This is a genomic window from Acinetobacter guillouiae CIP 63.46 (genome assembly GCF_000368145.1).
Lineage (GTDB): Bacteria > Pseudomonadota > Gammaproteobacteria > Pseudomonadales > Moraxellaceae > Acinetobacter > Acinetobacter guillouiae.
On the sequence record NZ_KB849290.1, the window covers coordinates 1 to 57,671 of the forward strand.

The following is a 57,671-nucleotide window of genomic DNA, read 5'->3' on the forward strand; positions in this document are numbered from 1 at the left end:
TGACCTAGCGGCGGACGGGTGAGTAATACTTAGGAATCTGCCTATTAATGGGGGACAACATCTCGAAAGGGATGCTAATACCGCATACGCCCTACGGGGGAAAGCAGGGGATCACTTGTGACCTTGCGTTAATAGATGAGCCTAAGTCGGATTAGCTAGTTGGTGGGGTAAAGGCCTACCAAGGCGACGATCTGTAGCGGGTCTGAGAGGATGATCCGCCACACTGGGACTGAGACACGGCCCAGACTCCTACGGGAGGCAGCAGTGGGGAATATTGGACAATGGGGGGAACCCTGATCCAGCCATGCCGCGTGTGTGAAGAAGGCCTTATGGTTGTAAAGCACTTTAAGCGAGGAGGAGGCTCTCTTGGTTAATACCCAAGATGAGTGGACGTTACTCGCAGAATAAGCACCGGCTAACTCTGTGCCAGCAGCCGCGGTAATACAGAGGGTGCGAGCGTTAATCGGATTTACTGGGCGTAAAGCGTGCGTAGGCGGCTTTTTAAGTCGGATGTGAAATCCCCGAGCTTAACTTGGGAATTGCATTCGATACTGGGAAGCTAGAGTATGGGAGAGGATGGTAGAATTCCAGGTGTAGCGGTGAAATGCGTAGAGATCTGGAGGAATACCGATGGCGAAGGCAGCCATCTGGCCTAATACTGACGCTGAGGTACGAAAGCATGGGGAGCAAACAGGATTAGATACCCTGGTAGTCCATGCCGTAAACGATGTCTACTAGCCGTTGGGGCCTTTGAGGCTTTAGTGGCGCAGCTAACGCGATAAGTAGACCGCCTGGGGAGTACGGTCGCAAGACTAAAACTCAAATGAATTGACGGGGGCCCGCACAAGCGGTGGAGCATGTGGTTTAATTCGATGCAACGCGAAGAACCTTACCTGGTCTTGACATAGTAAGAACTTTCCAGAGATGGATTGGTGCCTTCGGGAACTTACATACAGGTGCTGCATGGCTGTCGTCAGCTCGTGTCGTGAGATGTTGGGTTAAGTCCCGCAACGAGCGCAACCCTTTTCCTTATTTGCCAGCACTTCGGGTGGGAACTTTAAGGATACTGCCAGTGACAAACTGGAGGAAGGCGGGGACGACGTCAAGTCATCATGGCCCTTACGACCAGGGCTACACACGTGCTACAATGGTCGGTACAAAGGGTTGCTACCTAGCGATAGGATGCTAATCTCAAAAAGCCGATCGTAGTCCGGATTGGAGTCTGCAACTCGACTCCATGAAGTCGGAATCGCTAGTAATCGCGGATCAGAATGCCGCGGTGAATACGTTCCCGGGCCTTGTACACACCGCCCGTCACACCATGGGAGTTTGTTGCACCAGAAGTAGGTAGTCTAACCGTAAGGAGGACGCTTACCACGGTGTGGCCGATGACTGGGGTGAAGTCGTAACAAGGTAGCCGTAGGGGAACCTGCGGCTGGATCACCTCCTTAACGAAAGATTGACGATTGGTAAGAATCCACAACAAGTTGTTCTTCATTGATGTATCTGAGGGTCTGTAGCTCAGTTGGTTAGAGCACACGCTTGATAAGCGTGGGGTCACAAGTTCAAGTCTTGTCAGACCCACCAAGTCTACTGAACACAGAAGAGCAGATATATTAAGATCTTAAGCTGGGGACTTAGCTTAGTTGGTAGAGCGCCTGCTTTGCACGCAGGAGGTCAACGGTTCGACTCCGTTAGTCTCCACCACTAATTAAAGACTAAGTGATTACAGAACTTAGTAAGCAGATAGCTTATTAAGTTCTGTGATTTATCACAGTTAACTACTCGCTGACGAGGCGGTAGTGAATCATTAACAGAATATATTTGAGTTGAAATAATTGTTTAAACTCGTTTTAGTTGATATTAGCAAGTAATTGTTAATGTTGAGTGAAATGAGCACTAGCGATAAAACTGAATCAAGCGTTTTGGTATATGAATTAAATTGAAGCTGTATAGTGATTAAGTTCACAGGCAACAAATAGAAGTGATTAAGTTCACATTGTTGATCCTCCTTGTAGGGATTAACGACTGTTTGGGGTTGTATAGTCAAGTAATTAAGTGCATGTGGTGGATGCCTTGGCAGTCAGAGGCGATGAAAGACGTAATAGCCTGCGATAAGCTTCGGGGAGGCGGCAAATATCCTGTGATCCGGAGATTTCTGAATGGGGAAACCCACTTACCATAAGGTAGGTATCGCATGATGAATACATAGTCATGCGAGGCGAACGAGGGGAAGTGAAACATCTCAGTACCCTTAGGAAAAGAAATCAATTGAGATTCCCTCAGTAGCGGCGAGCGAACGGGGATCAGCCCATTAAGTTATATGTGTTTTAGCGGAAAGCTCTGGGAAGTGCTACCGTAGAGGGTGATAGTCCCGTACACGAAAGGGCACATATAATGATGACGAGTAGGGCGAGGCACGTGAAACCTTGTCTGAATATGGGGGGACCATCCTCCAAGGCTAAATACTCCTGACTGACCGATAGTGAACCAGTACCGTGAGGGAAAGGCGAAAAGAACCCCTGTGAGGGGAGTGAAATAGATCCTGAAACCGCATGCATACAAGCAGTGGGAGCCAACTTGTTTGGTGACTGCGTACCTTTTGTATAATGGGTCAGCGACTTATATTCAGTAGCAAGGTTAACCGTATAGGGGAGCCGTAGAGAAATCGAGTCTTAATAGGGCGTTTAGTTGCTGGGTATAGACCCGAAACCGGGTGATCTATCCATGAGCAGGTTGAAGGTTGGGTAACACTAACTGGAGGACCGAACCCACTGTCGTTGAAAAGCCAGGGGATGACTTGTGGATAGGGGTGAAAGGCTAATCAAACTCGGTGATAGCTGGTTCTCCCCGAAAGCTATTTAGGTAGCGCCTCGGACGAATACCATAGGGGGTAGAGCACTGTTTCGGCTAGGGGGTCATCCCGACTTACCAAACCGATGCAAACTCCGAATACCTATGAGTACTATCCGGGAGACAGACTGCGGGTGCTAACGTCCGTAGTCAAGAGGAAAACAATCCAGACCGCCAGCTAAGGCCCCCAAATTATAGTTAAGTGGGAAACGATGTGGGAAGGCATAGACAGCTAGGAGGTTGGCTTAGAAGCAGCCACCCTTTAAAGAAAGCGTAATAGCTCACTAGTCGAGTCGGCCTGCGCGGAAGATGTAACGGGGCTAAAACTATATGCCGAAGCTGCGGATGTATACTATGTATACGTGGTAGGGGAGCGTTCTGTAAGCCGATGAAGGTGTATTGAGAAGTATGCTGGAGGTATCAGAAGTGCGAATGCTGACGTGAGTAACGACAAAACGGGTGAAAAACCCGTTCGCTGAAAGACCAAGGGTTCCAGTCCAACGTTAATCGGGGCTGGGTGAGTCGACCCCTAAGGCGAGGCCGAGAGGCGTAGTCGATGGGAAATTGGTTAATATTCCAATACTTCTGTGTAATGCGATGAGAGGACGGAGAAAGTTAAGTCAGCCTGGCGTTGGTTGTCCAGGTGAAAGGCAGTAGGCATGCATCTTAGGCAAATCCGGGGTGCTCTATGCTGAGAGCTGATAGCAAGCTAGTTTACTAGCGAAGTGGCTGATACTATGCTTCCAGGAAAAGTCTCTAAGCTTCAGTTACACAGGAATCGTACCCGAAACCGACACAGGTGGTCAGGTCGAGTAGACCAAAGCGCTTGAGAGAACTCTGCTGAAGGAACTAGGCAAAATGGTACCGTAACTTCGGGAGAAGGTACGCTGCTGACGGTGATAGGACTTGCTCCTTGAGCTATTGGCAGCCACAGAAACCAGGCCCCTGCAACTGTTTATTAAAAACATAGCACTCTGCAAACACGAAAGTGGACGTATAGGGTGTGATGCCTGCCCGGTGCTGGAAGGTTAATTGATGGGGTTAGCGTAAGCGAAGCTCTTGATCGAAGCCCCAGTAAACGGCGGCCGTAACTATAACGGTCCTAAGGTAGCGAAATTCCTTGTCGGGTAAGTTCCGACCTGCACGAATGGCATAATGATGGGGGCGCTGTCTCCAGCAGAGACTCAGTGAAATCGAAATCGCCGTGAAGATGCGGTGTACCCGCGGCTAGACGGAAAGACCCCGTGAACCTTTACTGCAGCTTGACATTGAACTTTGATCTTACTTGTGTAGGATAGGTGGGAGGCTTTGAAGTAGTGACGCCAGTTGCTATGGAGCCATCCTTGAAATACCACCCTGGTAATATTGAGGTTCTAACTCTGTCCCGTTATCCGGGACGAGGACCATGTCTGGTGGGTAGTTTGACTGGGGCGGTCTCCTCCTAAAGAGTAACGGAGGAGTACGAAGGTGCGCTCAGCGTGGTCGGAAATCACGCGTAGAGTATAAAGGCAAAAGCGCGCTTAACTGCGAGACCCACAAGTCGAGCAGGTACGAAAGTAGGTCTTAGTGATCCGGTGGTTCTGTATGGAAGGGCCATCGCTCAACGGATAAAAGGTACTCTGGGGATAACAGGCTGATACCGCCCAAGAGTTCATATCGACGGCGGTGTTTGGCACCTCGATGTCGGCTCATCTCATCCTGGGGCTGAAGCAGGTCCCAAGGGTATGGCTGTTCGCCATTTAAAGAGGTACGCGAGCTGGGTTTAGAACGTCGTGAGACAGTTCGGTCCCTATCTACCGTGGGCGTTGGAAATTTGAGAGGATCTGCTCCTAGTACGAGAGGACCAGAGTGGACGAACCTCTGGTGTACCGGTTGTGACGCCAGTCGCATCGCCGGGTAGCTATGTTCGGAAGGGATAACCGCTGAAAGCATCTAAGCGGGAAGCCTACCTCAAGATAAGATTTCCCTAGGACTTTATGTCCTCTAAAGAGCCGTTGAAGACTACGACGTTGATAGGTTGGATGTGGAAGTGCGGTGACGCATGAAGCTGACCAATACTAATTGCTCGTGAGGCTTGACTATACAACACCCAAGCAGTTGTATACGAAGCATCATTTGATTCATAAAAGATCAAACATACTTGATTTAGTTGAAAAGCTAGTTACAATACCCAACTCAAATGTTCTGTTAAACTCATTTGGTACGAAGTAAGGCATTTAAATAAGACCCGAACAAGTCCATAACAGTTTGCTGGCGACAATAGCAAGAGTGAACCACCTGATCCCTTCCCGAACTCAGAAGTGAAACCTCTTAGCGCTGATGGTAGTGTGGGGTTACCCATGTGAGAGTAAGTCATCGCCAGCTTTTAAATCTAAAACACCCCGATCTCTAGCGAGAGCGGGGTGTTTTTTTATGCGTGCTGTTGATGGGCTTAATGAAATAGAAATATGCGCAAGAAAATATAAAGGCTCCATTCTAGAAAATAGAGCTTCATTCAATAGGCAAAACCGTTATTTAAGTTGTCTTCGGGCATGTTTTAATGCAGTTCTTAAGCCTTCTTCCAAGGTTGGATGATAAAAAGGTTTTGCTAATATCTCATCAATTGTCAGCTGTTCTGCAATGATCCAAGAGAGTAAGTGGCTCATATGTTCGGCAGACTCAACAAAAAGCTCAGCACCTAAGAGTTTTCTGCTTTGTTGATCTACATAAACTTCAACAGCACCTTTATTTTTACCTAAAACCAATGCGCGACCTTGTTTTTCATAAGAAGCAAAACCTGTAACAAATGCTGTGTCTGATTTTGACAGTGTGGCAAAGTTTTGCCCAGCAATCCCCATTTCTGGACTACAGAACACAATACCTAAAGGTGCTAGGTTATTTAAGTTGTGTATATTGGGAAAATTTAAACAACTTGAAACGATATTTCTTCCTTCATTTGCAGCCTCATGTTGTAAAGGTGTTTGAGTAAAAGCATCACCAATAATAAATATTGGGAAATCAGCCAATTGTTTAGTGGTGTGATGAACTGGTAATTGTTTTAAATCTGAGAATGCCTGATCAATGTTTTCGAGGGACAAAGTTGATAAGTTTGTAGCACGACCAGTCGCATTTAAAATATAGTCAACCTGTATGGATTTAGATTCATTATTTTCGATAAATGATATTTCAACCCCATTTTCAAGATTTTGAATTGAATCAGGTAAAACTTCAAATTTAATATTAAGCTCTTTGGATAATTCTGCTTGAGCGATTTCTTGTAAATTAGGGCTACTAAGCACTCCTACTTTTTTGCTTCTTGCAAAAACAGTCGTATTCACGCCTAAGCGATGCATTGCTTGAGCTAATTCAATTGCAATCACACCACTACCGATCACGGCAATTGACTTAGGCAAAGTCTCAAGTTCAAATACTTCATCCGAAGTGATCAATTTATTGCTTATTTTATTTTTCCAATCCTGGTTATAGGTCGGTGTTGAGCCTACAGCAAGAATAAATGATTTAGATTGATAATGTTTTCCATCGACTTCAACCGTATTTGCATTTACAAATTTAGCTTCGCCATCAAGTTTATGTGCAGCCTCCCAACTTTCTACATCTTTAAGCGTCGCCCGAGCAAAGCGATCACGTAAATCTCTGACATGTTGCATAACTTGAAGTGTATCAATCTCTGCTTTTACCTCTAAAGCGACTTCATTGGCATTTTGAATGTCATACATTCGATTTGCAGTTGAAATGAGAACTTTACTTGGCATACAGCCAACACGGACACAGGTTGTATCCCATGGACCTTTATTGATAATCAGTAAGTTAGAGGTATATTTGATTGCTTCTTTATATGCGCTAATACCCGCTGTTCCTGCGCCGATGATGATGATGTCGTACATGATATAAACCTGATTTTAAATAATAGTAATTACATTAAAAAACATTTTGAAATAGCATATTTACACATATAGATAACTATGATTACATAGCATTCAAAATAATCTACAACAATTTTTGGGGATTCTTAGGTTGAGTAAAATTATGGATACTAGAAAACTTACTGGAAAGTTAAGTGCTATTGCAATTTCTATTTTGTTAGCAAGTTGTGGTGGGGGCGGTGGAGGTTATTATGATAAAAATAATAACGGAACAGACAATGGTAATGGTGGAACTACAGTTGAAGCTGTAAATATTAGTCCAATTACTTTGTTGAATGCAGATTCTGTAGCTACAAACACAATAACAGTTTCTGGTGCTACAGCAAAAGTAAAAGTTACTGATGCCAGTGGAAAAGGAATTAGTGGGGCATTGGTTACTTTTCAAGGTACAGGTGTGGTATTTGGTACTTCAAATGGTGCTGTTTTAACCAATGCCGATGGAGAAGCAAGTATTTCAGTTAAGCCTGAAAATAGTACAGACACTGGTAGTTATCAGTTGACAGCAACAGTGAGTCATAAAGATTCAACTGCAACAACAACACCTTATAATTATTCTCTACAAGCTGCAAATATAACCTTTGAAAACATGGTTGCTGCAAACACCTCACTTGATTCTGGTGGTTCAACGATCATAACGCTTAAAACACAAGATTCAGTGACCAAAAATAATCAAAACAACATCACTGTGAATTTTAGTACAAGTTGCGGTACTTTTGATAACAACGCTGTTGTTTCATCAAATCAAGGTGATGTTGCTGTTACATATAAAGCAATAGATATAAATGGTAAGTTGTGTGAAGGCGGACAAAAGATTATCGCAACAGGCAGTAATGTTTCTGTTTCTAAGTCTGTTGATATACAAATTGCAGCAATTGCAGCCAATTCTTTAGTTTATACAACTGTGGGTAAAGTAAACTTAGTCACTAGAAATAGTGGTTCAGCTTCTTCAGGAAGAATTGAGTTTACTGTTTATGCAAACGGTACGCCTGCAGCGAACCAAGATGTCAACATAGAGTTAACGAAAGCTCCAAGTGATTTAAGTTTTGTTACTGATGGTAATCGAATTCCAAAAACAGTGAAAAGTGATGCATCAGGTAAAGTGAATGTAAATCTTTATCCAGGTAATTTACCTGGACCAGTAGAAATTAAAGCTACATTAGCAAGTAATACAAATATTTTTGTGTTGTCTAAAGAAGTAGCAGTTGCTTCTGGTCGTGTAACACAGAATGGTTTGAGTTTGTCTGTAAGCAAAGTAGCATTAGCTGGTGATGGCGATGGTGATATTTCAACAATTACGGCACGGATGGCTGATCGTGTAGGTAACCCTGTACCAAATGGAACAGTAATTAGTTTTATTTCGGAAGGTGGAAGTATTACTCCAAATTGTGCAACAACGAATGGTGTTTGTTCTGTTAATTTGACTACCCAAAATCCGCGTCCACTTGATAGTCGAGTGAGTGTTTTAGCTTTTGTTGAAGGCGATAAAGAGTATGTGGATGTAGATAATGATAATATGTATACGATTGGCATTGATAAATTAACACAAAATATTGGTGATTTCTTTTTAGATGATAATGAGAATAATCAAAAAGATGAAGGTGAATTTAAATATGTCCGTGGTGCATCTGGTGCAACATGTATTCCGTCTACAATCGCTCAGCCAAATATCGAGGGTACGTGTAATAATCAACTAGATGCTGTATTACGTAAGCAATTACGTTTTGCTTTTTCAAGTGAAACCCCTACATTTGTAGCTCTGAGTGGAGTGAATAGCTCAATGACTCAAGCTTTACCTGGAATATTTACTTTTCAAATGTATGGTAATGGTTTAAAAACAGTTCCAATGCCTTCAGGTACAACAATTTCAGCTACTGCAAAAGATAATACAGATAATAATTTGGCTTGTGAGGCAGAAGTTGTTGGTGGGGCGCTTACTGTTCCAGGTATTATGGATTTACTATTACCAGGCACGTTCCCTCAGAAAGATAATAAGATAGTCACTTACAGTGTCCGTAGTCTGAAATGTGCTGCAGGCGATGAGATTCGTATAACAGTAACAACACCGAATGGAACAATAACGAAACCATTAATTAATGTGGTTAATAGCCTGAATTAATAGGGAAAACAGCGCTTCGGCGCTGTTTTTTTTATTTAACAGATGTTCCCATACTTACCCCAACCGTAGGTCTTACATTCATTGAACTACATGCAGATAGAAGTAGACACGAGATCAAGATAAGGCCAATGACTTTCATAGAAATATCCAAATTTTAAGTTGTTGTTATTCTAATCCTAATGATAAGACGGCGTGTGTAGTAAAATTATTGTCTTTCATTGATTGAGTTAAAAATTTTTATTCAATTTCATTGTTGGTATTGGATTTTATAATTGGAGGTGTTTAAAAGCCTAAAATTTTAAGCTTTTAAACAGGAGTATACAAATAAGTGATTCGGTGATGTTATGGCGTTGTAAATTGCAAAACACGATTGCCATATTGATCGACTAACTTTAACGTTTTGTCATACACTTGATAACCTTTCACCTTATTGAGTGCTTCAGTATAGTCAGCCGCGAGTTTCATAGTGTCTTGACAATACATACGAGTTGAGCCGAGTTGCCCTAAGGTCAAGTGTTGCCCTTTGATCGCATAGGCACCCATAATGCGATTACAGCCATCTGCGCCACTTACCCGTAAATCTGAACCAAATTGAATACTTGGTACGTTGTGAGCATTTGACGTTGCTTTATATTCTGTTGCACCAATATGCGTGAGTGTCCAATTTTTGTTTTGCAACGAACTTAGATTTTGGCTTTGTTGGTCGGCACTTGGTGTAGATGCACATCCAGAAAACAAGAGCGTTGCTGTGATGAATGTGGTTGCGATTATGGATTTAAACATGCGTATTCTCCTAATTTTATCATTATATAAACAAAATTGAGTTAAACCATAAAGACGAGCTGACTAAAGCTATACATTATTGAGCGTGGCCTTCAGGTAAACCAAAACGAATCACTTTAGAAAAGTTATCGCTATTTTGATATTTAAACTGAGCATATTCAGCCGTTCTTGGATTGATATGTGCTTTTTTATACCATTCTTTGATTGACCATTGATGATTTAATGCACCCAAATCATAAAGATAATTGGGTAAATAACCTGAAGCCAATAAACGATAATCTGTTGGTAATTTTTCAGGGGAAATCGCCTGAACCATATCAAAAACCAAAGTTGTACAGTTACTAGTTAGGGTGTTGTACCATTTTGGATGTTCTGCTAAAGCGGAAGATTTCAAAAGATATTCTTCAAATAATGCTTTGGTCTCTGCTTTTGGTAATTGAATCGGGAAAAAATAAACCTGTTCACCTCGAATATTACTTCGTGTATAAACAATATCTTTTTCATCTGCAGCGATTAGGCTTAGCTCGAACTGTCTAAAAAAACCACCAATTGCAGAAAAGTTTTCATTTTTTTCTTTCCGAATTTCAATGGAAAAAACGAGTGGACGTTGATTTAAAAAATCAAAGCTGACCAAGGTATGGGCAATCTGTGGTCCCATCCAATAAGAGGTGATGATATTGACGCCTGTAATCTCATCTAAGTTGTAGCTTCTGGTTTCCCAGCGTTCGTCATATTGATCAGGGGAGTGCCAATTAAAGTTGCGGACATTATGAATCGTGACAAGATTACCTTGCTGCTCATAAGTAAAAATTCTGGAAACTTCTGGACTCCATTGACGATTTTGCTGTGCAGGAATATTAAAGTACCAGATTAAGCTGACAATAAAGGCGATGATATAGATCAGACTGTCAGTTTTTCGGCTAAATATATTTTTAGTAAAATAGATTCCAAAAATACTCAGTGCAAAAATAATCCAAATAGGGATGATGATATAGCTGAAAACTTTTCCTAAGGGGTGTTGAATCCAAATCGCGAAACAAAACCACAGGCTGCTCAATACCACAAATAAGCTAAACAAGGAATGGATTATTCCCATTCCAAGTGTATGCAGTATTGATCTTGTTTTTAAACTATCCATAAGCCACTATTTTTGTTCATAAAGTTCAGTGCTATTTTCGGTATGTTGCAAACTCAAAAGCAATAGCTGTTTTGTCATCAACATGTGACTCACTCGCAACTTTTTTAAATTCCGCTGGAATTTCTGGATAATACGCATCACCTTGTACATCGAGCTCAATGTGGGTGAGCTCTAAACGATCGGCAATGTGCATAGTTTGTTTAAAAATTTCACCACCACCAATGATAAAGATACTGGCAGGTTTTTCTGATGCCAATACATCAGGAATGGCTTGCTCCAAAGCAGCATCTATACTATGGGCCGTTTTAACACCAGCAAAGTTCCAGTCTTGATCACGGGTAATCACCCAATTAACACGTTTAGGTAATGCACGTCCCATCGATTCAAGCGTTTTACGTCCCATCACCACAACACCACCTTGGGTGATTTCTTTGAAGTGTTTAAGATCTGCTGAAATATGCCATGGAAGATCATTCGCTTTACCAATGCAGCGTTGTTGATCCATTGCAACGACATGCACAATTTCAAAGTTTTTAAATGTCATAATGAATTCGCTTATTATCCATTGGAAAATTTTCCCTCCTATTGCAAGGAGGGAATAAGGAAAGACTGAATTAAAATATTTAAACAGCTACAGGTGCTTTAATTGCAGGATGTGACTCATAACCTGTAATTTCAATATCTTCAAATTTAAAGTCAAAAATATCCTTAATTTCAGGATTTAACTTGAGTTGACACAATGGTAAGGGGTCACGTGTTAACTGAAGTTTTGCTTGTTCAAAATGGTTAACATATAAATGTGTATCACCGCCAGTCCAGACAAAATCACCTACGCCTAAACCACAAACTTGAGCAACCATATGAGTCAGTAGAGCATAGCTGGCAATATTAAATGGCACCCCTAAGAAAACATCTGCACTACGTTGATAAAGTTGGCAAGACAACTTTCCATCCTGCACAAAAAATTGGAATAAAGTGTGGCATGGCGGTAAGGCAACTTTACCTGCTTCATTTGGATTCCAGCCAGACACAATCAAACGACGTGAGTTTGGATTGGTCTTGATTTCATTGACCAACCAACTGATTTGGTCAAAACCATCATTTTCAAACAAACCATTGTCTTTTTGCGTTGCGCCAAAGTTACGCCATTGATGACCATAGACTGGGCCCAATTCACCCTCAGGACGTCCAAAACGGGCAGTTTGTTCAGCGGTAGACCATTCATCCCAGATCGAAACTTTATTGTCTTTTAAATATTGAACGTTGGTGTCGCCTTTTAGGAACCACAGCAGTTCAATCACAATGGAGCGGAAATGAACTTTTTTAGTGGTCAGTAGCGGAAACCCTTTTGACAAGTCAAAACGCATTTGATGACCAAATACAGAACGAGTACCTGTACCAGTACGATCACCTTTGTCACCGCCATCGTCTAGGATATGTTGTAGAAGGTCTAAATACGCTTTCATATAGTTTCCAATTTGGGGAGTTTATACGACACAAATGACAGATTATGTCGCATGATTACCCATTCGTAATGTTTCTGAATAGCTTCAGAGTTTATACTAATCTCACTTTCTTTTTAAGCTAGATTATTTTCTGTTTTGCATCCATCTAACATCTAAAACTAAGAGTATTTGAAAATGAGTATAAATTTGAATGAGCTCCCAGCATGTTTACAGCCTTATAAAACGCAAATTATTGCGACAAAAAAAGACAGTATAGAAATAACATTACTGCCTGCTGAAGATTTACAGATTTGGCAAAGCAACGTGGGTGGAAATCCTTATTTACCTGTAGGAAAGCAATATCCGCAGAGCGCGGAGGGGGATGACTTACAATTATTGGCGCAGATCAATTTTGCAGAATTGCCAGAAAATCAACATTATCCAAAGTCTGGAATTTTACAGTTTTTTATCAATCCGCATGATGATTTATATGGTCTCAATTTTGATGATCAAAAAAAGCAAGATGGTTTTCGCGTGGTTTTTTATGACAAGATTGAGCAAGATCTTGCACTTTTACAAAGCGATTTTCCAAGTTTTGATGATGACGATATTTATAGTCCTATCGCAGGGCAATCTGCAATTCAGTTTGAGAAGGCTGAAAGCTATATTGATATGAACAATTTTGATTTTGCCCAAAAAGTCACAGACCCTTATGAAAGAGACGATGAAGAAGAGTTTTGTGATGAATACAGTGAAGTTTTTTCAGCAAGCGGACAACGTTTAGGCGGATATCCATTTTTTACTCAATCTGATCCACGTGAATACAATGAATCTATTCAAGATTATATTTTGCTGCTGCAGATTGATACAGGTGAAGCTGAAGGTATTGAGATCATGTGGGGCGACTCAGGTGTAGGGAACTTCTTTATTCATCCTGATGATCTTGAAAAAAGAGATTTCTCTAAAGTGGTGTATAACTGGGATTGTTATTAAGCACCGACAGCATAATTTCTAAAAAAGCTGATGTTGATAACGTCAGCTTTTTATTAAAAAAATCTTTCTTTAGCATACGATTTTGCTGTATTTATAAAACAAAAGTGTGACTGAATTGACAGTTTAATGTGTTGATTAAATTAAGAAAATATTTTAATGATACGGCCGAGTAAACTTTTATTGATTAAATTTTAAACAAACAAACCTAAATGATGAATTGTGTAATGTCAGCAGTTTCAGTAGCTTGAGGCGTTACAAATGAGATTTATTAACACTTACATATTTTTTTACATGTTTTAAGTCTACATTTTAAGAATTGCTGATTACTATTCATGGCTTGTGAAAAGTTGTTATTGGTTTAAACAAGGTGGTTTGAATCAATTCAAAAGGGCAGTTTGAGGACAATGCATGATTTACGACCACAATGTTAATATGAATGAATACGTGAATCCCACGGTTCATATTCAGATTCGATCGGAAAATCAAAATAATAATTTTCGACCAGATGAATATTTAAAGAATAAAGCATTTGAAACTTTTAAAAATCAAACTGAAGCATTTAAGAAAGAAAGCTTAATCGATATTAGCAAATTTACTGAAAAACTTGTCAGTATGTCACGTAGTACTACTGCACATCGTTGTGCAAGATATGTGCGTATAGCGCTTGAATCAGCTGGTGCACGTTTTTCTGATCATCCTGTTGCGGCTTCAGATTGGGGTTCGACTTTAACTGAGATTGGTTATAAGCAAATCCGTCCTGACTTTGATAATCCTCAAGAAGGTGATATTTATATCATCAACAGTACCAGTCGCCATCGTTATGGCCATATTGCCGGATTTACAGGTTCTCAATGGGTTTCTGATTTTAGACAACGTAGTTACGATGTGTATAAAGACCCAAATGTAACCTATGAATATTATCGTTTAGCTGCTTAGTTATACAGTCAAAATCATTTAATCCATTACGGATTAAAAGATAAAAAAGGAAGCTTTTGGAATGAAAGGCTTCCTTTTTTATTACTATGCTTTTTTACTACACCACCTTTAGTCAAAACGTTTTGCGCGATTTTGATAAATTGACATGATAAATAGACCCAATGCAGCAAAGCCAACCGCTTGAATCGAGGTCAATATTTTATGTTGTGCGGGTAAAAAAGCCATTAAAAGCATAAGTGCAAGCAATGGGTAGATTGAAAATAAAATTTTAAAACCTTGAGCATAGACATTATGTTGAGCAATTTTTAGCCCCAGCATTCTTAATAAATGCGTAGAGATTCCAATTGCTAAACATATCACGGTAAACGTTGGACTTAACTTCTCAATCGTGGCGCAATAATAAATTATCACACAGGTTAAGATTGAGATGATCACTTTCATTTCACGGCTACAGCGCGCTGAATACCAAAAATCTAACATTATTTAGACGCTTGTTCAGATGAGTTTTTATTGAGTAGGGAGAGTGGTGAAAAAATACAAACCGCTAGGGCCATAAAGCCAATACCTTGAGCGCCTGGGATTAAAATTTCACCATTGTTCATGTTTTTAAAAACCAATGCCAAAACTAAAGCCAGTGGAATCCAGGTCAATAAACGATAAAGAAATCCTGTTGGGCGTTGGGCTGCAAAATGAACCTTACAGTAACGACAAATCAGAAAAATAATACCTGTACCTGCAAAAAGTAAAATATTATCAAGGGTTAAAGGCTGGTACCAATATAGTCCAATACTGACTAGTGCCAATAAAATAAGAAAAATGAGCTTCTTTGCAACCGCGACTTTAGGATCAAACCAAAATTCAAGCATAGTGATTTCGTTTAAATTGGATAATGATAATTTAGCATAAAAAAGGTGAAGCTTAGCTTCACCTTTTTAAACTTAGCCCATAAGGCTTAAGTATTTTTTTGTGGACCCCAGTCAAAAATTTTCTTTTGGTAAGCGTACCAAATCAACCACAATCCAATCAGAATCATTGGGAATGAAAGGATTTGACCTTTGGTCATCCAGCCAAACAGGATATAACCTTGATCAGCATCAGGTTCACGGAAGAATTCCATAAAGAATCGAGCACAGCCATAACCCATTAGAAAGATTGCAGATACGGCATAACGTGGGCGTGGTTTAGCACTATAGAACCATAGAATAAGGAACAGCAGCAGTCCTTCACACAGCGCTTGATAGAGCTGAGATGGATGACGAACCAAATGTAGTGGATCAGTCGGGAAGATCATACCTAGCGCAAAGTTAGGGTCAGAAACTTGACGACCATATAATTCACCACCGATGAAGTTACCAATTCGACCAAACATCAAGCCCGTCGGTACACAGGGCGCAATGAAGTCCAGGGTTTCAAACCAAGTTTTCTTATATTTATGACACCACAAAAGCATGGCGATCATTACACCAAGGAAGCCCCCATGGAAACTCATACCACCAGTCCAGACTTTAAATAGCCAGATAGGATCTGCTAAAAATTTGCCAAACTCGTAAAATAAAACATAGCCTACACGACCACCGAGCACAACTCCAAGTGCGCCAAAGAACACCAGATCTGAAACCATTTCAGAGTTCCAGTCAGCACGTTGTTTCGCGCGATAAGTAGCAAGTCCCCAAGCACATAAAAATGCCAAGAGATACATCAGTCCATACCAATGGACGTTGAGTGGACCCAGTGATATCGCAATTGGGTCAATATTCGGGTAGGTGAGCATTCCTAATCCTTGATTTTCTATTTTGCACAGATTTTAGCTGAAACATATTAAAAATGTTGTACATTCAATGTGTAAACTTCATGGAATGTATTTTATGTGTATTGTGGCATTGGCTTGGCAAGTTTTGGATGATTTACCTGTTTGTTTAATTTCAAATCGTGACGAATTCTACCATCGTCCAAGCACTCAATTACAGTCATGGTCCAACAGTCCGATTATTGCAGGGCAAGATTTGCAATCCGGCGGGACATGGATGGGGGTCACACCACAGGGACGTTGGGCAGTGATTACCAATTATCGTGATGGTGCTGATAAACAAACTTATCCGACGACACGAGGCTATTTGATTCAAGCCTTTTTAGAGTCAGATCAAACACCGATTCGTTTTGCACAAGCACTGGAAAAGCAGCAAAGAGATTATGCGGGTTTTAACTTATTTGTGGGTGATCGACAGCAAGCTGTTTATATGAGTAATCGTGGTGAAGCCCCACAAGTATTATCCCAAGGTGTATTTGTCGTTTCAAACGGCTTGATGTCAGACGATTGGGAAAAAACTAAGCATTTACGTAAACGCTTTACCCAAGAATTTTTACCCATGCTGCAAGTTCCTGCTATCCCTGAACAAGATCTACAATTCGCTGTTTGGGATATTTTAGAAGATGAACGAAAAATTATTCCTGATTTACTGCCCAATACTGGAATTAATCCTGAGATGGAAGCGTTGTTGTCTTCAACATTTATTCAAAGTCCAATTTATGGGACACGCTGTTCCAACTTTTTAAGAATAAGCAGTACGCAGATTGATTGGATCGAAAAAACACAACAAGGTGAACATATGGGTGAGTTAGTCGAGATTAAGCGCGCTATTGAAAAATAAAAAGCCATAGCAACTTTCATCACTATGGCTTTAAAAGAATAAATTTAGTTGATTAGCCAGCAATTACACCGCCATCTTTACGAGTAATGACGACAGTTGCAGAGCGCGGGCGAGCGGTCTTATTGCTTGGATCTTTTTGTGAGGCAGGCCAGTTACTTGATGGCTTATCAAAGCTAGGTGAGTCTTCACCAGGATGCTGAACATTGATAAAAATGGCTTTGTAGTCGGGTGTCATGGTGACACCCGTGATTTCACATTGTTTTGGGCCTGTTAGGAAGCGACGCAGGTTTTCATCAGTGACTTGTTTACCCACGATCGTTTCTTGCCCAGCAGATGATATTGCTTTTGCGCCATCACCGACTTTACCAGGCAGTGCAGCAAGCATCATACAGTTGGTGGTATCTGTATAAGCACCATCATCCGTTTGAATCCAAAGTACACCACGTGGATCGAACCACATACCATCTGGCGAAGATAAATCATTGTTATCATTTAACCCAGATAAGTTGATGTTACTGGCCATTTTTGCTTCGGCACCAAAGAGGTAGATATCCCAAGTAAAGCTTTCAGCTGTGGTTTTATTATCTTTTTCATGGAAGCGGATAATGTGACCATTTACATTGCCTTTACCGCCTTCTGGGTCGCTATAGTTTCGTGGATTTGCGGCATCTAATGCATGTGCTGTACCACGGTTCGAGTTATTGGTTAAGGTGACATAGACTTCACCATTCTCAGGGTTCACCGCAACCCATTCTGGACGATCCATTTTGGTGGCTTTGACCGAATCACCGGCTAAACGTGCAAAAGTAGTGACATCGGCTTGAGATTTAAAAGGATAGACGGTATTGCTATCATTTAAACCGTTTTTACCGTATGCCAATTCAATCCATTTACCTGTACCATCATTATTGAATTGCGCAACATATAGCTTGCCACTGTTCATATATTTATCACCAGCGCGATAGCCACCATTGACATCTTTTGCATCCCACTTCGCATCAGATACAAATTTGTAGATATATTCGCCACGTGAGTCATCGCCCATATAGAAGGCCAGATTTTCCCCTTCGATTAAACGGCTTGAACGACAGTCTTCATGTGCAAAGCGACCTAAAGATGTACGTTTAACTGGGTTTGAACGACTATCGAATGGATCGATTTCAACAATCCAACCAAAGGTATTTGCGCCGTTGCGATAATCTTTGTCTGCTGAGTCAGCGGTAATTGAAGAGTTCCAACGGTCATATAAGTCTTGGCTCTCGATTGCCCCAATCGCAGTTTCCCAGCCATAACGTGAGCTGGCACCATCTTTTAAACCATAGCGATTCAGTGCGATGATTTCAGCCGCACTACGTTTTGCATCGTCACCTTTATTACGCACAAAGTATCCAATAAAGTTTTCTTCTGTGGTGAGGTAAGTCCCCCAAGGTGTGTAACCATTACCACAGTTATTATGTGTGCCACGTGTTTGCTTTGCTGAGCTTGAGTATTTGGTTTTCACCAAGTCTGAACCCGCAACTGTACCTGCAAAGTCCATGACCGTTGACGCTGTAATACGGCGATTAAATGGAGAGCTTTTAACAATCTCTACTTTTTGTGTGGTTGCATCTTTTTTTAATTCAATGACGGAAACACCGTGTGCATTGACTTCACGAATTACTTCATCTTCTGGGCGACGGCCATTTACTTTTGTTGCACCTTTAGGATGTAAGAAGGTTTGATTAATGTATTCATGGTTCATGACCAATAAGCCACGGTTTGAGGCTTTCGCATCATATTTAGAGCTATTGGAATTTAAGCCAAAATAGCTCATACCATCATGACAATCGCCTGAACGCGCTGTAAAGCTGACCCCTGAAGGAACATTGTTATCATCCCAGTCAGGGATCGTTTGCATTAATGGATCACCTAAAGCATAAAGCACATTTGCTTCATAACCAGCAGGAACAGTGACGATGTCATTGAGGTTTTTTGCAACAGGGTTAAAGGTGAATTTTTCAGGTTTTTTAACAGTCGTTGTTGGGGTTGAGTTATTGTCATCGTCGTCATTACAGCCGACTAGGCTCGATGCTAAAGCGAGAGCAGCTGCACCACTTGCTGTTTTTGTAATTAAACTACGACGAGAAATCCGTTGTTCTAAAATGTCACGGAAATGTGTGTTATTCGAAGTATTGTTATCTAACTCTTGATTTTCATGATATGGCGTGAGGTCTGTCATACGATTCCCTTTGGCTTTAAGTCTTGTTTAAATGTGATTTTGATTCAGCTTAAAAACATACAGAACAAATGTGTAAGATCTCTTACTCTTATATTTAATATTGGTTAAATTTAATCTTATTTTAAGAAAGTAATAGGATTGTCATATTTGTATTTAGATAATTACTGTGCTGTTCAATTTCTATAAAGATTGAGATATGACTGATTGAGCTTGATATGTGCTTGGTGAATTGAATCAACAGGATTAACTTGTAGTTGTTTTTTAAATAGAGATATTTCATAAAGAGATTTTAATAATAGACTTCTTTTCTAAGCGCTTATTAAAAGCATAGATCGACATAAAATCCCCCTCATCCTAACCTTCTCACGAGGGGAGAAGGAACTTTTAATCGCAATATAATTCACTCAACATGATCACTTTTGACTTATGAAATAGATCTAATGTATTCGAATAAAAGGGCTGAAGATTAAGCGACAGACTTATTTTTATAGTTGTTTCTAAAAAGAATTTAACACTCTTAAAAATAAAAAATGACCTCAAAAGAAGTCATTTAAATATTAAAAAGCTTTTTTATTTTGATACTTAAGCATCTACAGTTTTACGTTTTTCAATTACTTTACCCAGCAATAAACCCAGCTCAAATAGCATCCACATTGGAATTGCGAGCATGATCATTGAAATTGCATCTGGTGGGGTAATAAACATAGATACGAAGAAACATCCCACCACGATAAAGCGGCGCTTTTCAGCCAATGTTTTAGTGGTGACGAAACCAACTAAAATTAACACTAAAGTAATGATCGGGATTTCAAAGGTTACGCCAAAGACCAAGAATAATTTTAGGCAGAAGCTTAAATAACTATTGATGTCCGTCATTGGCGCGACGGTTTCTGGTGAAACACTGATAAAGAAATGTAGGATAGATGGCAATGCAATAAAGTAAGCAAAAGCAATCCCTGAATAAAACAGCACGATACTGCCGAACAACAATGGAAATGCTAGATTTTTTTCTTTTTCGTATAATGCAGGTTTAATAAACGCCCAAAGTTGATAGATGATAAAGGGCATCGCCAGCATTAGTGCAATAAAGAAGTTTAACTTAAACGGCGCCATGAAGGTTGCTGTAACATCAGTTGCAATCATGGTTGAGGTTGCAGGTAATTGTTTTCTGAGTGGTTCTGATAACGCAATATAGGTCTTATTGGCAAATGGCAATAAACAAAAAAATATAGCGATGAGCGCGCCAACAATTTTAAATAAATGCTTACGTAACACCATCAGGTGTTGAGTAATCGGCATTGCATCTAAAGCTGGCGTCTCGGTAGACGAGGCATCATGTACTTGTGGTGCTAATGAGTCGCTCATACAGCCACCTTCAATTGCGGTACTTCTTTAACAAGAACAATTTGTGGTCGAGTTACAGTACAGTTTTGTTTATCTAACCAAGTCTTTGACATATAAATAGCGGGGACCGTAATATCAAGTTTATGATAAGTGGTGTGAGTTTTTTTATTGTCTGTTGTTACTAGATAACTTTCTTGTTCTACAGCAATTTTTTGTTGTTGTAACTCTTGCATTTGAGCCTGCATTTTTTGTTCAAGTTCTTGAATTTTTTGCATCTCTTGTTGCATTTGTTCTCTAAATTCAGAAAGACGTAATTCACGGTCGATGTCATTTTGGACACTACTAATTGCACGTTTAAATTTGCTATACCATTTGGCAGCAAAACGCGCAGCTTCAGGAAGTTTATCTGGTCCCAATACCAAGAGCGCAATGATCCCAAACACTAACAGTTCTGAAAATCCAACATCTAACATGATCTACGCCTCACCGATTAGTGTTTTACTGTAGAGTTCACATCAGTATTGCTAGTTTGATGTTCTAGTGTACGCGTTTCAGTCAGTGAAGCAGTTGTTGCCTCTTCTTCTTTAATCGATTTCTTAAAATCTTTTACGGCACCACCAACATCTTTACCTAAGTTTTTCAGCTTTGATGTACCAAATAGTAGAATCACAACAATTGCAAAAATAAGTACATGCCAAATCGATAATCCAGCCATAGTTTTAACTCCTATTTAATAACAGCTATAACAACAGTTATCCATGACAAAAAAGTGACACTAATATTTCAATTTAAAGACAGGCAATATTTATAAATTATTTTGATATGTTAAACGTCATCTATATTTGGAAAATGCTAGTATGTTCATGATTTGAGAATAAGGTGTAGTATTGTGGCTTTGTTATTTCCAGTTTTATCATTTATCTGTGGGCTGATACTGGCGAATAGCAAATTTTCAGTAAACTTAAAATCACTCATGTCTTTGCTGTTGGCTCGCTTATTTATCCCGATTGTGATTATTTACAATATGGTATTTTATAAATCGGGCAGTATTGCTTTAATTTTATTTGCTTTTTTCTCATGCTTTACGCTTTTCTTTATTTATCTCACGCTGTCTAAAGATCGTTTAGCTTCATTGTGTTTTAGCTATACCAATATGGCATGGCTCGGCTTTCCGATTGCCTTGGCTATATTTGGTCCAGACAATAGTATGCTGATGATACCGCTCTATATCGGGGTTTCAATTTTTGGAAACTCTTGGGCTGTGACTTCGGTAAGTTCAGCCCCGCAATCCAAACAATTGCTTATCAAAAAAGTACTGCAATCGCCACCTGTGATTGCCTTGATCATTGCAGGGCTTTTACGTTGTTTTGATGTGCAACAGTTTCAGACAAATGATTGGATTAATTGGATTTATACTCTGGCTAAATGGAGTATGAGTTTTACCGGTATGTGTGTATTGGGGATGTGGTTAAGAAAAACCAAAGTCCATATCGAGGATTTACTGTCCAGTACTAAGCTTGCAATATTAAAGTTAGTTTGTGGTGTTGTATTGTGCAGTCTAGCTTATTTCTTTTTACCTGTTCCACAGATCCATCAATATATTGGGGTGATGTTTTTACTGTTTTGTTTACCGCCAGCTGCCAATATTGTCGCATTGGAAACCCACTATCAAGGCACTGGGGTTTCAGCAAAATATATTGCTTCGGGAACGATAGTCAGTTGTGTGGTATGCGTCCTATATGGTGTGTTGATTCATTTTTTATAGTTTTATCGGTTGATTGGTTTATTTTGCTTCGTTTTAGATAAGTTTTAGCGATATCCATCATATTCCTCCTTTGCTCAAAGGCGAGGAGGAATCTAACAAAATCGTATGATTTTAAACGGCTGGTTTTAACTGCTTATTTCAAGCTTGCTTTAAACAATTGCATCGCCTGACCACGATGGCTAATTTTGTTCTTTTCTGCTTTACTCATTTCTGCGCTTGAAATATTTAGCTCGGGTAACCAGAACAGTGGGTCATAACCGAAGCCATTTTCACCACGAGCTTGCTCTAGTACTTCACCTTGCCAGATCCCTTGGTAGATTTGTGGTAAAGGGTCATCTGCATGTTCAACCAATGCCAATACACATACGAACATTGCTTCAATCGCTTGATCGTCTTGGCGTAAAGGCTTAAGGTTTTCCAGCAACTTTGTATTATTGGCTGCATCATCGCCATGTTCACCTGCATAACGTGCAGAGTAAATTCCAGGTGCTCCACCTAATACGGGAACGCAAATCCCAGAATCATCTGCAATCGCAGGTTTACCTGAAATACGGCTTGCATGACGTGCTTTGATAATTGCATTTTCAATAAAGCTTAAGCCATCTTCAATCGCGTCTTCGATATTCAGTCGACCTTGAGGAATCACTTCAACGGGTAAAGCCAATTCAGCAAACAATTTTTCAAATTCAGCAATTTTGCCTTTGTTATTGCTTGCGAGTACCAGTGTTCCTTGTGATAACCAATCTTTTGATGACATGATGCAGACTCAAAATTTAAAATTGAGTTATTTTAACTTAATCTGTGTCATAAAATATGGCTAAATTCTCTTGCCCTTTACGCTTTACTGGATGTGTTTTGCTTTTGTACTAATGCGTTTGTCCAATTCTTGTTTTAAATCGAGAACATCCTCATTTTTCATAAAACCTAGTCCAGCATTGAGTTTCTGTTTACTGTTATCTTTCATGATAAAAAGTAAATAGTATTGTCGATCAAGTAAGGTTTTTTTTAGCTCAACTTCATAGATCTCTGGTATTTTAATGTGTTTTTTAATTATCACTCGACCTTTAAAATCAATGCTTCTAATCATGTCTTGGGAGAGGGTTAAAATAGGACGTTGATTGCTAAATATCTGAATAGCTTTATTACTGAAAAAATAAGCAATGAAACCCAATGGCGTAACAAGAAATAGCGAAAAGAGACTTTTTAAGCCATTCTTCCATTCAAACATTTCCCAGATCAAAAGCACGATCGCAGCCCAAAAGGGGCAGGCCAAAATTCCAGCAAAAATCGCCAAAGGAATCATTTGTTTGCGTGAAGCATAATATTTTTTCTTTTGCATATTTTTCCATACATAGAAGAACTCGATTTACTTCTCAAATGCACAAGTGGTGCCTTGATGGAAAATCATTTGCCATATACCGTGATCATTCATAACCCAAATTGAACTGCGTAAAGCCACATTGTATTGAGCTTGAGTTACCACATTGATTTGATGGCTTTGATAGGTCAGTAAAACGCTATGATCAGATAACGACTGAACTTGAAAATCCTGTGCTTGAATGATGTCGGTATCTGTATCGTTTAAAAGTGCTTCAATCATTTGGGCTTTATGCACAACCCACCCTGATTTGGTAATTTCTTTAAAATCTGGATGTAACCGTTGATCAAGTATTTGAAAGTTTTGACGATCACGATGATGCAACCCGCATTCATATTGAATTAATTGTTTGAATAGGTCTTGCATTGTCAACAATCCCAGTTGAAATACTTAAATGGATAGCAGTAAAAAAAGCACCCGAAGGTGCTTTTATGATCGATGAAAATCAAATTATTGAGCTTGAATCCATTGATCTGCACGTTGTGTTGCAGTACGAATTTGGTCTTGAGTTAAGTTAGCAGCCAAAGCAGTTTTTTTGGTTTGTGACATGTTAATCACTTTATTGTCTAACATACCATCACGTGTAGAAAGCTCATACCACTGATAAGCGCCCATGTAGTTTTTCTTTTGCTCTTCCATCACCGCAAGATTAAAGCTTGCACGGTTATCGCCGTGGCTTGCTGCTTTTTCAAAGTATTGACGCGCAGATGTTTCGCTTTTAGAAACGCCTAAACCATCAGCATACATACGACCCACATTCAACTGAGCCGCAGAAATACCTTGGTCAGCCGCAGCTTTAAACCATGTAAATGCTTGTTTAAGGTCTTTAGATACACCGCCAGTACCAGCCTGGAAATGTGTTGCTAAATAAAATTGTGCAGCAGGTTGGCCAGCTTTGGCTGCTTTTTGTAAATCTGTCACATTCATATGTGCATATTGTGCTGCCATTGCTGATACAGATTGTTGTTGCTGCGGTACATAGTCCGCATGGGCTTGAATACTCACTAACCCAAAAAATAACGTACTGCCTAATAATAATTTCTTCATAGAGCGCTCACTCGATAAATAGCGACTTCGCCGAACAAATTCGGTATGGCTTTACTTAAAAAGCTACCTTGTTGGTTCCCATTTACAGCGAGTCGATCAATAATTTGAATCTGATTTTCAGCACATAATGCTTCAAAATCACGAAAGGTGCATAAGTGGATATTAGGTGTATTGTACCACATATACGGTAAGGCATCAGAAACAGGCATCTTGCCTTTCAGTGCAAGGAAAGACCGTGTTTTCCAATACGCAAAGTTAGGAAACGTAATAATTGCTTGTTTCCCCACACGCACCATATCGCGCAGAAGCACATCAGGTGCATCTACAGCTTGCAAAGCTTGTGCCATAACCACATAGTCAAAAGACTGGTCGGCAAAGCGTCCCAAACCGAGGTTTAAGTCTTGTTGTATAATATTTAACCCTTTGCTGACGGCAATTGCAATCTTTTCTTGATCGATTTCTAGCCCGTAAGCATGAATTTGCTGTTTTTTGCTCATTTGTGACAATAATTCGCCATCACCACAACCTAAATCGAGCACACTTGCACCAGCATTGATCCATTTTTCTGCAAGCTGTTGGTCAATACGCATTACAAAGCCTCCTTAGGTGTTGAATTAAGGTGTTCAATACCACCTAAAAATGCACGTAAGGATTTGACGTACAAGGGGATAGGGAATAGGAATGAGTCATGGCCCTGCTCAGCATCAATATCCAAATAACTCACAGGTTTTTGATTGGTAATCAAGGCGTTGACAATCTCTTGCGAACGTTCTGGGCTAAAACGCCAGTCTGTTGTAAATGACACCACTAGAAAGCGGCATTTGGTATTAGATAGGGCTTTCGTCAGTGACTGTTCATATTCACGTGATGGATCGAAATAATCCAAGGCTTTGGTCATGATCAGATAAGTATTGGCATCAAAGTTACGACTGAATTGTTCGCCTTGATAACGCAGATAGCTTTCAACTTGGAACTCAACATCGAAACCATACATAAACTTGCCTGATTTTAAATCACGGCCAAATTTTTGTTTCATGGCTTCTTCAGAGAGGTAGGTAATATGACCCACCATACGTGCCAAAATTAAGCCACGTTTTGGATAACTATCGAGTTCTAAATAGCGGCCATTGTGAAAATCTGGATCAGATAAAATAGACTGACGTGCCACTTCATTAAATGCAATATTTTGTGCGGAAAGCTTTGGTGCGCTGGCAATGATGACACATTTTTGTAAACGGTCAGGATAATCTACTGACCATTGTAAAGCCTGCATGCCACCTAAAGAACCACCAATGATTGAATACCAAACATCTATCCCTAAGCGGTCAGAGAGTAGGGCTTGGGTTTTAACCCAATCACGTACAGTCACTAATGGAAAGTCGGGACCGTATGGGCGATTTTCATTTTCAGGGTTAGGTGAAGTGGGTCCCGTTGAGCCACTACAACCTCCAATATTGTTGAGTGCGACCACGAAAAACTTCGAGGTATCAATGGCTTTACCTGGCCCAATACATGCATCCCACCAGCCTGTTTTTTTATCGTCTTCATGGTGATAGCCAGCCGCATGATGATGCCCTGAAAGTGCATGGCAAATCAAAATTCCATTTGATTTATCTGCATTGAGCTCACCATAGGTTTCCACCATGATTTCATAGCGTGGCAATACTCGACCACACTCAAGCTCTAACGGTTCTTCAAATTCAAACTTTTGTGGAGTAACGAGCCCCACTGAATCAGCTGGAAAAGACACTGGAAATGTTCACCTTAAAATTTTAGAAGGTCGAAAAATTACGGATATTAGAGATATCTAAGTCATCTGTATGGCTAATAAATTAATGATATTCCATGGTTTTCACAATAGCTTTTATCATTAAAGTTCACTTCAGGATGAGTGATAATGTCGAGTAGAGTCACAATGAGCGTTTTGACTTTGCTGAGGCTCAACGTATTCTTCTTTCGAAAAAAATAAAAAGCTTAAGCTTTGTAAGAGAGCGATCTTGTGAAACTTTGCTTCTCATCGCCAAACGTGTTCACTACTCGCCAACACCAGTCTGACCTCAAACAATCATGGATGAAATTTCCACGTCTCTTTTTATCTTTAAATTATTTTTAAAAGATATAAAGCTGTTCGAAGAGATTGCTTGATAACATCAATAAATAAAAGAAAGGATACCACTAGGGGGCATCCTTTCTAAAGTCTTTTAATTGATATCGCTTATACAGCAGCAGCGATGACTTGTTCAGTACTTAAAACACCTTGGTCAATTAAACGATTGGTTGCTGCAATGATTGCTTCAATTGAAGAGGTGACGATATTGTCATGTACACCAGCACCGAATGCAGATTTACCAGTACCTTGAACTTGAAGTTCGATCAATGCCAACGCTTTTGCATGTGCGCCTGAACTGATACTGCGTTCTTCGTAGTTTAAGACATCAATTGGTAATTGAAGCGCATTTAAAATCGCAGAAATTGGACCATTCCCTTCACCACGTAAGCGCTGAGTTTCACCATTGATGACCACATCAAGTTCAATTACTTGGCTACCATTTTCATCTGACAATCTATAGTTTTTCGCTGAATAATGTGCATCTTTTGCAGCAACATAGGTGTCTTTAAACAAGGTCCAAATTTGTTGAGCTGAGACTTCAACGCCTTCTTCATCTGCAACTTGCTGAACAATTTGTGAGAATTCAATCTGTAAGCGACGAGGTAAAACCACGTTATAGTTTGACTCTAATAAGTAGGCAATACCGCCTTTACCCGACTGTGAGTTGACACGGATCACTGCATCATAATCACGTCCTAAATCTTTAGGGTCGATTGGTAAGTAAGGCATATCCCAAATTTCTTCGTCTTTTTGGAACTCAAAGCCTTTTTTAATTGCATCTTGGTGAGAACCAGAGAAAGCAGTAAAGACCAAATCACCAGCATATGGGTGACGTGGGTGTACAGGCAAGCCAGTACATTCTTCTATTGTGGCAATAATCTCATTAATGTTTGAGAAATCTAACTCACATGCCACACCTTGTGTGTACATGTTTAATGCAATTGCAGCAACGTCAACGTTACCAGTACGTTCACCATTCCCAAATACGCAACCTTCAACACGATCAGCACCAGCCATGATCGCTAACTCAGATGCTGCAATACCACAACCACGGTCATTGTGACAGTGTACTGAAATAATCACACCATCACGACGTTGCAAATTACGATGCATCCATTCGATTTGGTCAGCATAGACATGCGGGCCAGATACCTCAACAGTTGCAGGTAAATTTAAAATAACTTTATTGTCAGGCGATGCTTCCCAAATTTCAGTTACTGCATCGCAAACATCTTTAGCAACCTCTAATTCTGTTGCTGTAAAACATTCTGGACTGTATTGAAAAATAAATTCAGTTTCAGGCTGTTTGGCTGCATATTCTTTTACTTTGCTTGCCGCATTCATTGCCAATTGTTTTGCACCATTGGCATCAACATTCAATACTTTTTTACGGAAAGTGGGTGAATTTGAGTTATAGATATGCACAATGGCACGTTTTGCACCTTGTAAAGCCTCAAAAGTACGTGCAATTAAATGATCACGCGCTTGCACCAAGACTTCGATATAAACGTCATCTGGAATATGACCTTCTTCAATCAACTTACGGGTGAAATCAAAATCAACTTGTGATGCTGAAGGAAAGCCAATTTCAATATGCTTAAAGCCAATTTTGACCAACATTTCGAACATTTTGAATTTTTGTTCGATGTTCATTGGCTCGAAAATCGCTTGGTTACCATCACGAAGGTCGGTACTCATCCAAATTGGCGCTTTATTGATTTCGTTATTTGGCCATTGACGGTCAGGCAAGTCTACACGTTGGTACATGCGACGATATTTTTTACTTGGATCAGCCAACATCATGAGGTAACTCCTTGTGTAGTTGTTGTTGCTCGTCTCTTGGGTAAAGGCAACTTACTACAAATATAGATTGTGTCTATCTGTTCAATTTACAAGTGTTTTTAAGATGAAAACACAGTAAATTTTCATAAATTTATACGTGGGTAACACGAGATAAATTTAAACACTGATAACTTACAAATGGTTTAACTTGAGATTAATTCTAAAACAATTATCTTGGAAATAATTTCCTTAATTTGCATAAAAAATATCAGTTGAGAGAAAAATTTCCTTTGAATGACTTAATCTTGAAAAATATATTCTTGATTGATTTCTTTTACGGTAGCTGTTCCCATTAATGCCATGGTAATTTCAAATTCTTCCTTTAAAATTTTAATCACATGGGCGACACCTAAAGCACCAGCAACAGAGAGCCCGTAGATCGCAGGACGGCCAATCAGCACTGCAGATGCGCCTAAAGCCAATGCTTTAAATATATCTGTACCACGACGGATTCCACCATCCAAAAGTAAAGGAAAATCATGAGGAACAACTGCCTTAATTTTTGCTAAGGCGGTCAGTGGGGAAATACTGCTATTGAGTACTCGTCCACCATGATTAGAAACGATTAAGCCTTTTACTCCGATTTCGACTGCTTTTTTTGCATCGAGTGGATGTAGCACACCCTTTAAAATTACAGGCAAATGGCTATGGGCAATTATAAATTCGATATCTGCCCATTTGGGTGCAATTTGCATTAAACCGTTGAATACAGGATGTTGATGCTCAGAAATTTCGGGCAGGGGAATGTGGGTAGGTGTATGGGGGTGTTGCATGCCTTCTGGCAATTGAAAATTCACCCGACGTTCACGATCACGAATCCCTGTATGCGGTGAATCTACTGTAATCACAAGTGCTTTAAAATTTTGTTGTTCTGCGAGTCGAACTAAGGCCAATGATTTCTCACGATCACCTTGCCAATACAGTTGGAACCATTTCAGCGGGTTTTCTTGTTTTAAACTTCGCATATCGGTATTGGTGAAAGTACTCAGTACGATATTACTTCCTAAAACTTCGGCTGCCAGTGCAGCCGCAGCTTCGCCTTCTGGGTGGAACAATTGTTGATGTCCAATCGGTGCAAGAAAAATTGGATGAGGAAATTTTTGCCCTAAAATTTCACATTCTGTCGAGCCTTGAGTTAAGTCATTGAGCAGTCTTGGAATCAGTTGAATATTTTTAAATTGTTGTAAGTTTTCTTGAACACTTTGCTCATCCATCGCCCCACCTTGCAAGTAGTGCCAAGTGTTTTCAGGCAGATGCTGTTCTGCTTGTTTCTCGTAATCCGCAATTGTCTGTAAATATGCTGGAATTTGAGTGAGTGGTGCTTGGATTTTTTTACTCATTTATTGATTGTCCAAATTTATACAAAACACTTTCATTACAATAATGACTTGAGTGCTAAAACTTATAAATCGCTCCATTCACGTAGAAGGTTGTGATAGATCCCTGTAAGACTAATCACTTGCTCATGTGTAGCAGACAGCTCGATGGTCAGCTTTTGAATATTTTGATCTAAGTCAAATAGAATTCGTCGTTGCGCATCGGATGATACAAAGCTTTGTACCCAAAAGAACGAGGCAATACGTGCACCTTCAGTGACTGGGTTAACCTGATGTAAACTGGTAGAAGGATAGACAATTGCATCGCCAGCTGGAAGTTTTACTTCTTGTGTGCCAAAAGTATCTTCGATCACCAGTTCGCCGCCATCATATTCATCGGGATTGGTGAGAAAAACAGTGCAAGACACATCTGTCCTTAAGTACTGATTGAGTTGAGGATGGCGACGGATAGCATTATCAACATGCATCCCAAAATTTCCACCGTGTTGATAACAATTAAACAGCGGAGGTAAAAATGTTTTTGGAAGTGCGGCACTAAAGAACAAAGGATTTGCGTTGGCAGCATTTTGAATGATTTGTCCAAGTTCTAATGCTTGTTGAGAATCTTGAGCTAGTTGTAAATTATTTTTTAAATGTGCAGATTGATAGCCTGTTGTTACTTTTCCATCTGTCCACTCTGCTTGAGAAAGTGTCTGACGACAATGATTTAGTTCATCCAGACTAAGTAAATTTGGAATATGTAAAATCATGATTTTCTTCCCCAAAAAAGAAACAGCGCCTGATGAATCAGACGCTGAATTTTAACATAGATTGATTAAATCTTAGAACTTATAGTTGATGTTGAATACGCCTTTGCGACCCTCACCAGGCATTGCCCAACCATTGTTACGGATATGGGTGTAGTACTTCTCATCACTTAAGTTTTGCCCTAATAATTGGAAACTTAAATCTTTGTTGTAGCTGTAGGTTACAGAAGCATTGTGAATCACATAATCTTCAGACTTGACCTGTGGTACACGATCGTTTGTTGCAGCAGAATGTGTACTTAAATACATTTCACCTTGATAGGTTAAGCCATATCCAGCTTGCCACTGATCATTGAATTGATATGTTGTCCATAAGCTGCCTGAAACTTTAGGTACGTTGACCAATTTGTCGCCTTTTTGGAAGTCAATATTCGGTGAACCAGTGACTTTAGTTTGGTCGTATTCTCCTTCCATGTAAGCGGCACTAGCGGTGATGTTCCATTTTGGCGTAATTTCACCCGCTAAACCAAGTTCAAGACCTTGTACATAGTTTTTACCATCTAATTTTGCATCTGGTTGTCCAGGTATATCATTGGTTACTCGGACTTTATCTTGTTCATTGCGGAATACTGCAGCAGAAACCAAGAAGTTAGGATTTGCTTGCCACTTTGCCCCCACTTCATAGGCAACTGCATTTTCAGGATCTGTACTACAAGAATTTGCTGTGATTGCACTACTGGTAATAGTTTGAGAACAGCCACCACTTGCAGTATTTTGTACCGGCTTTTGAGCATTAGCATAAGACAAATAAAGACTGGTTGCTGGTGTTGGTTTAAACGTCAAACCTGCGTTATAGGAAATTAAATTATCAGACTGTTTATAGTTTTGACCACGTGTTACCGCTGCATTGGTTGCTGAAATAGTATCTGAACGATATTGACCATCAGTATAATCATTACGCACACCAAGGTTAAGTAACCATTGTTCACCAAACTTTAGAGTATCAAACAAATATGCTGAATAAACATTTAAATAGCCTTCAGCAACACCTGTTTTACGGAAGTTTGTTGGACCACTCCAATAGTGGTCTGGATTGTAAACATCCATATTCGGTTTAGTCGGTACAGTACCATTTGCATTATAAATATAACCTGCTGTTGTTATTGCATAGTCCTCACGACTAAAGCCTACACCAGCAACAAGAGCGTGATCAATAACACCTGTTTTAAATTGCACATTAATGTTGGTGTCATTGGCTAATTGTTTATTATGGGTATCACGATAATAACCACGTGGACCTGAAACAACATATTGTCCAGCTGTTGTACAGGTTGTATAACCCGTTAAATTATTATTTGTTAAAGCCGTTGGTGATGTACCATCTGCTAAACAGAATGTTCCTTGTGGTGCAGAAACAGTTGCTTTTTGTTGAATATCACTATAACGAGTAATGGAGTTCAGTTTTGCGTTGGGACTGATCTCGCTTTCTACTTTAAATGTGACAACCTGGTTTTCAATATCTTGTTGATCTAAGTTGCTATAGCCATAGTTATTTTTATCTGAAATCCCTTTGACTGGTTTGCCATTATAATAAGGAACGCCGTACTGTGGATCATTTTCATCTTTTTGATATAAGTAAGATAAAGTTGCCTTGGTGGTATCACTGATTCCAAAAGTAACCGATGGCGCAATTCCCCAACGTTTCATTTCTTCATCACGACCCGCATAGGTGTTTTGATGTCCCATTACATTTAAACGAAATGCTAAATCTTCATCTACAACTTTATTAAAATCACCTGTAAAGCGTTTATAGCTATCTGAGCCAAAACCTAAAGTAACTTCATTACTGTCGCGATTTTTCGGCGTTTTAGAGACTAAATTGACACCACCACTGATTTGTCCTACACCATTTTCAACAGAGTTCGCACCTTTAATGATTTCGACAGCTTCATAGTTGAATAAATCAGAACGGTTGGTTAATGCTGCATCACGTAAGCCATCTACAGTTGTGTTATAGGTTGCATCATAACCCCGTAGGTTGATTTTATCGCCATAACCACCACCACCTTCGCCAGCACCGAAACTAATGCCTGGTGTTGTTGCAAGGGCTTGTTGTAGTGAAAGTAAGCCTTGATCTTTGAGTGCTTTTTCCGTGATGACCTGAACGGTTTTAGCTGTATCTAAAATGGTTTCTGTACGTTTAGTCGAGGATGTTTTTGCTGCTAAATATGCAGTATTTTGTTCTGCTCGAGCTTGAATCGTCGGGAGTTGTACTGTTGTATCTTCAGTTGCTGCAAAAGCTAGGTTGGGTAAAGCAATTGCAAGTGCAACTGTTTTAACTTTTTTGTTTTTTACAGAATATTTTTGAGCCATTTTTTGCGTCCATCGCAGGTTGTATCAAACTTACCCAATACTGCTCAGGAAACTTCATGACGCAATAATGGAGAAATTGTTAAGGTATGTAACTAGTGTTGCGAATTCTAATGATAATTATTTTCATTAACAATAACTGTAAGTGATTATTCATACGGAAAAACTGTTTAATTCATTCAATATAATTAAAGAAAGCTATAGGGAGTATGATTGATTGTGTTCGAGCATATTGCTGAAATTTAAAGTATTTTTAATGAATGGTAAAAAATAACTATTGGAAATTATAGAATTATTTTTTAGTGAAGATTAATAACAATAAAGGTTCTCTTCAGTAAAAGACTCAACAAGCTAAATTATCGGTAAAAAAAATGGCCCCTATGAATAGGAGCCATTTCACTTTAATTTTTAAATTAACTATTAATATTTAAAGTTTAAAGAAACTACAGCACTTCGACCTTCAGCTTCAGCTGCAAAATGTGATGCATAAGCTTTGCTGAAATAACGTGTATCAGATAAGTTGTTTACGTTGAGTTGCACGTTTACATTCTTATTTACGTCATACTTTGCCATAGCATCGTAGCGAACATAACCCGGAACCCATTTTGTATTTGTAGCATTGCCATAGACTTTATCCATTGCAACTGCGCCAGCACCAAGTGTAACTTGAGGTAATACTTTATAAGTTGTCCATAGTGTCGCAGAGTTTTTAGGTACGTTTGGTAGTTGCTTTCCTTTTGCTACATTTGGATATGTACAAACACCAGCACGAGAACATGATGGACCTGGGTTGGTTTGTTCGCTATCTAAATATGTATAGCCCGCTGAAACAGCCCATTTATCAGTAATGTTACCGTTTAGACCAAGTTCAATACCATCGACTTTACTATCACCACCATTGGTATATGTTTGTGGATCAAGTTGAATACGCGTATTTTGTTTTTCAGTACGGAAAATAGCAGCAGTTAAATTTAACTTATCATTTAATAGATCCCATTTAGTACCGATTTCATAAGTGCGCGCTTTTTCTGGGTCTAAATTTTTAATTGCATCAGATGGAGCTGCTTCGCTACTTTCACTTGCATCAATACCTACAGGAGTTGCAGATGTTGAATAGCTTGCATAGATACTACCATTCTCTGTTGGTTTGAATGTTACACCACCATTCCAACTCCAATAATCAGAATCACTATTTACTTTTGTCGGTGTTGGAAGTGCAGTTGTCCCATTTTTATATGTGGTTAATTCTGTTTCAAATTTATCCCAACGAGCACCTAAATCAACAAGCCATTGAGGGTTGATCTCAATATGATCACTGAGATAAAATGCTGTAGTTTCAGTTGTTGTATTTGTTACTCGTTTATTTGCTTGTACAGAACCTAAGAACGGATCCTTTGAGTTTGGATTAAAGGTAGAAGTACACCAGCCATTTGGATTAACTAGAGTACATGCTCCATTCGTAACACCACCACCAATTGCAGTACTGTTACCTGTCGCTGGGTCAGTAACAACATAAGTGCCTTTATCCCCATCTAATTTTGAGTATTCAGCGCCTGCAATAAAGCTATGTTTTAATGTCCCCGTATTGAATTTACCATTTAAGAAAAGTTGGTCACTAAACGTATCAATATCGGTTATTCGAGTATTGGCACGACGCCAGATACCTTTATCTTTTAATTGTCCAGTGACTGAGTTAATAAAGTTACCTTGACTGTCATCTGGTTGTGTTAAGACATAGTCATTTTTTGATTTACTGTAAGTCGCAACATTCGTTAATGTTAAGTTATCTGCTAAATCATGCTCTAATTTAAATGTACCAATTTGGTTTTCTTGTCTCTGGAAGTCACGATCTTTCCAACCATAATAAATGCCTTGTTTAACATCAATTGGTTTGCCTGAGCCAGCAGCATAATTGTTTGGATTGTTGTATGGAACACCTGCATCAGGTGTATCATCTGTTTTTAAATAGTAATAACTTAAAGTTGCACGTGTCGCAGTATCTAAGCCAAAAGTAATACTTGGTGCGATCCCTGCACGTTTATATTCTGAACCATCATCACCTTGACCAGCCTTATTATTATGGTGCCCCATCACTGCAATACGAGCGGCAATACCATTACCAAAATCTTTATTACCGTCTAAAGTAATGCGCTGATAATCATCAGTACCAGCTTGCACAGAACCTTCTAACGAATCTCCTTTTTTAGCGACTTTAGAGATTAAGTTGATGTTACCGCTGGCATTACCACCACCACCAAGCATTGAAGAGGACCCTTTGGTTACTTCTACTTGCTCAACAGCAAACATTTCACGATTTTGTGAAGTTGCAGATCGTACGCCATCAACATACATAGAGCCTTCAGAGTTATAACCACGGATAAATGGACGATCACCATTTGGGTTACCGCCTTCACCAGCGCCAAGGGTAATTCCTGGAACTGTACGAAGTGCATCTGCAAGTGTTGTTACTTGAGTATCTTGAATCAACTGTTTTGAAATAACTGATACAGACTTAGGAGTATCTAATAAAGGTGCAACAAATTTTTTATTGGCAGACTGATCTACTTTTAAACCTTGTTCAGTCGTTGCTTGTGCTTTAATTGTTGGTAGTTTTGCGATTTCGTCTTGAGCGATGGCTGACGTTGCAATAACTGAAAGAGATGAAGCGATTGCTGTAGCAGCAATCTTTTTGCGTGATTTGATAAAAGACATACTTAAACTCACTAAGAGTAGTGCAAATTTGTATGCGAATAATAATGATTCTTATTGTTTATTTCATCTGTTTGAAATTGAATTTGTCGATAGTTTTAAAAGTTTATGATGAGAAAATGAATTGAAAATGTGTTGAATTTTCACTTAACTTTTTGAATTTTATTTATTTAGTTTTATTTCCGGATATTTCAAAATGTAAATAAATTTATTCTATTGTCACTAAAGCATTTGAATTTGGTAAATTTCTCAAAATATGCGGATTTCTGGCTTTTGGCTGCAAAGAAGGGGATTGGTTTAAAAAAGCGACATAATGGGGAAATCCGTAACCGAAATAAAATGATTTACACAGGTGTTTTGTATATATTCAAATGTTGTCATATAATGTGGCACTTTTTGAAAAACTGTAATTATTAAATTCTATCGAGGAAGCCATGCAAGTAACTTCTGAAGCGGTTTCGGGCGTTGCCCGTCGTTTAAATGTATCTGTACCGACGAGCCGTATTAACGAGCAGTTTGAAGCTCGCTTGAAACGCACTGCCAAAACTGTGAAGATCAACGGCTTCCGTCAAGGTAAAGTGCCAGTAAACGTTGTACGTCGTGAATACGGCGCTGGTATTTATCAAGAAGTTGTAAACGACATCATTCGTGACACAGTATTTGAAGCAATTCAACAAGAAAAAATCAACGCTGTTGGTATGCCAAACATCGACAAAGTTGAAAACAAAGATGATGCTTTAGTTTATCAAGCTACAGTTGAAGTTTATCCTGAAGTTGAAGCTAAATTTGAAGGTCTTGAAGTATCACGTAAATCATCTGAAGTAACAGATAAAGACGTTGATGCAATGCTTGAAAACCTTCAAAAGCAACGCGCTGAATGGACTGAAACTAAAGGCATGGCTAAAAAAGACATGCAAGTAACTTTCGATTTTGAAGGTACTGTTGATGGTGAGAAGTTTGAAGGCGGTGCTGCTGAAGACTTTAAACTTGTTTTAGGTTCTGGTCGTATGATCCCTGGCTTCGAAGACGGTATCGTTGGTATGAAGAAAGGCGAAGAGAAAGTGATTGATGTAACTTTCCCTGAAGACTATCAAGCTGAAAACTTAGCAGGTAAAGCAGCTCAATTCAAAATCACAGTTAAACTTGTTGAAAAACAAAAACTTCCTGAAATTGATGCTGAATTCCTTAAAATCTTCGGTTTAACTGAAGAAGAAGGCGTAGAGAAATTAAAAGCTGACGTTCGCAAAAACATGGAACGTGAAGTAAAAAATGGCCTACGTAACCAAGTGAAAGGTGCAACTTTTGATGCACTTGTTGCTGCAAATGACGTAGAAGTTCCTGAATCTATGTTGGCTCAAGAAATTGACCGTCAACGTCAACAAATGATTCAACAATTTACTCAGCAGTTTGGTGCTCAAGGTGCTAAAGCATTTGACAGCAGCATGCTTCCTGATGAATTGTTCAAAGAACAAGCTGAAAAAGCAGTTAAACTTGGTGTATTGGTAAGCAAAGTATTGGCTGATGCTAAACTTGAAGTAGACCAATCACGTGTTGATGCTTATATCGAAGATATGGCTTCTTCTTATGAAGATCCAACTGAAGTGATCGAATATTTCAAAACTGATAAGCAACAACGTGCTCAAATCGAAGGCGTAGTGTTAGAAGATCAAGTTGTTGATCATATCTTAGCTGCTGCTAAAGTAACTGATGAAGTTGTTAGCTATCAAGATTTGTTAAAAGAGCAACAAGCGCGCCAACAAGGCTAAGTTGTTTGATCTAAAAAAAGGCGCTTTGGCGCCTTTTTTTATGAGCTTAAACATGGATTTAATCATTCCATTCACAATACTTATGCAAAAAATATCTGATATTAAGTTGGGAATATTTTGCATTTTCAGCAATTATCCCTCATATTGTGAACATGAGTGAAGTAACAAGAATTCAGGAATAAATAACGTATGTATGTTCCATCAATTGAAAGCGCTTTGGTGCCAGTAGTCGTAGAACAATCTTCACGTGGTGAGCGTTCTTTCGATATTTTTTCACGTCTTTTACGTGAACGTGTGATTTTTTTAACTGGTGAAGTTGAAGACAACATGGCGAATCTTATTGTCGCGCAAATGCTGTTTTTAGAAGCTGAAAATCCAGATAAAGATATCCATTTATATATCAATTCACCTGGTGGTTCAGTGACTGCGGGTATGGCAATTTACGATACTATGCAATTTATTAAGCCTGATGTAGTGACCTATTGTATGGGGCAAGCTGCATCTATGGGGGCTTTCTTATTAAATGCTGGTGCAAAAGGTAAGCGTTATTGCTTGGAAAATGCGCGTGTGATGATTCACCAACCATTGGGTGGTTTCCGTGGTCAAGCATCGGATATTGAAATTCACGCACGTGAAATTTTATTTATCAAAGAACGTTTAAATCGTTTAATGGCTGAACATAGTGGTCAAGATTACGAAACTGTCGCTAAAGATACAGATCGTGATAATTTTATGACTGCACAGCAAGCAAAAGAATATGGTTTAGTGGATCAGGTATTAAGTAAACGACCTCAAGACTAAACATTTATAGATAAGATTTAAGAATTTGGAGTGAAAATGTCCGATCTTCCTCAAGGACAAAAGCATTGTTCATTTTGCGGTAAAACGCAGTCTGAAGTCGGTAAGCTGATTGCAGGCGAGGACGCATATATTTGTAATGAATGCGTGGATGTGTGCTTAGACTTAGTGCAAACGAGTCAACAGGTGGAAACAGGCGATTGGGCAACACGTCCATTGCCAAAACCACATGAAATTCGTGCGGCTTTGGACCAATATGTAATTGGTCAAGACACTGCAAAGAAAACACTTTCAGTAGCAGTGTATAACCATTACAAACGTTTAAAAGTATCTCAAACAGGTCACAAGCCTAAAGATGCGGTTGAAATTGCTAAAAGTAATATTTTGCTGATTGGACCGACAGGTTCAGGTAAAACATTGCTTGCACAGACACTTGCGCGTTTGCTTGATGTACCTTTTGCAATGGCTGATGCAACAACATTGACTGAAGCTGGTTATGTTGGTGAAGATGTTGAAAACATTATTCAGAAACTGTTGCAAAAAGCAGATTACGATGTAGAAAAAGCACAAAAGGGCATTATCTATATTGATGAAATTGACAAGATTACCCGTAAATCTGAAAACCCTTCGATTACACGTGATGTGTCTGGTGAGGGCGTGCAACAAGCATTGTTGAAAATGATTGAAGGTACTGTTGCGTCAATTCCGCCTCAAGGTGGACGTAAACATCCACAGCAAGAGTTTATTCAAGTCGATACTGCAAATATCTTGTTTATCTGTGGTGGTGCGTTCTCTGGTCTTGAAAAAGTTGTGCAACAACGTCAAGAAAAAGGTGGCATTGGTTTCACCGCAGACGTAAAGAATAAAGACGATAGTAAGAAAGTATCTGAATTATTCCGTCAAGTTGAAGCCGCAGATTTGGTGAAATTTGGTTTAATTCCAGAGTTCATTGGTCGTTTACCTGTGATTGCAACCCTTGAAGAGCTTGATCAAGAAGCCTTGATGCAGATTTTAACTGAACCAAAAAATGCATTAACTCGTCAGTATCAATATCTCTTTGAGATGGAAAATGTAGACCTTCTTTTTGAAGACTCTGCTTTACGTGCGATCGCGAAAAAAGCGTTAGAGCGTAATACAGGTGCGCGTGGTCTGCGTTCTATTTTAGAAAATGTATTGCTTGAAACCATGTATGACTTACCAAGTCGTTCAGACATTGGTACTGTGATTATCAATGAAGCGGTGATTAATGATAAAGCTGCACCAGAGTTCAAGTCTGAACGTCAACCAAAGCATGAAAATACTGAAGTTGAAAAAGTAGATTTGAAGGTATTAGATTCAAAATCAGCTTAAAAGTCTGATTCTGATTCATCCTCAGTGCAATTCATCTGAAACGTGCAAGTAGCTTGACTATTTGCACGTTTTTTATTTTTAAATGGTCATTGAAATGTTAAGCTGGCTGTAGACAATAGGGTTTATTAAAAACGAAAATAAAAAATACGCGGTGAGGGAAAATCATGCGTTACATCGGTCTAGTCGTTTTGATCAGTTGTGGGTTGGCAGCTTGTCAAAGTCATCAATCTGTTGAACAGCAACCTGCAAAAGTTGTTTCAACTTTAGATCCAATCGATTTCAAAAAAGAAGATTCGTTGGTTCATGAAAAGCTTGAACAATATAAAGTTGCATCCTTCTCTACGGGGTCTTGGGTCAATCAAAAACCGGGGCAATACTTTAAGCTGGTTAAACCACAGAATCCTCAAGCTGCAATTGTGTATTTTTATCGACCAGACAGTCGTTGGAATAGACAAGAAATTATTCCAAACAATTTTTTTCTGAATGGTAAGAAAATTCCAAGCTTGATCAGTAATCATTATTACTGGATTGAACTGGCTGAAGGTGACTATAAATTAAGTCTCAGTCGTCCATTAACGGTTTTTCATTTCCAGAAACCCAAAGTTGCTTACTTCTCAGTAGAAGCTGGCGGGCAATATTTTGTCAAATATGAAGAAGAAAAATTTCGCGGTGGACCAAATGGTGAAGCTGGGTTATTACGTGTAGGGCCTTTAATGCAAATGCCTACGCGACAAGGCTTAAAAGAAATTGCAATGACTCAGTTAAAGACTCCTGGCCTTAATTTCGTGGCTGAAGTGACTGCGGATGGACGAGTGATCAAACCTAAAGAAAAAATCAAAGGTGAACCGTACAAAGTGAGTGATGATGTGCACTTGGGGCAGCAGTTTAAACTTTGGAATCCAATGACTTGGTAATCTATCGCTAGATGATGTTTGATATAGAAAAGAGAGCGAGGCTCTCTTTTCTTATTTGTTTTATTGAGTATTTGCAGCCTTTTTTAAAGCATCTAATTTTTTAGTCACTTCTTTAAAGTCCTCAGATGCAGTTTGTACACTTTTTATCAGTTGGCTATTCATGACTTTCATGGTTTCTTGGGCAACTTGAGGTGTTTTTTTCAAAATCGACTGTCCAATTGCACTTGAATAAAAATCAATTTGAGCTTGAACTTCTTCAGCACTGTATATGTCTTTATAAATCTTAAGATAAATTGGTTTGATTTGATCCCACGCAACAGTTTTTTTACTTTGCTCATACATTTTGTCAGCAAGCTCATTTGCGACAATTTGTTCTTGTGGGTTGAGCTGATCTTTTTTTACTGTCATTTGAATGATCTGGTAAGCTTGTTGATCCAGCTGAGGACGAATCTGTTGTATGGTTTCTTGTAGCAGTTCATCAATATTCATAACTTTCAATAATTGTTGAACTTGTTGGTCTGAAGCGGGCGCTGCAAAAGCAAAGTTTGTGCTGATACATGCGCTTGCAAATAGTAAGTGTTGGAGTAATTTCATAAAATACCTATATAAGTTCTGGTTGTAATCCACATCATAAAATGGTTGAGTAAAAGCTTATTCAACTTGAAGAATTGGCTTTAAAATCGTTTCCATTTTTTCTTTCAGGGCTTTTTGATTTTCTACTTTTAGCATTTTTTCTTGAGAAAACTTTGCGGTTTCTTGCATGACTTCTGTCATAAGCGTGTTCATCTTTTGATTGATGGATTGTCCAATCGGTGTACTTAAAAAAGCGATATTGGCTTGAACTTCTTCTTCAGTAAAGGTCTTTTTAAATAATGATTTAAACATGTTGAGATATTCTGGGTCAGTCACCAGCTGCTGTTGAATATCACTATACAGCGCACTAATTTGTAGTGCTGCATTTTGCTGATCGATATTCAATGTTTGAGCCCCCGTCACTTGGCGAACAAGTGCTTCTGCTTGATCGTCAAAGTAGGGTTGCATATCACGAGTACTTTGTTTGAATATCTCTGAGATATTGGAGAGTTGCATCAATTTGTCGACACTTTTATCTGTTGCTGGAGATGCAAAACTTGACACTGTGATACAGCATAAACTTAAAGTTAAAACGAACTGCTTAATTTTCATAGGTTTTCCTTTATTTATTTTCATCTAAATGATGCAATTGCTGAATAATTTCTCCAATTTTATTGCGATATTGTTGGATAAATTGAGGGTCATTGATTGCCTTATGAATAGCAGCATTGCTTTCTATGAATATTTCTGTGTCAATATTGGCAAGTTTTGTGTACAGCTCTTGGCTTGACGTTGTGTCACGCTGAGAGAGCATTTCAATTTCTTGAGAACTTAACGATTCTAAAAGAATTTGTTTGATTTGGGCGATAAATTGTGGATCTCTGAGAATATTTTCTGGTATTGCTTGATAAATCTCTACAATTTGAGGGATGATTTCTTTTTCTTTATCAGTGATTTCTATTGTACTTAATCCGTTTTTGATTAAATTTTCTGCTTGATTTTGATAAATCCTTTTTGCACTTTCATTGTATTGTAGGCGCCATATTTGATTGGTAATGATACCTTGTGCTAGTCGCTCAACGGCATCACTATCAGTGTTTGAGGCAAAACTTTGAATAGAGATCAAGCATAAAAATAACCCCGGAAAAATAATATATTTTATAAAGTTCATGATCTGACCCAAAATAAAAAGCACTCTAATCATAGAGTGCTTTTTAAGTGATGCTCAAGCTTAATCTAAGCTTTAGATCAGATTATTGTGCAACAGCATCAACCACTGGGATTTTACCAATTTTGGCTTGCCAGATTTTAGGTGCAGTCGCATGAATAGAAGTACCATTGACATCAACTGCAACAGATACAGGCATGTCTTGTACTTTAAATTTATAAATAGCTTCCATACCTAAGTCAGCAAATGCAACAACTTCTGCTTCACGAATGGCTTTAGATACTAAATAAGCAGCACCACCAACAGCCATTAAATAAGTCGCTTTATTGTCTTTGATTGCTTCAACAGCAGCAGGTCCACGATCCGCTTTACCAATCATACCGAACAAGCCAGTCGCTTCAAGGACTTGACGTGTGAACTTATCCATACGCGTTGCTGTTGTTGGACCAGCAGGGCCTACAACTTCATCGCCTACAGGATCTACAGGTCCCACGTAGTAAATGAATTTACCTTTGAGATCTACAGGTAACTGTTCGCCTTTATTTAACATGTCAACCATGCGTTTATGCGCAGCATCACGACCTGTATAGATGGTACCGTTCAATAATAATGTATCACCCGGTTGCCATGAGTTCATTTCTTCCTGTGTGATATTGTCTAAGTCAACACGTTTAGATGTTGACGTATCCCAAGTCACTTCAGGGTAATCTGAAAGTAAAGGCGCTTGAATATGTGCAATCCCTGAACCGTCTAACTGGAAGTGAGCGTGACGAGTTGCAGCACAGTTTGGAATCATACCGACTGGTTTACCAGCAGCATGACAAGGGTAGTCTTTGATCTTAATATCAAGCACTGTGGTTAAACCACCAAGACCTTGTGCACCGATACCCAATGCATTCACTTTTTCAAAGATTTCAATACGCAGTTCTTCGATTTGGTTCTGTGGACCACGGCGAAGTAACTCATCCATATTGATTTCTTCCATGAGCGATTCTTTTGCAAGCATCATGGCTTTTTCAGCAGTACCACCAATACCAATACCGAGCATTCCTGGAGGACACCAACCCGCACCCATCGTTGGTACAGTTTTAAGTACCCAATCTACGATCGAGTCAGAAGGGTTAAGCATTGCCAGTTTAGATTTATTCTCTGAACCACCACCTTTCGCTGCAACAGTAATATCGACTTTATTGCCTGGAACGAGTTTGTAGTGAATTACAGCAGGTGTATTGTCTTTGGTATTTTTACGACCAAAAGCAGGATCTGCTAAAACTGAAGCGCGGAGTACGTTGCTGTTTTCTAAATAACCTTGGCGTACACCTTCATTGATCGCATCATCTAAGCTCATGGTTAAATCAAATTTAACATCTAAGCCCACGTCAACAAATACGTTAACAATACCAGTATCTTGACAGATTGGACGATGACCTTCTGCACACATACGTGAGTTAATTAAGATTTGTGCAATTGCATCCTTTGCAGCTTGGTTCTCTTCACGATCATAAGCACGGCTCATCGCTTGGATAAAGTCTTGTGGATGATAGTACGAAATGAACTGAAGCGCGTCCTTGACCGATGTGATCAAGTCATCTTGTTTGATAATAGTTGTCATATCAAAAATCTCTTGAGCGGGCTGTTAGCTAGCGGGCTAAATTATACGTGATATTGCTTGTTTTGTGGTGGCTTAGATCTAATTTCAGCCTAAAGTTTTATGATTTTATTTGAGAAACTCAGCTTATATTTTGGTTGATCAAGTCAACTTTTCTACTTTTTATATAAATGATGATAAAGCAGTATTGAAATAAATTTTCAGATTTTACAGGGTGAAAAGCTCTATACTCTGTTGAGTCAAAAGCTTGGGCTAAATAACAACAACATGGAAAACTATACGCATCTTGCGGAAAATATTATTGAAATTTATAAAAGGCATGCTCGTGCATGGACTGAATTACGCGGGAAGTTTCTTTATGAAAAAGCGTGGTTGGATCGCTTTTTAACTTTAATTCCAGCTCACTCTCATATTCTGGATTTGGGCTGTGGCTCTGCAAAACCAATTGCTGCTTATTTGATTGAGCAAGCGAATACTGTGACAGGTGTTGATAGTTCTGATGTGATGATTGAAATGGCGAAAAAGAATTTTCCTGAGCACACTTGGATTTTAGCTGATATGCGAACAGTAAATTTAAAGCGCAAGTTTGATGCAATACTCGCTTGGGATAGCTTTTTTCATCTTACACAACAAGATCAGCGAGATATGTTTGAAATTTTTAATCAATATACAAAAGCTGGCGCTGCTTTAATGTTTACCAGTGGACCATCACAGGGTGAAGTGGTTGGAGAGATGTTTGGCGATGCGCTGTATCATGCCAGCTTATCATCCGCTGAATATCATGAATTATTGAAAAAGTATAATTTTGAAGTGATAGAGATGATTGCTGAAGATCGTGATTGTACAGGGCATACTATTTGGTTAGCCAAGCGAATATAAAATATTTAGATGAAAGTAAATTAAGCAACAAATAAAACGATATCTAAAAATTTTAAGATTATCAAAATAAGAGACTCATATGTTTAAATTATGAGTATTAGAGTTATTTTTTAGTTTAATTTCTTAATAAGAAAAAATAATCCTATCCATTTTAATGTACTTTTCACGGTTATTTTTTAAACCATCATCATTTTGTAGTTAAATTAGCATGTTATTGTAATTTTTGGTGAGAAATTGTATTATAATGATAACTATTCTCATTATGTTTTTTGGTGCAATCATGCCTTTTGTTAAAAAAAGCTTAACTTTAATGATGCTGTCAACGGGAGGACTTTTCGTTTCTTCTCTAACATTTGCAAATACAGATAGCAGTGAAGAACAGAAAAAAAATACGGCAACGCTTCCCACGATTGTAATTGAGGCAATGGCTGATGGGGATCCAATAAAAACATACGTAGACTATAAACAAGCTAATGTTACGAGAAATGGTTTAGATAAAAAAGATATACCTCAAACTGTTGATACAATTGATGTTTCGAAATATAAGCTGTATGGCGCAAATGATCTAAGTGTCATGTTACAAGGCACACCAGGCGTTTCAACCAGTTATGATACAAGAAATGACGGGATCTCTATTCGTGGGTTTAATGCTGATACTAATGATATCTATCGTGACGGTATCCGCGAAAGCGGACAATTCCGACGCAGTACCGCCAATGTTGAACGGATTGAAATTTTAAAAGGACCAGCGTCAGTATTATATGGACGAAGTTCGGGTGGTGGAGTCATCAATATGGTGACTAAGGTTGCTAATTTTGATTCAAAAAGTTCAGTTGGAGCTTATGTTGGTTCTTATGATAATGTTGGTGGAATCATTGATATTAATAAGGCACTCAATGATAACTGGGCTGTCCGTTTGGTTGGAGAAAAGTCAGATACCAATAGCTTTCGTTCAGCGATTGGCTTTAATCAGGAGATGTTGTCACCAAGTATCACTTATCGTAGCGACGATGAAAAACTACTTTGGACGACGGAATTCACTTACGACAATTTAAATAGAACGCCTGACCGTGGTCCAGTCTACAATGAACTGCCTACTGGGGTTTCCCTTAAAACAGGTTTTGCGGGAAGTAATGATAATATTGTTGATGAAACGAAATCATTTAGAACTGATCTGAAATATGAATTTGCACCGAATTGGAAATTCCATTGGGCATTGAGTCATCGTGAGTCTTTTCAGGATTTTGATAACTTCTTTGGTGGAACATGGTGTTCTGCAGCTGGGTTACAAAACGATGGCAAAAAATGTGATTGGCAAGGAAAAATACGTCAAAACTATGCTTGGCAGCAAACCACCAATAAAACATTAATGAATACCTTTGATATTACGGGGCAATTCAAAACTGGTGTTTTAGATCATAAAGTTATGTTTGGTAGTGATTGGTCAATTGAAAAAAGAGAGCCAATTCTTGGGAATTATTCAAGTGGTGACAAGGTTGGTCTTTATTATCGCTATGTCAATCCATTTAATACTTCAGATAGTTCTTTATCTTCTGGTTGGTCTACACTCAATGGTTCACGCCCAGCAGAGACTTCACATAGTGAAACTGATGCAACTTCATTAAGCTTCTTCCTACAAGATCTAATCTCATTCAATGAAAAATATAAAATGATGTTAGGTCTTCGTTATGACAGCTATGATTTTGCAACTAATGATATTCGTAATCAAAGTAAACGATCATATCGAGATGATAGTGTAAGTCCAAATATCGGTTTTATTTGGCAACCTGTTGTAAGCCAAAGTTTCTACACCTCTTATAGTAAAAGCTTTTCACCTTATGGTGGTCGAGGATTGTTAGGGGTGAGTACTACAATAAATCCAAGCTTATATGATGCTGAGCCCCAATATAATGAACAATATGAAATTGGAGTGAAAAGTGATTGGTTGGATGGTCGTTTAAGCACTCAGCTTTCTATATTTGATATTACTAAAAATAATATACGCTACCAGCCAGACTCTATTAACAGACCAAATGATTGGGAAGTGGGGCAGAAGCAACAATCACAAGGCGTAGAGTTTAGCTTTATCGGTCAAGTCTTAGATAATCTCTATGTGCGAGGTGGTTATGGCTATACCGACGCGAAATGGAAAAATGATAGCCGCACTACTGTAAAAGATGAAGATCGTCTAAAAGATAAAAAATTATCTGGAATATCCGAAAATACAGGTAACTTATTTGTTCGTTATTTACCAACAGAGAAATGGTACGGCGAAGTGGGTGCGACTTATGTTGGTTCTTATTATACTACGGATAAAAATTTGATCAAAATGCCTGACTGGACTCGTGTAGATGCTGCGATTGGTTATAAAGACGATAAATGGGGCGCGACATTTGCTGTGAATAATTTAACAGATAAAGAATACTGGCGTTCAAGTTCTATGCCGGGTACTCCGCGTAATTATTTATTCCGCGTGAACTATTTCTTCTAAGCTTTAATTTCATTGAAAATAAAGCTGTCTGATTGCCATGATAGCAATTAAATCGATGGGGATATCAGTATAACTTTTAGTCAGCATATTATAAAAAATCACCCAATTGATTTGGGTGGTTTTTTTATGTCTAGTAGATCAGCATTAATGCGTAGCTTGTTGTTCTGACTGAATCGCCGTTAATGCAATGGTAAAGACAATATCATCTACCAATGCACCACGAGACAAGTCATTTACAGGTTTATTTAAACCTTGCAGCATAGGACCAACACTGACGACATTGGCAGAGCGCTGAACTGCTTTATAGGTGGTATTGCCTGTATTGAGATCTGGAAAAATAAATACATTGGCACGCCCAGCCACTTGAGAGTCTGGTGCTTTAGAGCGGCCAACACTTTCAACAGATGCAGCATCATATTGTAAAGGGCCATCAATCAGTAAATCTGGACGACGTTGTTTGGCAATTTCCGTGGCTTTTGCAACTTTTTCAACTTCCGCACCTGCACCTGAAGTGCCGGTTGAATAAGAAATCATGGCAATACGTGGATCAATACCAAATGCTTTTGCCGAATCTGCAGATTGAATTGCAATCTCCGCCAATTGTTCAGCATCTGGATCTGGATTGATTGCACAATCACCATATACATAAACTTCGTCTGGCAACAGCATAAAGAAGATTGAAGAGACCAAAGAGTATTCTGGTGCAGTTTTGATCAGCTGGAATGCAGGGCGCACTGTATTGGCGGTGGTATGTATAGCACCAGAAACAAGTCCATCGACTTGATCAAGAGCCAGCATCATCGTACCGAGTACCACAGTATCTTGCAGTTGCTCACGTGCTTGTAATTCGTTGAGTTTGCCTTTGCGTAATTCAACCATTTGGGTCACGTAGTTTTCACGGATCAGATCTGGATCAATAATTTCTAAATCCACAGGGAGTTCAATATTACGTGCTTTGGCGACTTCAAGTACCGCTTCAGGTTTTGCTAATAATACACATTGTGCAATACCGCGGGATTGACAGATCGCTGCGGCTTGAATGGTACGCGGCTCATCACCTTCAGGCAGTACAATACGTTTTTTTGCAGCAATTGATTTTTGCACCAATTCATGACGGAATGCAGAAGGGGATAAACGGGGTTTATAGTCACCATTTAACATCTGAGTCAACCATTCTGGATCAATATGGCTTGAAACGAAGCGGGTCACTTGATCGGCACGTTCAGTATCATCCACAGGAATTTCATTGCTTAGATTGGCAAGTTGCTGTGCTGTTTCAAAGGTACTGAGTGGTGTATGTAAAATCGGTAGACCATTTTTGATTGCAGACTGGCAGAACTCTAAAACCAATGGATTTGGCTCATGATGTTCAGTTAAAACTAAACCTGCGAGTGGAATGCCATTGCTGGTGGCTAAACTACTGGCCAATAACACATCAATACGATCAGAAGCACTGATAATCAGTTCGCCTGCAACGAATTTTTGTAGTTCATGTTCAATATTTGACGCAATTAAACTGCTGTGCAATACACGGCGTGTGTTAGCTTTGCCCTGATTAATCCATGTGGCTTGAATTTGTTTTGCTAGGTCTGAGATGCGTGGCACACTCAATGTATCACTGAATGGAACTAAGCCAATAATTGGAAACGCTGCTGAACCAATGTGTGCATAAGTTTTTTGAATTTCAGTTTTAAATTTTTCAGTATCTGCAACTAAACGTAAGCTTGGATCAATGGTCACCGGAATTTGTGCAGATTCAGCAGGTAAACCGCGGGTACGCATAAACAATACGCCTGCATTACGCGATGATGATGCACCACCAAAATTGCGTACTTGTGCTTCAACTTTTTCAGCAGTTTGTTCTGGTTTTTCGATATTGGCATTGCTGACAAAGATAACTTTGGCATCTAAAGCTTGCGCCAAAGAGGCATTTAAATCACTGGCAAAAGCATCACGTGCAGTAGGGACTAAGCCCTCTACAATGACAATGTCATGGGACTTTGCAATTTGGCGTTGTAAGCTGACTGCTTCTTCAAGGAGCTCATCAGTTTCACCATCATTGAGCTGTTGCGTGATTTTTGTATAAGCTATCGGTTCAACCGTATCTAATTTTGAGATATGACGGTAAAGCGCAGTGGTACGGTCTGGTTCAGCAACTAATTCTTGTGAAAATGGTTTTACAAAGCCTGCTTTAACGCCTTGGCATTCCAATGCATAGACTAAACCTAAACACGCAGACGTTAAGCCTACGCCTTCCCCAGTTGGAACCAATAAAATTGTTTTCATAGACGATTCTTTAATCAGTAAAAATATGTGAATTCATGGGTAAATTGAAGATGAATATCTCCAATCATCTGTTTCACTCAACATCTTTTTAGTGGTGTATACAGTGATCGCAAAAGGATATTCATCTACAAGACTGGTTTATATATTTATGCCAGCTTAAACGATTACAAAACAGCTTTATATCAAAAATCTGCTCAAGATCATTTTTAATAACGAGCTTGAGTATGCTGCTATTTCAACATGTATACCCAAAGCTCGTACAAGACTTACGACAGCTTAAGCTGTCGCAATATCAGATTCAGGCTTTTTTGCGGCCTGTTGTACCTCGTGTTCTACAACATGAACAGTTTCTTTAGCAATACGACCTTCTTCATCAGTTGGTATTACCCAAATTTGAGGACCTGTTCCAGCATCAATTCGACCTTCTGTACCACGTTTTAAACCGTCATTCTGTTCTTTGCTGAGGTTGAAACCGAAGTGTGGTAAGTAAGCAATCGTTTTTTCACGAATATAGGCAGAATTTTCACCAATACCGCCTGTAAAGAATAAACCATCGATACGCGGTAAACCGCAGCTTAATGCCGCAAGTGATTTGGCTAGACGATAACAGAATACTTCAATCGCCAAAGTCGCATCTTCATTGCCTTGTTCTGAAGCTTCAATCAAGGTACGCATATCATTTGAAAGATCTGATAAGCCCAGTAAGCCTGATTCACTGTTCAGCATTTTATCAATTTTATAGATGTCCCAGCCTAGATTTGAAGCAAGGAAGCTATGAATACTTGGATCAACATCACCACTACGGGTACCCATGACCACGCCTTCAAGCGGAGTGAGACCCATGGATGTATCGACACTTTGACCATTCCAGATAGCACAAGTTGAACTACCATTGCCTAAGTGTGCTGTTAACCAACCGCCATGTTTGTAGCTACCCGCAAGTTCAGAACCACGTTCAGAAACATAGGCATGACTGGTGCCATGGAAACCATAACGACGAACATTATGTTGTGTATACAGGAACTTTGGTAAAGCATAACGATATGCATGTGCAGGCATGGTTTGATGGAATGCTGTATCAAATACTGCAACTTGCGGTAATTCAGGGAATAGACGCATTGTCGCATCGATACCGACTAAATGAGCTGGGTTATGCAGCGGTGCAAGTGGTGTTGCTTCACGAATTTTTTCTACAATTTCAGGCGTCAATAACTCAGCTTTGGTTAAGGTACCGCCATGAACAACACGGTGTCCAATGGCTTGAGGTTTATACTGTGATAAACGACCTAAGATGGTTTCTAAAGCTTTTTCATGGTCTGCATAGGGAATTGAAAGCTCAAGCGGTTGATTGCCTGCCGTGATTCCTTTAATACGTGCATCAGCAGAGCCTAGGTTTTCTGCTAAACCAAAGATTCGATCTTCACGACGTTCAGAAACAAGCGCATATTTGATTGATGAAGATCCGCAGTTAATTACTAATACTGATGTAGACACGTTTGAATACCCGAAATTATAATTTAAAAAAGTCATCCTGATTGATCTGATTATGCTTGTTTATAAAGGGCAAATTAGATCAGCAGTCATGTTGTACCATGTGTAGTTTTTTTGTCCTAGATAGACTTTAGGTGATTAGACTTTTGGACTATCGACCTGATATTGATTAATAATTAATATTTATCAATTGATTGTTAAAAATTATCACTCATTGTTGTTTTAATCTATCAGCATTATATAGTTTCTTGTAAATAATCTTGTCCTATCCAAAGGCAATCTTTGCGTCTTTCTAAAAGACAAGCACATATTTTTTATCAAAATTTTAAATTGATTGACGTTTTTAACTGTGTATTAAAAATAAAAAACTCAGCATTTATGTTTAGGATAAATGCTGAGTCGAGTTATTCAAGCTTGGAATCAATGACGAATTTGGCCATCACCTAAAACAATCCATTTTTGCGAGGTTAAACCTTCAAGACCGACTGGGCCACGGGCATGAATTTTATCCGTAGAAATACCAATTTCAGCACCTAAACCATATTCGAAACCATCAGCAAAACGCGTTGAAGCATTGACCATGACTGAACTTGAATCTACACGGGTCAAGAATTGACGCGCTAAGCTAAAGTTTTCAGTGATGATCGCATCGGTATGATGTGAGCCATATTTGTTAATATGTTGAATGGCTTCTTCAATCCCCGTCACAATTTTCACTGCCAAGATTGGACCTAGATATTCTTCATACCAATCTTCTTCACTGGCTGGTTTTACAGCATTGCCTAAGATTTTTTGAACATTGATACAGCCACGTAATTCAACGTTTTTTTCTGCATAAAGCTCAGCGATACGGGGTAAAAACTCTTCCGCAATTTTTTCATCAACCAACAATGTTTCCATTGCATTACACACACCATAACGATGTGTTTTTGAGTTTAATGCGATAGGAAGTGCTTTATGTAGATCTGCCTGCGCCTCAACAAAAACATGGCAGTTTCCATCAAGATGTTTAATCACAGGAATGGTTGCTTCATTGGTAATGCGTTCAATCAAGCCTTTACCGCCACGAGGTACGATAACATCGACATACTCAGACATGGTAATCAATTGACCCACGGCAGCACGGTCAGCGGTGTTAATCACTTGTACACAAGTTTCAGGTAAGCCCGCTGCTTTTAAACCATGTTGAATGGCTTCAGCAATTGCTTGATTTGAATTCAATGCTTCTGAGCCACCACGTAAAATGATGGCATTGCCAGATTTTAACGCAAGTGAGGCGGCTTCAAGGGTAACGTTTGGGCGTGATTCATAAATCATACCGACCACACCTAAAGGCACGCGCATTTTACCAATCTGAATACCTGTTGGACGGAAAGCAAGATCCGTGATTTCACCAATCGGATCGACAAGGCTGATGACATCTTTTAAGCCTTGTAACATCCCTTTAAAGCGCGTGGGGTTGAGTTCTAAACGATCAAGTAAAGCACTATCCAATTGATTGTCACGACCTTTGCTCATGTCAATTTGGTTGGCGGCCAAGATTTGCGGTTGACTATTTTCCAAAGCAGTATAAATCGCAGATAAGGCATTATTTTTTGCAAGTGTAGTTGCGCCTGCCAAAACACTAGCGGCTTGGCGTGCTTGCTTCCCTACAGTTTGCATATACTGTTCAATTGAGTCTTGCATAGCAGTTTATTTGATCATTAAAAATTTCCCTTTGATAGTAGCAGTCTAAGTAAAGCCAAGGAAGTATTTCACTGAAATAAACTTATTTTGCAGCATTGAAGCGTTAAATATCTTGCAAAATCTTTTGCCATTTAAACTGGATAAACGGTCAATTTAGCGATTGCGTATAAATCACACATCTGTAAGAATGAAACAATAAGGACATTGATGTGATACAGAATTCATACGTATCACGAATTTGAAAGAATAATGCGGGTCAAAATCTTGCATATTAAAAGAATAAAGCAAGGATGGAGGAAGGATATGAATTCCATTATCCAAATGGACACAGAATCACACCAATCTTTATCAAGCTTTGGTTTTTTCGACATATACCACAAAAACAGTTTTAAGCAGGAGCCAAGAACAACTTGGATTGATGGCTGGAAAATTGAGTATATGGCGATCGCAGATCCACGAACAATTCACAATACACCGATTGTGATTGTGGGCGGAGCGTTCCAAAACTTTAACTCATATAAGTATTGTGTTGAGCAGTTCTTTGAAAGTGGCCCAGTCATTTTGATTGATTTACCCTCTATGGGCGCCAATCAACAAATCACCAATATCGACTCTGGTTTATCTGCGGGGACATTAGAATTACCTGATCTTTCTCGTATGTTGGGGCAGTGGCTTGATATTGTGGCGATTGAAAAGGTTGCCGTGGTGGGGATTTCTTTAGGTTCTGTGATTGCTTCATTTTTTGTTGATCAACGCCCTGAACTGGTCGAAAAAATGATCTTGATGGGGGTGATGCAAGAAACTCGTAAAAGCTGGCGGATGTTGTTAGAAGAATCATTGATGTTGATGAAAGAGCAACGTATGGGCGAGTTTGGTCAGGCCGTGATTTTGTATTTAGTCAATCATGCCAAGCTTGATAAAACACGCATGTCGCCCACAGCCAAAAGATTGTTCTTTAAGCAAATGGCTGAGTTTTCAAATACTGAACAAGAACGTTATGAAATCAATTGTAATCGTCTATTGCGGTTAAGCCATGTACCGGTTCCTCAAGTGAATACACTGGTGGCATGTGGTCAATACGACAGTTTTACCTTACCTCATGAAAATGCAAACTTTGCTTTGCAATGCCCAGATATGCAGTTTGCAATGATTGCCAATGCCGATCATGTTCCACAATTACAACGTCGTAAAGAAACCATGACTTTATTCACCACTTACTTAAAAGGTGGGTCGATCCAAGGACTGGATGGTATTGTCAATTTCACACGGGAACAAATGCAGCATATAGAGCGTCGTGGGGAAAATCGTATTCAAGTGCTTGATCCACATCGTCAGTTGACACATCGCCATTCAAATAAAGTGATTCAGGTTGACGTGGTTGATTTAAATTACTTTGGTTTATTGATGCGTTTTGATCATCAACAAGATTTAGCTTTTGTAAATCAACATACCCGTGATTTGGCTTTAAATTTAAGTGATGATGAAGGTGAGTTTGCGATTGAATGTTTGATTTTTGAAACCTCTGCATCTGGTGTTCGCGCACTATTTAAGCATGGTAGCTTTGAAAATGCAGATCGCTTATTACGGTTTATTGCACGCCAGACTCAAGCAGTGCAGTTATGTATAGCGCAAGAAGGCGCGGTGGCTTAAGCTTTTGATATATTGATCCGTTAAAAAACCAGTCTTTTGACTGGTTTTTATTTCTCAGAATTGAAGTATTTAAATCTCGAAGTGTTTACGTTTCGAAATATCAATAAATGATTACTTTAGCGTTGTGCATCAATCATCCACACCAAATCACCTAGATGTTCTTCAGTATTGTATTCAGTTGAATCTGTATTGAAATAGACACGGGGCTGAATCACTTCAACTTTTTGAAAACCAGCTTGGTAGATAAAATTTCTGACTTGTTCTGGTGTGACAAAGTGAAAAGTAAAAGCACTTCGTGACATGACTTTTAACAGCTTGCTGCTGTTCCAAATCACTTTTGCCAATTTATTTTTTACCGGTTCAGGGTAAAGGTCGGTGAGATAATGCAGACTGTTAAAGTCTTGCCCATAATGGGCAATCGATTGAATCAATTGTTGTAACAGTTCTTTGGTGAAGTAGTTAATTAAACCTTCACTGATCACGACAAGTGGCCGTTGTGGATCAAATACTTCAAAGGCTTTTTTAAAATCCTCTGTAAATAAGTCGACAGACAACACATCTGGGCTATTGTGATCAATTTGCTTAAGCGCCGTTTGCTTGGTTTTTGCCATATCGGGTAAATCTAATTCACGATAATCAATCAAGGGATAATGTTGCCTAAACCACCAGCCTCTTGGTGACAGTCCAGCGGCTATTTCCAATACTTGTAAGTCAGGAGACTGTTCAATCAGTTCAGCTAAACGCTCATCCAACATGGTATGACGTTGCTTGAGTGTGGTACGCATACTGCCACCGACATATTTTTCTCCCCAACTTTCTATTGGGTGGGCAATCATAGCCAAAGTTTTACCTTTGGATGTGGCAAATAAGGGATGAGAAATGCCCATTTGATACCAAATATAGCCTGTGTAATGGGCTGTAAATGAAATATGGCGGTGCTTGGAAAGTTGCTGGTCTGACATAGTTATCCTTAACTTTTATTTTTTCTAATGGGGTCATGATGAAAAGCAATTAAAACACGACTAAAAATTTAATTTTGCTTCGTCGTCTTTTTTGATCCTTTGCTATCCTCCCTTTGAAAGGAGGATAGCTTAAATCTCTTTAATCATTAAAGGCTTAAAATTTGCCCCCGCTTGTCATCAAGAGGGGCAGGGAAATTGAGTCATTTAGCGCAATATCCTAAGGATATCTCTATTGGTTTTAAAGTGAATTTTTAAATTCTTCAATGACTTTTTTGACAGCTTGCCATTCATGTCCAAGATCAAATGTTTCACCAATGCTGATCTGAGGAATTTTGCCACGCATACGTTCTAAACGTGCTTGATTTGGCAAAGGTAGGTTTTCTATCCCAGCCAATGCAATACATGCCGATTCACGGTTATTGCACACCAAGCCCATATCACAACCTGCGTCGAGGGCAGCACGGATACGTGCATCTGCTCCACCTGCAACACAAGCTGCTTGCATGCTTAAATCATCCGAGAACAACACACCATCAAATTGAAGTTCTTGGCGTAAAATCGTTTGAATCCAGTAAGGTGAAAAACCAGCAGGATTTGGATCTACTTTTTCATATATGACATGTGCAGGCATAAGTGCATCCAGCTGGGTTTGTAGCTGAATAAAACTTTGCATATCGTTGTTATAAATGTCTTGGTATTCACGTGGATCAATTGCTGCAGCAACATGAGAATCTGCTTTCACAGAACCATGTCCAGGAAAGTGTTTTCCTGTGCTTGCCATACCTGCACGTTGCATTCCTTTCATAAATGCGCTGGCAAGCGGCACAATATCTTGTACATTTTTTGCAAAGGCACGATCGCCAATTACATCACTAATGTCATTCAGATCTAAAACAGGTGCAAAACTAAAATCAATCCCCACTGCAAGCACTTCAATTGCCATGAGCCAACCACATTGTTCAGCCAAGGTTAAGGCTTTTTCAGGTTGAGTTAAGTAAAGCTCACCAAAATGCCCCATGGCTGGTAGTAGGGTAAAACCTTGTTTTAGGCGTTGTACTCGTCCACCTTCTTGATCAACGGCAATAAGAATGTCTGGGCGAATTTGGCGCATATGATCGGTTAAAGCGCGAACTTGAGCGGGTGATTCTATATTTCTTGAAAATAAAATCATGCCACCGACTTGCGGAGTTTGTAATAGTTCAATATCTTCTTGAGTAAGTTCTGTGCCTGCAATATCAAGCATCAATGCGCCGATCATAGGAATCCACGGTTGTATTTATATAAACTGGGAAACAATACCCGATTTCTGCAATGATTTGCTACACTTACTCAGTACAGATTATGCTAAAACTACACAACATAAACAGATAAAGTCGTTTAAGATATTGAAACTGTTGAGTTCAGATTGAAAAACGATATAGAAATTGGAAAACCCAAGGAAGTATTAAGAATTTATGAAAATTCAAACTCTCGCTTGCGCTATAGCACTTGCAACAGGTGGTTTATTCTTTACTCATACCATCAATCAGGCAATGGCGGAAACCAATGCTACAAACGTGTCTCAATCGATTCATCCTTCACAAGATCAAGCCTTAGTGACACGTCAACTTGCAACATTGATTGACCGTCAGCATTATTTGAATATGCGTTTAGATGCAAATACATCAAATCGTATTCTAGACATGTATATTGATAGCCTTGATCCAGAGCACACCTTATTTTTAGCTTCAGAAATTGAACAATATAAAAAGCAATATGGTGCAACACTCGGCGCAAAATTAAAAGCAGGCGATTTGTCTGGACCATTTGCGATTCATGCGCATTATCGTGCACGTTTAAAAGAATTTTATGAATTTGAATTGGCTGAACTTAAAAAGACCCAGAACTTAAATCAGCCAAATGAATTTATTGATGCAGATCGTGAGAAAGCTGAGTTCTTTGCCAGCAAAGCCGAGTTGCAAAACTATTGGCGTAAGATGCTGGTGTCGCAATTAATCAATCTCACTATTGCTAAGCAAGAAGATCAAGCCAAACAAAAAGCATTAAAAGATGATCCAACATTGGCTAATGGTCAAGATTTGGCAGCGTCAGAAGATCTTACACCTGTTCAAACACTTACCAAGCGTTATACCCGCCAACTAGAGCGTATCGGTAGAACCAAGAGTGATGACGTACTGGAACGTATCCTCAATGCAATGACCTTGACCTACGATCCACACAGCAATTATTTCCCACCTGTTGATGCTATGGAGTTGAATCGTCAAACCACCTTACAACTTGAAGGTATCGGTGTTTCGATTCGCCCTGAGCGTGGTAATGAAGACTATACCAAGATTGAAACCATTGT

Annotated in this window: 44 protein-coding genes, 2 tRNA genes, 3 rRNA genes and 2 pseudogenes (1 of these 51 running past the window's edge); 19 read left to right on the forward strand and 32 right to left on the reverse strand. The window is 39.2% G+C overall.

Translation table 11 applies throughout. The annotated features are described in order from the left end of the window. The 5 genes from F981_RS22265 to rrf all read left to right on the forward strand — a co-directional run. Positions 1–1,451: ribosomal RNA gene (locus F981_RS22265) — 16S ribosomal RNA — on the forward strand; the annotation flags it as partial. A 59-nt stretch (positions 1,452–1,510) separates the two neighbouring features. Then, a tRNA-Ile gene (locus F981_RS22270) sits at positions 1,511–1,587 on the forward strand. 44 nt (positions 1,588–1,631) lie between these two features. Continuing rightward, positions 1,632–1,707 (forward strand) — tRNA-Ala (locus F981_RS22275). Between the two features lie 337 nt (positions 1,708–2,044). Continuing rightward, positions 2,045–4,935: ribosomal RNA gene (locus F981_RS22280) — 23S ribosomal RNA — on the forward strand. 167 nt (positions 4,936–5,102) lie between these two features. Continuing rightward, a 5S ribosomal RNA gene (rrf, locus tag F981_RS22285) occupies positions 5,103–5,217 on the forward strand. A 146-nt stretch (positions 5,218–5,363) separates the two neighbouring features. Here the strand turns inward: rrf and F981_RS22290 are convergent. Continuing rightward, entirely contained in the window at positions 5,364–6,737 is a 1,374-nt protein-coding gene (locus F981_RS22290) for a dihydrolipoyl dehydrogenase (protein WP_004726474.1), read from the reverse strand. A 142-nt stretch (positions 6,738–6,879) separates the two neighbouring features. Here F981_RS22290 and F981_RS22295 point away from each other — a divergent pair, with 142 nt between their 5' ends. After that, on the forward strand, positions 6,880–8,892 hold the full coding sequence (locus F981_RS22295; protein WP_004726476.1) for an Ig-like domain-containing protein: 2,013 nt from the start codon (positions 6,880–6,882) through the stop codon (positions 8,890–8,892). Positions 8,893–9,234: 342 nt separating this feature from the next. Here the strand turns inward: F981_RS22295 and F981_RS22300 are convergent, their stop codons facing one another. From F981_RS22300 to thyA, 4 genes are all read right to left on the reverse strand, one after another. After that, entirely contained in the window at positions 9,235–9,675 is a 441-nt protein-coding gene (locus F981_RS22300) for an META domain-containing protein (protein WP_004726478.1), read from the reverse strand. Positions 9,676–9,751: 76 nt separating this feature from the next. After that, on the reverse strand, positions 9,752–10,813 hold the full coding sequence (locus F981_RS22305) for an Lnb N-terminal periplasmic domain-containing protein (RefSeq protein WP_004726479.1): 1,062 nt from the start codon (positions 10,811–10,813) through the stop codon (positions 9,752–9,754). A 31-nt stretch (positions 10,814–10,844) separates the two neighbouring features. Next, entirely contained in the window at positions 10,845–11,357 is a 513-nt protein-coding gene (locus F981_RS22310) for a dihydrofolate reductase (RefSeq protein WP_004726482.1), read from the reverse strand. A 79-nt stretch (positions 11,358–11,436) separates the two neighbouring features. Further along, complete coding sequence (gene thyA, locus F981_RS22315; protein ID WP_004726485.1) at positions 11,437–12,279, reverse strand: thymidylate synthase; 843 nt, start codon at positions 12,277–12,279, stop codon at positions 11,437–11,439. Positions 12,280–12,453: 174 nt separating this feature from the next. Here thyA and F981_RS22320 point away from each other — a divergent pair, with 174 nt between their 5' ends. Both F981_RS22320 and F981_RS22325 read left to right on the forward strand, forming a co-directional pair. Beyond that, on the forward strand, positions 12,454–13,251 hold the full coding sequence (locus F981_RS22320) for a YwqG family protein (protein ID WP_004726487.1): 798 nt from the start codon (positions 12,454–12,456) through the stop codon (positions 13,249–13,251). Between the two features lie 408 nt (positions 13,252–13,659). Next, entirely contained in the window at positions 13,660–14,187 is a 528-nt protein-coding gene (locus F981_RS22325) for a hypothetical protein (protein ID WP_004726489.1), read from the forward strand. A gap of 108 nt (positions 14,188–14,295) precedes the next feature. On the opposite strand, the gene F981_RS22330 is transcribed toward F981_RS22325, so the two are convergent. The 3 genes from F981_RS22330 to lgt form a co-directional block, all read right to left on the reverse strand. Next, positions 14,296–14,667, reverse strand: coding sequence for a hypothetical protein (locus F981_RS22330; RefSeq protein WP_004726492.1), 372 nt, complete (start codon positions 14,665–14,667; stop codon positions 14,296–14,298). Next, complete coding sequence (locus tag F981_RS22335; RefSeq protein ID WP_004726494.1) at positions 14,667–15,053, reverse strand: hypothetical protein; 387 nt, start codon at positions 15,051–15,053, stop codon at positions 14,667–14,669. The genes F981_RS22330 and F981_RS22335 overlap by 1 nt, the downstream gene beginning before the upstream one ends. A gap of 86 nt (positions 15,054–15,139) precedes the next feature. Further along, on the reverse strand, positions 15,140–15,958 hold the full coding sequence (gene lgt / locus F981_RS22340) for a prolipoprotein diacylglyceryl transferase (protein ID WP_004726496.1): 819 nt from the start codon (positions 15,956–15,958) through the stop codon (positions 15,140–15,142). Between the two features lie 94 nt (positions 15,959–16,052). Between lgt and F981_RS22345 the strand changes: the two genes are divergently transcribed. Beyond that, entirely contained in the window at positions 16,053–16,835 is a 783-nt protein-coding gene (locus tag F981_RS22345) for an NRDE family protein (protein ID WP_004726498.1), read from the forward strand. Positions 16,836–16,887: 52 nt separating this feature from the next. Here the strand turns inward: F981_RS22345 and F981_RS22350 are convergent, their stop codons facing one another. The 4 genes from F981_RS22350 to tatA form a co-directional block, all read right to left on the reverse strand. Then, positions 16,888–19,053, reverse strand: coding sequence for a PhoX family protein (locus F981_RS22350; protein WP_004726499.1), 2,166 nt, complete (start codon positions 19,051–19,053; stop codon positions 16,888–16,890). 582 nt (positions 19,054–19,635) lie between these two features. Further along, the gene (gene tatC, locus F981_RS22355) at positions 19,636–20,418 is read right to left on the reverse strand and encodes a twin-arginine translocase subunit TatC (RefSeq protein WP_004726501.1); all 783 of its coding nucleotides are present in this window, start codon (positions 20,416–20,418) and stop codon (positions 19,636–19,638) included. After that, positions 20,415–20,870: a Sec-independent protein translocase protein TatB gene (tatB, locus tag F981_RS22360; protein ID WP_004726503.1), complete on the reverse strand. Its 456-nt coding sequence runs from the start codon at positions 20,868–20,870 to the stop codon at positions 20,415–20,417. The genes tatC and tatB overlap by 4 nt, the downstream gene beginning before the upstream one ends. 17 nt (positions 20,871–20,887) lie before the next feature. Further along, positions 20,888–21,112, reverse strand: coding sequence for a Sec-independent protein translocase subunit TatA (gene tatA, locus F981_RS22365; RefSeq protein ID WP_004726505.1), 225 nt, complete (start codon positions 21,110–21,112; stop codon positions 20,888–20,890). Between the two features lie 174 nt (positions 21,113–21,286). Between tatA and F981_RS22370 the strand changes: the two genes are divergently transcribed. Continuing rightward, positions 21,287–22,162, forward strand: coding sequence for an AEC family transporter (locus tag F981_RS22370; RefSeq protein WP_004726507.1), 876 nt, complete (start codon positions 21,287–21,289; stop codon positions 22,160–22,162). 133 nt (positions 22,163–22,295) lie between these two features. Here F981_RS22370 and rdgB read toward each other — a convergent pair whose 3' ends face one another. The 11 genes from rdgB to F981_RS22425 all read right to left on the reverse strand — a co-directional run bounded on the left by rdgB (position 22,296) and on the right by F981_RS22425 (position 35,704). Continuing rightward, positions 22,296–22,919 carry an RdgB/HAM1 family non-canonical purine NTP pyrophosphatase gene (gene rdgB, locus F981_RS22375; RefSeq protein ID WP_004726509.1) on the reverse strand — a complete coding sequence of 208 codons (624 nt, stop codon included), beginning with the start codon at positions 22,917–22,919 and terminating at the stop codon, positions 22,296–22,298. An 84-nt stretch (positions 22,920–23,003) separates the two neighbouring features. Further along, a complete protein-coding gene (locus F981_RS22380; protein WP_004726512.1) occupies positions 23,004–23,501 on the reverse strand; it encodes a hypothetical protein in 498 nt (165 codons plus the stop codon). A 27-nt stretch (positions 23,502–23,528) separates the two neighbouring features. Further along, entirely contained in the window at positions 23,529–23,906 is a 378-nt protein-coding gene (locus tag F981_RS22385; RefSeq protein WP_004726513.1) for a nuclear transport factor 2 family protein, read from the reverse strand. 84 nt (positions 23,907–23,990) lie between these two features. After that, complete coding sequence (locus F981_RS22390) at positions 23,991–24,587, reverse strand: tetratricopeptide repeat protein (protein WP_004726515.1); 597 nt, start codon at positions 24,585–24,587, stop codon at positions 23,991–23,993. Continuing rightward, on the reverse strand, positions 24,584–25,177 hold the full coding sequence (gene metW, locus F981_RS22395; protein WP_004726517.1) for a methionine biosynthesis protein MetW: 594 nt from the start codon (positions 25,175–25,177) through the stop codon (positions 24,584–24,586). Before metW ends, F981_RS22390 begins: the two co-directional genes overlap by 4 nt. Beyond that, entirely contained in the window at positions 25,177–26,337 is a 1,161-nt protein-coding gene (gene metX, locus F981_RS22400) for a homoserine O-succinyltransferase MetX (RefSeq protein ID WP_004726519.1), read from the reverse strand. Before metX ends, metW begins: the two co-directional genes overlap by 1 nt. Positions 26,338–26,802: 465 nt before the next feature. Further along, positions 26,803–28,500: a 2-isopropylmalate synthase gene (gene leuA, locus F981_RS22405; RefSeq protein ID WP_004726520.1), complete on the reverse strand. Its 1,698-nt coding sequence runs from the start codon at positions 28,498–28,500 to the stop codon at positions 26,803–26,805. A 278-nt stretch (positions 28,501–28,778) separates the two neighbouring features. Beyond that, complete coding sequence (locus F981_RS22410) at positions 28,779–29,879, reverse strand: alpha-hydroxy acid oxidase (RefSeq protein ID WP_004726523.1); 1,101 nt, start codon at positions 29,877–29,879, stop codon at positions 28,779–28,781. A gap of 62 nt (positions 29,880–29,941) precedes the next feature. After that, the gene (locus tag F981_RS22415) at positions 29,942–30,625 is read right to left on the reverse strand and encodes a Fe2+-dependent dioxygenase (protein ID WP_004726525.1); all 684 of its coding nucleotides are present in this window, start codon (positions 30,623–30,625) and stop codon (positions 29,942–29,944) included. 72 nt (positions 30,626–30,697) lie between these two features. Next, positions 30,698–32,995 (reverse strand): TonB-dependent receptor, encoded by a 2,298-nt coding sequence (locus F981_RS22420; protein ID WP_004726527.1) that lies wholly within the window; start codon positions 32,993–32,995, stop codon positions 30,698–30,700. A gap of 417 nt (positions 32,996–33,412) precedes the next feature. Continuing rightward, entirely contained in the window at positions 33,413–35,704 is a 2,292-nt protein-coding gene (locus tag F981_RS22425; RefSeq protein ID WP_004726528.1) for a TonB-dependent receptor, read from the reverse strand. A 431-nt stretch (positions 35,705–36,135) separates the two neighbouring features. Between F981_RS22425 and tig the strand changes: the two genes are divergently transcribed. From tig to F981_RS22445, 4 genes are all read left to right on the forward strand, one after another. Beyond that, entirely contained in the window at positions 36,136–37,467 is a 1,332-nt protein-coding gene (gene tig, locus F981_RS22430; protein WP_004726530.1) for a trigger factor, read from the forward strand. Between the two features lie 189 nt (positions 37,468–37,656). Continuing rightward, a complete protein-coding gene (gene clpP, locus F981_RS22435; RefSeq protein WP_004726532.1) occupies positions 37,657–38,268 on the forward strand; it encodes an ATP-dependent Clp endopeptidase proteolytic subunit ClpP in 612 nt (203 codons plus the stop codon). A gap of 36 nt (positions 38,269–38,304) precedes the next feature. Beyond that, the gene (clpX, locus tag F981_RS22440; RefSeq protein ID WP_004726534.1) at positions 38,305–39,615 is read left to right on the forward strand and encodes an ATP-dependent Clp protease ATP-binding subunit ClpX; all 1,311 of its coding nucleotides are present in this window, start codon (positions 38,305–38,307) and stop codon (positions 39,613–39,615) included. A gap of 164 nt (positions 39,616–39,779) precedes the next feature. Next, positions 39,780–40,529, forward strand: a complete 750-nt coding sequence (locus F981_RS22445) for a DUF2846 domain-containing protein (RefSeq protein WP_004726536.1) — start codon at positions 39,780–39,782, stop codon at positions 40,527–40,529. 60 nt (positions 40,530–40,589) lie between these two features. On the opposite strand, the gene F981_RS22450 is transcribed toward F981_RS22445, so the two are convergent. The 4 genes from F981_RS22450 to F981_RS22465 form a co-directional block, all read right to left on the reverse strand. Further along, positions 40,590–41,123, reverse strand: coding sequence for a DUF2059 domain-containing protein (locus tag F981_RS22450; RefSeq protein WP_004726537.1), 534 nt, complete (start codon positions 41,121–41,123; stop codon positions 40,590–40,592). 57 nt (positions 41,124–41,180) lie between these two features. Further along, positions 41,181–41,714 carry a DUF2059 domain-containing protein gene (locus tag F981_RS22455; RefSeq protein WP_004726539.1) on the reverse strand — a complete coding sequence of 178 codons (534 nt, stop codon included), beginning with the start codon at positions 41,712–41,714 and terminating at the stop codon, positions 41,181–41,183. 10 nt (positions 41,715–41,724) lie between these two features. Continuing rightward, complete coding sequence (locus F981_RS22460) at positions 41,725–42,273, reverse strand: hypothetical protein (RefSeq protein WP_035371818.1); 549 nt, start codon at positions 42,271–42,273, stop codon at positions 41,725–41,727. Positions 42,274–42,355: 82 nt separating this feature from the next. Further along, positions 42,356–43,882, reverse strand: a complete 1,527-nt coding sequence (locus F981_RS22465; RefSeq protein WP_004726542.1) for a fumarate hydratase — start codon at positions 43,880–43,882, stop codon at positions 42,356–42,358. Between the two features lie 264 nt (positions 43,883–44,146). Between F981_RS22465 and F981_RS22470 the strand changes: the two genes are divergently transcribed. Together F981_RS22470 and F981_RS22475 are read left to right on the forward strand one after the other, a co-directional pair. Next, positions 44,147–44,758: a class I SAM-dependent methyltransferase gene (locus F981_RS22470; protein WP_004726544.1), complete on the forward strand. Its 612-nt coding sequence runs from the start codon at positions 44,147–44,149 to the stop codon at positions 44,756–44,758. Between the two features lie 280 nt (positions 44,759–45,038). Then, positions 45,039–47,249, forward strand: a complete 2,211-nt coding sequence (locus F981_RS22475; RefSeq protein ID WP_035371824.1) for a TonB-dependent receptor — start codon at positions 45,039–45,041, stop codon at positions 47,247–47,249. 144 nt (positions 47,250–47,393) lie between these two features. Here F981_RS22475 and pta read toward each other — a convergent pair whose 3' ends face one another. The 3 genes from pta to F981_RS22490 all read right to left on the reverse strand — a co-directional run bounded on the left by pta (position 47,394) and on the right by F981_RS22490 (position 52,712). Then, the gene (pta, locus tag F981_RS22480; RefSeq protein ID WP_004726548.1) at positions 47,394–49,535 is read right to left on the reverse strand and encodes a phosphate acetyltransferase; all 2,142 of its coding nucleotides are present in this window, start codon (positions 49,533–49,535) and stop codon (positions 47,394–47,396) included. A gap of 276 nt (positions 49,536–49,811) precedes the next feature. After that, the gene (locus F981_RS22485; protein WP_034610100.1) at positions 49,812–51,029 is read right to left on the reverse strand and encodes an acetate/propionate family kinase; all 1,218 of its coding nucleotides are present in this window, start codon (positions 51,027–51,029) and stop codon (positions 49,812–49,814) included. 417 nt (positions 51,030–51,446) lie between these two features. Continuing rightward, positions 51,447–52,712 carry a glutamate-5-semialdehyde dehydrogenase gene (locus tag F981_RS22490; protein WP_004726553.1) on the reverse strand — a complete coding sequence of 422 codons (1,266 nt, stop codon included), beginning with the start codon at positions 52,710–52,712 and terminating at the stop codon, positions 51,447–51,449. Positions 52,713–53,015: 303 nt separating this feature from the next. On the opposite strand from F981_RS22490, the pseudogene F981_RS22495 reads away from it, so the two are divergent. Both F981_RS22495 and F981_RS24450 read left to right on the forward strand, forming a co-directional pair. Beyond that, a pseudogene (locus tag F981_RS22495) lies at positions 53,016–54,063 on the forward strand (alpha/beta fold hydrolase); the annotation flags it as partial. Positions 54,064–54,140: 77 nt separating this feature from the next. Continuing rightward, positions 54,141–54,362: pseudogene (locus tag F981_RS24450) on the forward strand (alpha/beta fold hydrolase); the annotation flags it as partial. Positions 54,363–54,478: 116 nt separating this feature from the next. On the opposite strand, the gene F981_RS22500 reads toward F981_RS24450, so the two are convergent. Then, a complete protein-coding gene (locus F981_RS22500) occupies positions 54,479–55,324 on the reverse strand; it encodes a class I SAM-dependent methyltransferase (RefSeq protein WP_004726557.1) in 846 nt (281 codons plus the stop codon). 238 nt (positions 55,325–55,562) lie between these two features. Then, positions 55,563–56,582 carry a beta-N-acetylhexosaminidase gene (gene nagZ / locus F981_RS22505; protein WP_004726559.1) on the reverse strand — a complete coding sequence of 340 codons (1,020 nt, stop codon included), beginning with the start codon at positions 56,580–56,582 and terminating at the stop codon, positions 55,563–55,565. Between the two features lie 196 nt (positions 56,583–56,778). Here nagZ and F981_RS22510 point away from each other — a divergent pair, with 196 nt between their 5' ends. After that, positions 56,779–57,671: the start of a carboxy terminal-processing peptidase gene (locus F981_RS22510; RefSeq protein ID WP_004726561.1), read on the forward strand. 1,291 nt of this gene lie beyond the right edge of the window; the window shows 893 of its 2,184 coding nt (coding positions 1–893); it begins with the start codon at positions 56,779–56,781; its stop codon lies off the right edge, out of view.

Excerpts from the sequence above, each read along its gene's own strand:
- F981_RS22290 (WP_004726474.1), bottom strand. The coding sequence starts at position 6,737 with ATGTACGACATCATCATCATCGGCGCAGGAACAGCGGGTATTAGCGCA.
- F981_RS22295 (WP_004726476.1), top strand. The coding sequence starts at position 6,880 with ATGGATACTAGAAAACTTACTGGAAAGTTAAGTGCTATTGCAATTTCT.
- F981_RS22300 (WP_004726478.1), bottom strand. The coding sequence starts at position 9,675 with ATGTTTAAATCCATAATCGCAACCACATTCATCACAGCAACGCTCTTG.
- F981_RS22305 (WP_004726479.1), bottom strand. The coding sequence starts at position 10,813 with ATGGATAGTTTAAAAACAAGATCAATACTGCATACACTTGGAATGGGA.
- F981_RS22310 (WP_004726482.1), bottom strand. The coding sequence starts at position 11,357 with ATGACATTTAAAAACTTTGAAATTGTGCATGTCGTTGCAATGGATCAA.
- thyA (WP_004726485.1), bottom strand. The coding sequence starts at position 12,279 with ATGAAAGCGTATTTAGACCTTCTACAACATATCCTAGACGATGGCGGT.
- F981_RS22320 (WP_004726487.1), top strand. The coding sequence starts at position 12,454 with ATGAGTATAAATTTGAATGAGCTCCCAGCATGTTTACAGCCTTATAAA.
- F981_RS22325 (WP_004726489.1), top strand. The coding sequence starts at position 13,660 with ATGATTTACGACCACAATGTTAATATGAATGAATACGTGAATCCCACG.
- F981_RS22330 (WP_004726492.1), bottom strand. The coding sequence starts at position 14,667 with ATGTTAGATTTTTGGTATTCAGCGCGCTGTAGCCGTGAAATGAAAGTG.
- F981_RS22335 (WP_004726494.1), bottom strand. The coding sequence starts at position 15,053 with ATGCTTGAATTTTGGTTTGATCCTAAAGTCGCGGTTGCAAAGAAGCTC.
- lgt (WP_004726496.1), bottom strand. The coding sequence starts at position 15,958 with ATGCTCACCTACCCGAATATTGACCCAATTGCGATATCACTGGGTCCA.
- F981_RS22345 (WP_004726498.1), top strand. The coding sequence starts at position 16,053 with ATGTGTATTGTGGCATTGGCTTGGCAAGTTTTGGATGATTTACCTGTT.
- F981_RS22350 (WP_004726499.1), bottom strand. The coding sequence starts at position 19,053 with ATGACAGACCTCACGCCATATCATGAAAATCAAGAGTTAGATAACAAT.
- tatC (WP_004726501.1), bottom strand. The coding sequence starts at position 20,418 with ATGAGCGACTCATTAGCACCACAAGTACATGATGCCTCGTCTACCGAG.
- tatB (WP_004726503.1), bottom strand. The coding sequence starts at position 20,870 with ATGTTAGATGTTGGATTTTCAGAACTGTTAGTGTTTGGGATCATTGCG.
- tatA (WP_004726505.1), bottom strand. The coding sequence starts at position 21,112 with ATGGCTGGATTATCGATTTGGCATGTACTTATTTTTGCAATTGTTGTG.
- rdgB (WP_004726509.1), bottom strand. The coding sequence starts at position 22,919 with ATGTCATCAAAAGATTGGTTATCACAAGGAACACTGGTACTCGCAAGC.
- F981_RS22380 (WP_004726512.1), bottom strand. The coding sequence starts at position 23,501 with ATGCAAAAGAAAAAATATTATGCTTCACGCAAACAAATGATTCCTTTG.
- F981_RS22385 (WP_004726513.1), bottom strand. The coding sequence starts at position 23,906 with ATGCAAGACCTATTCAAACAATTAATTCAATATGAATGCGGGTTGCAT.
- F981_RS22390 (WP_004726515.1), bottom strand. The coding sequence starts at position 24,587 with ATGAAGAAATTATTATTAGGCAGTACGTTATTTTTTGGGTTAGTGAGT.
- metW (WP_004726517.1), bottom strand. The coding sequence starts at position 25,177 with ATGCGTATTGACCAACAGCTTGCAGAAAAATGGATCAATGCTGGTGCA.
- leuA (WP_004726520.1), bottom strand. The coding sequence starts at position 28,500 with ATGATGTTGGCTGATCCAAGTAAAAAATATCGTCGCATGTACCAACGT.
- F981_RS22410 (WP_004726523.1), bottom strand. The coding sequence starts at position 29,879 with ATGAGTAAAAAAATCCAAGCACCACTCACTCAAATTCCAGCATATTTA.
- F981_RS22415 (WP_004726525.1), bottom strand. The coding sequence starts at position 30,625 with ATGATTTTACATATTCCAAATTTACTTAGTCTGGATGAACTAAATCAT.
- F981_RS22420 (WP_004726527.1), bottom strand. The coding sequence starts at position 32,995 with ATGGCTCAAAAATATTCTGTAAAAAACAAAAAAGTTAAAACAGTTGCA.
- F981_RS22425 (WP_004726528.1), bottom strand. The coding sequence starts at position 35,704 with ATGTCTTTTATCAAATCACGCAAAAAGATTGCTGCTACAGCAATCGCT.
- tig (WP_004726530.1), top strand. The coding sequence starts at position 36,136 with ATGCAAGTAACTTCTGAAGCGGTTTCGGGCGTTGCCCGTCGTTTAAAT.
- clpP (WP_004726532.1), top strand. The coding sequence starts at position 37,657 with ATGTATGTTCCATCAATTGAAAGCGCTTTGGTGCCAGTAGTCGTAGAA.
- clpX (WP_004726534.1), top strand. The coding sequence starts at position 38,305 with ATGTCCGATCTTCCTCAAGGACAAAAGCATTGTTCATTTTGCGGTAAA.
- F981_RS22445 (WP_004726536.1), top strand. The coding sequence starts at position 39,780 with ATGCGTTACATCGGTCTAGTCGTTTTGATCAGTTGTGGGTTGGCAGCT.
- F981_RS22450 (WP_004726537.1), bottom strand. The coding sequence starts at position 41,123 with ATGAAATTACTCCAACACTTACTATTTGCAAGCGCATGTATCAGCACA.
- F981_RS22455 (WP_004726539.1), bottom strand. The coding sequence starts at position 41,714 with ATGAAAATTAAGCAGTTCGTTTTAACTTTAAGTTTATGCTGTATCACA.
- F981_RS22460 (WP_035371818.1), bottom strand. The coding sequence starts at position 42,273 with ATGAACTTTATAAAATATATTATTTTTCCGGGGTTATTTTTATGCTTG.
- F981_RS22465 (WP_004726542.1), bottom strand. The coding sequence starts at position 43,882 with ATGACAACTATTATCAAACAAGATGACTTGATCACATCGGTCAAGGAC.
- F981_RS22470 (WP_004726544.1), top strand. The coding sequence starts at position 44,147 with ATGGAAAACTATACGCATCTTGCGGAAAATATTATTGAAATTTATAAA.
- F981_RS22475 (WP_035371824.1), top strand. The coding sequence starts at position 45,039 with ATGCCTTTTGTTAAAAAAAGCTTAACTTTAATGATGCTGTCAACGGGA.
- pta (WP_004726548.1), bottom strand. The coding sequence starts at position 49,535 with ATGAAAACAATTTTATTGGTTCCAACTGGGGAAGGCGTAGGCTTAACG.
- F981_RS22490 (WP_004726553.1), bottom strand. The coding sequence starts at position 52,712 with ATGCAAGACTCAATTGAACAGTATATGCAAACTGTAGGGAAGCAAGCA.
- F981_RS22500 (WP_004726557.1), bottom strand. The coding sequence starts at position 55,324 with ATGTCAGACCAGCAACTTTCCAAGCACCGCCATATTTCATTTACAGCC.
- nagZ (WP_004726559.1), bottom strand. The coding sequence starts at position 56,582 with ATGATCGGCGCATTGATGCTTGATATTGCAGGCACAGAACTTACTCAA.